The organism is Ruegeria sp. CDSB117 (genome assembly GCF_059611005.1).
On the sequence record NZ_JBXWOS010000008.1, the window covers coordinates 110045 to 165844 of the forward strand.

The 55800-nt window shown below is 58.6% G+C and carries 56 protein-coding genes (2 of these 56 only partly in view); 22 read left to right on the plus strand and 34 right to left on the minus strand.

Features of this window, described 5'->3' with window-relative positions:
• A protein-coding gene (gene nth / locus AC2FJC_RS11105) for an endonuclease III (RefSeq protein WP_496739555.1) crosses the window boundary here: on the minus strand, positions 1 to 37 show its beginning. The gene continues 608 nt to the left of window position 1, outside the view; only the first 37 of its 645 coding nucleotides appear in the window; its start codon is at positions 35 to 37; its stop codon lies beyond the left edge, outside the window.
• Between the two features lie 118 nt (positions 38 to 155).
• On the opposite strand from nth, the gene AC2FJC_RS11110 reads away from it, so the two are divergent.
• The 3 genes from AC2FJC_RS11110 to AC2FJC_RS11120 all read left to right on the plus strand — a co-directional run bounded on the left by AC2FJC_RS11110 (position 156) and on the right by AC2FJC_RS11120 (position 2565).
• Positions 156 to 1007, plus strand: a complete 852-nt coding sequence (locus AC2FJC_RS11110) for a methylated-DNA--[protein]-cysteine S-methyltransferase (protein ID WP_496726374.1) — start codon at positions 156 to 158, stop codon at positions 1005 to 1007.
• Between the two features lie 51 nt (positions 1008 to 1058).
• Positions 1059 to 1952: a cation diffusion facilitator family transporter gene (locus AC2FJC_RS11115; RefSeq protein ID WP_496739556.1), complete on the plus strand. Its 894-nt coding sequence runs from the start codon at positions 1059 to 1061 to the stop codon at positions 1950 to 1952.
• Between the two features lie 178 nt (positions 1953 to 2130).
• A complete protein-coding gene (locus tag AC2FJC_RS11120) occupies positions 2131 to 2565 on the plus strand; it encodes a glyoxalase superfamily protein (RefSeq protein ID WP_496739557.1) in 435 nt (144 codons plus the stop codon).
• A 58-nt stretch (positions 2566 to 2623) separates the two neighbouring features.
• Here the strand turns inward: AC2FJC_RS11120 and AC2FJC_RS11125 are convergent, their stop codons facing one another.
• A complete protein-coding gene (locus AC2FJC_RS11125; RefSeq protein WP_496739558.1) occupies positions 2624 to 4063 on the minus strand; it encodes an aldehyde dehydrogenase family protein in 1440 nt (479 codons plus the stop codon).
• A gap of 206 nt (positions 4064 to 4269) precedes the next feature.
• Here AC2FJC_RS11125 and AC2FJC_RS11130 point away from each other — a divergent pair, with 206 nt between their 5' ends.
• The gene (locus AC2FJC_RS11130; protein WP_058274981.1) at positions 4270 to 4920 is read left to right on the plus strand and encodes a peroxiredoxin; all 651 of its coding nucleotides are present in this window, start codon (positions 4270 to 4272) and stop codon (positions 4918 to 4920) included.
• A gap of 56 nt (positions 4921 to 4976) precedes the next feature.
• On the opposite strand, the gene AC2FJC_RS11135 is transcribed toward AC2FJC_RS11130, so the two are convergent.
• From AC2FJC_RS11135 to AC2FJC_RS11150, 4 genes are all read right to left on the minus strand, one after another.
• Entirely contained in the window at positions 4977 to 5711 is a 735-nt protein-coding gene (locus AC2FJC_RS11135) for a glycosyltransferase family 25 protein (RefSeq protein WP_496739560.1), read from the minus strand.
• Positions 5712 to 5769: 58 nt separating this feature from the next.
• Complete coding sequence (locus AC2FJC_RS11140) at positions 5770 to 6459, minus strand: outer membrane protein (RefSeq protein WP_496739561.1); 690 nt, start codon at positions 6457 to 6459, stop codon at positions 5770 to 5772.
• A 150-nt stretch (positions 6460 to 6609) separates the two neighbouring features.
• A complete protein-coding gene (locus AC2FJC_RS11145) occupies positions 6610 to 7131 on the minus strand; it encodes a helix-turn-helix transcriptional regulator (protein ID WP_109313601.1) in 522 nt (173 codons plus the stop codon).
• A 23-nt stretch (positions 7132 to 7154) separates the two neighbouring features.
• Positions 7155 to 7427 carry a PepSY domain-containing protein gene (locus tag AC2FJC_RS11150; RefSeq protein WP_282119574.1) on the minus strand — a complete coding sequence of 91 codons (273 nt, stop codon included), beginning with the start codon at positions 7425 to 7427 and terminating at the stop codon, positions 7155 to 7157.
• 235 nt (positions 7428 to 7662) lie between these two features.
• Between AC2FJC_RS11150 and AC2FJC_RS11155 the strand changes: the two genes are divergently transcribed.
• Positions 7663 to 8298 (plus strand): DUF1326 domain-containing protein, encoded by a 636-nt coding sequence (locus AC2FJC_RS11155; protein ID WP_496739562.1) that lies wholly within the window; start codon positions 7663 to 7665, stop codon positions 8296 to 8298.
• Between the two features lie 30 nt (positions 8299 to 8328).
• Here the strand turns inward: AC2FJC_RS11155 and AC2FJC_RS11160 are convergent, their stop codons facing one another.
• The 5 genes from AC2FJC_RS11160 to AC2FJC_RS11180 all read right to left on the minus strand — a co-directional run bounded on the left by AC2FJC_RS11160 (position 8329) and on the right by AC2FJC_RS11180 (position 12576).
• Positions 8329 to 8814: a PACE efflux transporter gene (locus AC2FJC_RS11160; protein ID WP_108860072.1), complete on the minus strand. Its 486-nt coding sequence runs from the start codon at positions 8812 to 8814 to the stop codon at positions 8329 to 8331.
• A 258-nt stretch (positions 8815 to 9072) separates the two neighbouring features.
• Positions 9073 to 11223: a polyribonucleotide nucleotidyltransferase gene (gene pnp / locus AC2FJC_RS11165; RefSeq protein WP_496739563.1), complete on the minus strand. Its 2151-nt coding sequence runs from the start codon at positions 11221 to 11223 to the stop codon at positions 9073 to 9075.
• Between the two features lie 231 nt (positions 11224 to 11454).
• Positions 11455 to 11823: a DUF1761 family protein gene (locus tag AC2FJC_RS11170; protein ID WP_496739564.1), complete on the minus strand. Its 369-nt coding sequence runs from the start codon at positions 11821 to 11823 to the stop codon at positions 11455 to 11457.
• A complete protein-coding gene (locus AC2FJC_RS11175) occupies positions 11820 to 12242 on the minus strand; it encodes an SRPBCC family protein (protein ID WP_496739565.1) in 423 nt (140 codons plus the stop codon). Before AC2FJC_RS11175 ends, AC2FJC_RS11170 begins: the two co-directional genes overlap by 4 nt.
• Positions 12223 to 12576 carry an ArsR/SmtB family transcription factor gene (locus AC2FJC_RS11180; protein WP_496739566.1) on the minus strand — a complete coding sequence of 118 codons (354 nt, stop codon included), beginning with the start codon at positions 12574 to 12576 and terminating at the stop codon, positions 12223 to 12225. The genes AC2FJC_RS11175 and AC2FJC_RS11180 overlap by 20 nt, the downstream gene beginning before the upstream one ends.
• Positions 12577 to 12868: 292 nt before the next feature.
• Here AC2FJC_RS11180 and AC2FJC_RS11185 point away from each other — a divergent pair, with 292 nt between their 5' ends.
• Positions 12869 to 14470, plus strand: a complete 1602-nt coding sequence (locus AC2FJC_RS11185; RefSeq protein WP_058277077.1) for a BCCT family transporter — start codon at positions 12869 to 12871, stop codon at positions 14468 to 14470.
• 94 nt (positions 14471 to 14564) lie between these two features.
• Here AC2FJC_RS11185 and AC2FJC_RS11190 read toward each other — a convergent pair whose 3' ends face one another.
• Genes AC2FJC_RS11190 through AC2FJC_RS11205 form a run of 4 tightly spaced genes read right to left on the minus strand, consistent with a single transcriptional unit; the run spans position 14565 to position 22163 of the window.
• Complete coding sequence (locus AC2FJC_RS11190; protein WP_496739567.1) at positions 14565 to 15890, minus strand: aspartate aminotransferase family protein; 1326 nt, start codon at positions 15888 to 15890, stop codon at positions 14565 to 14567.
• Positions 15887 to 18265: a GcvT family protein gene (locus tag AC2FJC_RS11195; protein WP_496739568.1), complete on the minus strand. Its 2379-nt coding sequence runs from the start codon at positions 18263 to 18265 to the stop codon at positions 15887 to 15889. Before AC2FJC_RS11195 ends, AC2FJC_RS11190 begins: the two co-directional genes overlap by 4 nt.
• Positions 18262 to 20628: a GcvT family protein gene (locus tag AC2FJC_RS11200; RefSeq protein WP_496739569.1), complete on the minus strand. Its 2367-nt coding sequence runs from the start codon at positions 20626 to 20628 to the stop codon at positions 18262 to 18264. The genes AC2FJC_RS11195 and AC2FJC_RS11200 overlap by 4 nt, the downstream gene beginning before the upstream one ends.
• Complete coding sequence (locus AC2FJC_RS11205; protein WP_496739570.1) at positions 20628 to 22163, minus strand: trimethylamine methyltransferase family protein; 1536 nt, start codon at positions 22161 to 22163, stop codon at positions 20628 to 20630. The genes AC2FJC_RS11200 and AC2FJC_RS11205 overlap by 1 nt, the downstream gene beginning before the upstream one ends.
• Positions 22164 to 22270: 107 nt before the next feature.
• On the opposite strand from AC2FJC_RS11205, the gene AC2FJC_RS11210 reads away from it, so the two are divergent.
• On the plus strand, positions 22271 to 23206 hold the full coding sequence (locus AC2FJC_RS11210) for a LysR family transcriptional regulator (protein WP_496739571.1): 936 nt from the start codon (positions 22271 to 22273) through the stop codon (positions 23204 to 23206).
• 45 nt (positions 23207 to 23251) lie between these two features.
• Here AC2FJC_RS11210 and AC2FJC_RS11215 read toward each other — a convergent pair whose 3' ends face one another.
• The 7 genes from AC2FJC_RS11215 to rbfA all read right to left on the minus strand — a co-directional run bounded on the left by AC2FJC_RS11215 (position 23252) and on the right by rbfA (position 28039).
• The gene (locus AC2FJC_RS11215; protein WP_496739572.1) at positions 23252 to 23842 is read right to left on the minus strand and encodes a VOC family protein; all 591 of its coding nucleotides are present in this window, start codon (positions 23840 to 23842) and stop codon (positions 23252 to 23254) included.
• 59 nt (positions 23843 to 23901) lie between these two features.
• Positions 23902 to 24171 (minus strand): 30S ribosomal protein S15, encoded by a 270-nt coding sequence (gene rpsO / locus AC2FJC_RS11220; protein ID WP_039543122.1) that lies wholly within the window; start codon positions 24169 to 24171, stop codon positions 23902 to 23904.
• A gap of 144 nt (positions 24172 to 24315) precedes the next feature.
• Positions 24316 to 25323: a calcium-binding protein gene (locus tag AC2FJC_RS11225; RefSeq protein WP_496739573.1), complete on the minus strand. Its 1008-nt coding sequence runs from the start codon at positions 25321 to 25323 to the stop codon at positions 24316 to 24318.
• Positions 25324 to 25418: 95 nt separating this feature from the next.
• Positions 25419 to 25922, minus strand: coding sequence for a DUF1643 domain-containing protein (locus tag AC2FJC_RS11230; protein ID WP_496739574.1), 504 nt, complete (start codon positions 25920 to 25922; stop codon positions 25419 to 25421).
• A gap of 21 nt (positions 25923 to 25943) precedes the next feature.
• Positions 25944 to 26849: a tRNA pseudouridine(55) synthase TruB gene (truB, locus tag AC2FJC_RS11235; RefSeq protein WP_496739575.1), complete on the minus strand. Its 906-nt coding sequence runs from the start codon at positions 26847 to 26849 to the stop codon at positions 25944 to 25946.
• A gap of 60 nt (positions 26850 to 26909) precedes the next feature.
• Entirely contained in the window at positions 26910 to 27647 is a 738-nt protein-coding gene (locus tag AC2FJC_RS11240) for a phosphodiester glycosidase family protein (protein ID WP_496739576.1), read from the minus strand.
• Entirely contained in the window at positions 27644 to 28039 is a 396-nt protein-coding gene (gene rbfA, locus AC2FJC_RS11245; protein WP_058274960.1) for a 30S ribosome-binding factor RbfA, read from the minus strand. Before rbfA ends, AC2FJC_RS11240 begins: the two co-directional genes overlap by 4 nt.
• Positions 28040 to 28130: 91 nt before the next feature.
• On the opposite strand from rbfA, the gene dapB reads away from it, so the two are divergent.
• Positions 28131 to 28940, plus strand: coding sequence for a 4-hydroxy-tetrahydrodipicolinate reductase (gene dapB, locus AC2FJC_RS11250; RefSeq protein WP_496739577.1), 810 nt, complete (start codon positions 28131 to 28133; stop codon positions 28938 to 28940).
• A 9-nt stretch (positions 28941 to 28949) separates the two neighbouring features.
• On the opposite strand, the gene AC2FJC_RS11255 is transcribed toward dapB, so the two are convergent.
• The 5 genes from AC2FJC_RS11255 to tmpA all read right to left on the minus strand — a co-directional run bounded on the left by AC2FJC_RS11255 (position 28950) and on the right by tmpA (position 32703).
• Positions 28950 to 29318, minus strand: a complete 369-nt coding sequence (locus tag AC2FJC_RS11255; protein ID WP_496739578.1) for a hypothetical protein — start codon at positions 29316 to 29318, stop codon at positions 28950 to 28952.
• A gap of 39 nt (positions 29319 to 29357) precedes the next feature.
• Complete coding sequence (locus AC2FJC_RS11260) at positions 29358 to 30218, minus strand: hypothetical protein (protein ID WP_496739579.1); 861 nt, start codon at positions 30216 to 30218, stop codon at positions 29358 to 29360.
• Between the two features lie 96 nt (positions 30219 to 30314).
• Positions 30315 to 30983, minus strand: a complete 669-nt coding sequence (locus tag AC2FJC_RS11265; protein ID WP_496739580.1) for an ureidoglycolate lyase — start codon at positions 30981 to 30983, stop codon at positions 30315 to 30317.
• Positions 30980 to 31570, minus strand: coding sequence for a (R)-1-hydroxy-2-trimethylaminoethylphosphonate oxygenase (gene tmpB / locus AC2FJC_RS11270; protein WP_058274956.1), 591 nt, complete (start codon positions 31568 to 31570; stop codon positions 30980 to 30982). The genes AC2FJC_RS11265 and tmpB overlap by 4 nt, the downstream gene beginning before the upstream one ends.
• Positions 31567 to 32703: a 2-trimethylaminoethylphosphonate dioxygenase gene (gene tmpA / locus AC2FJC_RS11275; protein WP_496739581.1), complete on the minus strand. Its 1137-nt coding sequence runs from the start codon at positions 32701 to 32703 to the stop codon at positions 31567 to 31569. Before tmpA ends, tmpB begins: the two co-directional genes overlap by 4 nt.
• Positions 32704 to 32802: 99 nt before the next feature.
• Here tmpA and AC2FJC_RS11280 point away from each other — a divergent pair, with 99 nt between their 5' ends.
• Complete coding sequence (locus tag AC2FJC_RS11280) at positions 32803 to 33657, plus strand: LysR family transcriptional regulator (RefSeq protein ID WP_496739582.1); 855 nt, start codon at positions 32803 to 32805, stop codon at positions 33655 to 33657.
• Positions 33658 to 33661: 4 nt separating this feature from the next.
• On the opposite strand, the gene AC2FJC_RS11285 is transcribed toward AC2FJC_RS11280, so the two are convergent.
• A complete protein-coding gene (locus tag AC2FJC_RS11285) occupies positions 33662 to 33844 on the minus strand; it encodes a DUF1674 domain-containing protein (RefSeq protein WP_170550772.1) in 183 nt (60 codons plus the stop codon).
• Between the two features lie 89 nt (positions 33845 to 33933).
• Here AC2FJC_RS11285 and AC2FJC_RS11290 point away from each other — a divergent pair, with 89 nt between their 5' ends.
• From AC2FJC_RS11290 to AC2FJC_RS11320, 7 genes are all read left to right on the plus strand, one after another.
• Entirely contained in the window at positions 33934 to 35190 is a 1257-nt protein-coding gene (locus tag AC2FJC_RS11290; protein ID WP_496739583.1) for an RsmB/NOP family class I SAM-dependent RNA methyltransferase, read from the plus strand.
• Positions 35191 to 35280: 90 nt separating this feature from the next.
• The gene (locus AC2FJC_RS11295; protein WP_496739584.1) at positions 35281 to 37020 is read left to right on the plus strand and encodes a heparinase II/III family protein; all 1740 of its coding nucleotides are present in this window, start codon (positions 35281 to 35283) and stop codon (positions 37018 to 37020) included.
• A 22-nt stretch (positions 37021 to 37042) separates the two neighbouring features.
• Positions 37043 to 38632: a bifunctional phosphoribosylaminoimidazolecarboxamide formyltransferase/IMP cyclohydrolase gene (gene purH, locus AC2FJC_RS11300; RefSeq protein WP_496739585.1), complete on the plus strand. Its 1590-nt coding sequence runs from the start codon at positions 37043 to 37045 to the stop codon at positions 38630 to 38632.
• Positions 38632 to 39102 (plus strand): signal peptidase II, encoded by a 471-nt coding sequence (gene lspA, locus AC2FJC_RS11305; RefSeq protein WP_496739586.1) that lies wholly within the window; start codon positions 38632 to 38634, stop codon positions 39100 to 39102. The genes purH and lspA overlap by 1 nt, the downstream gene beginning before the upstream one ends.
• A gap of 50 nt (positions 39103 to 39152) precedes the next feature.
• A complete protein-coding gene (locus AC2FJC_RS11310) occupies positions 39153 to 39671 on the plus strand; it encodes a DUF3035 domain-containing protein (protein ID WP_496739587.1) in 519 nt (172 codons plus the stop codon).
• 81 nt (positions 39672 to 39752) lie between these two features.
• On the plus strand, positions 39753 to 41093 hold the full coding sequence (locus AC2FJC_RS11315; RefSeq protein WP_496739588.1) for a M16 family metallopeptidase: 1341 nt from the start codon (positions 39753 to 39755) through the stop codon (positions 41091 to 41093).
• Entirely contained in the window at positions 41090 to 42394 is a 1305-nt protein-coding gene (locus AC2FJC_RS11320; protein WP_496739589.1) for a M16 family metallopeptidase, read from the plus strand. The genes AC2FJC_RS11315 and AC2FJC_RS11320 overlap by 4 nt, the downstream gene beginning before the upstream one ends.
• A gap of 6 nt (positions 42395 to 42400) precedes the next feature.
• Here AC2FJC_RS11320 and AC2FJC_RS11325 read toward each other — a convergent pair whose 3' ends face one another.
• The 4 genes from AC2FJC_RS11325 to deoC all read right to left on the minus strand — a co-directional run bounded on the left by AC2FJC_RS11325 (position 42401) and on the right by deoC (position 47403).
• Positions 42401 to 43132 (minus strand): cyclic nucleotide-binding domain-containing protein, encoded by a 732-nt coding sequence (locus tag AC2FJC_RS11325; protein ID WP_496734934.1) that lies wholly within the window; start codon positions 43130 to 43132, stop codon positions 42401 to 42403.
• An 87-nt stretch (positions 43133 to 43219) separates the two neighbouring features.
• The gene (locus AC2FJC_RS11330; protein WP_496739590.1) at positions 43220 to 44035 is read right to left on the minus strand and encodes an SDR family oxidoreductase; all 816 of its coding nucleotides are present in this window, start codon (positions 44033 to 44035) and stop codon (positions 43220 to 43222) included.
• A 24-nt stretch (positions 44036 to 44059) separates the two neighbouring features.
• Complete coding sequence (locus tag AC2FJC_RS11335) at positions 44060 to 46393, minus strand: aldehyde dehydrogenase family protein (RefSeq protein ID WP_496739591.1); 2334 nt, start codon at positions 46391 to 46393, stop codon at positions 44060 to 44062.
• An 11-nt stretch (positions 46394 to 46404) separates the two neighbouring features.
• Positions 46405 to 47403: a deoxyribose-phosphate aldolase gene (gene deoC, locus AC2FJC_RS11340; protein WP_496726335.1), complete on the minus strand. Its 999-nt coding sequence runs from the start codon at positions 47401 to 47403 to the stop codon at positions 46405 to 46407.
• A gap of 198 nt (positions 47404 to 47601) precedes the next feature.
• On the opposite strand from deoC, the gene AC2FJC_RS11345 reads away from it, so the two are divergent.
• The 6 genes from AC2FJC_RS11345 to AC2FJC_RS11370 all read left to right on the plus strand — a co-directional run bounded on the left by AC2FJC_RS11345 (position 47602) and on the right by AC2FJC_RS11370 (position 54911).
• Positions 47602 to 48555: a metal ABC transporter solute-binding protein, Zn/Mn family gene (locus AC2FJC_RS11345; protein WP_496739625.1), complete on the plus strand. Its 954-nt coding sequence runs from the start codon at positions 47602 to 47604 to the stop codon at positions 48553 to 48555.
• A gap of 3 nt (positions 48556 to 48558) precedes the next feature.
• Positions 48559 to 49362 (plus strand): metal ABC transporter ATP-binding protein, encoded by an 804-nt coding sequence (locus AC2FJC_RS11350; protein ID WP_496739592.1) that lies wholly within the window; start codon positions 48559 to 48561, stop codon positions 49360 to 49362.
• 2 nt (positions 49363 to 49364) lie between these two features.
• Positions 49365 to 50570 (plus strand): metal ABC transporter permease, encoded by a 1206-nt coding sequence (locus AC2FJC_RS11355; RefSeq protein ID WP_282119542.1) that lies wholly within the window; start codon positions 49365 to 49367, stop codon positions 50568 to 50570.
• Positions 50567 to 51496, plus strand: a complete 930-nt coding sequence (locus AC2FJC_RS11360) for a metal ABC transporter permease (protein ID WP_496739593.1) — start codon at positions 50567 to 50569, stop codon at positions 51494 to 51496. Before AC2FJC_RS11355 ends, AC2FJC_RS11360 begins: the two co-directional genes overlap by 4 nt.
• A gap of 282 nt (positions 51497 to 51778) precedes the next feature.
• Entirely contained in the window at positions 51779 to 53629 is a 1851-nt protein-coding gene (mutL, locus tag AC2FJC_RS11365) for a DNA mismatch repair endonuclease MutL (protein WP_496739594.1), read from the plus strand.
• Between the two features lie 52 nt (positions 53630 to 53681).
• Positions 53682 to 54911 carry a DNA recombination protein RmuC gene (locus AC2FJC_RS11370; RefSeq protein ID WP_496720998.1) on the plus strand — a complete coding sequence of 410 codons (1230 nt, stop codon included), beginning with the start codon at positions 53682 to 53684 and terminating at the stop codon, positions 54909 to 54911.
• A 3-nt stretch (positions 54912 to 54914) separates the two neighbouring features.
• Here AC2FJC_RS11370 and AC2FJC_RS11375 read toward each other — a convergent pair whose 3' ends face one another.
• Both AC2FJC_RS11375 and AC2FJC_RS11380 read right to left on the minus strand, forming a co-directional pair.
• The gene (locus tag AC2FJC_RS11375; protein ID WP_496739595.1) at positions 54915 to 55319 is read right to left on the minus strand and encodes a hypothetical protein; all 405 of its coding nucleotides are present in this window, start codon (positions 55317 to 55319) and stop codon (positions 54915 to 54917) included.
• Between the two features lie 58 nt (positions 55320 to 55377).
• On the minus strand, positions 55378 to 55800 hold the 3' portion of the coding sequence (locus AC2FJC_RS11380) for a ChrR family anti-sigma-E factor (RefSeq protein WP_496739596.1). Its footprint extends 228 nt past the window's final position; the window shows 423 of its 651 coding nt (coding positions 229–651); the start codon falls outside the window, past its right edge; its stop codon occupies positions 55378 to 55380.

Here is a 55800-nt window from a genome sequence, read left to right on the forward strand (position 1 = left end):
TCTCGCGGATCCGGTGATATCCGAGTTGTTTTGCCATCCGCGTCTTAATGCCGTTCGGGGCGCGTCGATACAAGTCTAAAGCCAATGCGCAAGTTCCGGGTCGCGAGGGCGTAACCTGCGCGCTATGGTTTGGTCAAGACAATGAGGTAATAGCCATGAACGTCCAGACACCGGAAAGCGGATACCACTATAACGTCATGCGCCGCGCGATCGACTTGATTGATCAGGGCGGTGAGGGCCTGAGCCTGGAAGAGCTAGCCCGCCAGATGGATATGAGCCCGGCGCATTTCCAGCGCCTATTCTCGCGTTGGACCGGGGTGTCGCCGAAACGCTACCAGCAATATCTGACGCTGGGCCATGCCAAGGCATTGTTGCGGGAACGGTTCACCACGTTGGAAACCGCGCATAACGTCGGCCTGTCCGGCAGTGGCCGTCTGCACGATTTGTTCCTGAAATGGGAATCCATGAGCCCCGGCGAATACGCGCGCAGGGGCATCGGGCTAACCATCTATTGGGGCTGGTTCGAATGCCCATTTGGCCCGGCACTGGTGATGGGAACCGACAAGGGCATTTGCGGCATGGCTTTTGGTGCTGAAACTGGTGAAGAGGCCGCGATGGAGGATATGATCTCGCGTTGGCCAAAAGCGGATTTCATTGAGGATCCGATGCGTCTGCGTCCCTGGGTGCTGAGTGCCTTTGGTGCGGCAAGCGACCGGCTGGAACCTACGCCGCTGTACCTTATTGGTTCGCCCCTGCAAATCAAGGTTTGGGAGGCGCTGATGCACATCCCGTCAGGCCAGGTCACCACCTATTCCGAGATCGCGCAGCGTGTGGGATCGCCACAAGCAGTGCGCGCCGTGGGTACTGCGGTTGGCCGCAACCCGGTCAGCTGGCTGATCCCGTGCCACCGGGCGCTACGCAAATCCGGTGGGCTGGGTGGCTATCACTGGGGCTTGCCGGTCAAACGCGCAATGCTGGCATTCGAGGCCGCTCAGGCCGACGCATAGGCACGTCAAAAACAAACTTTGCGCTGCTGCATCCTGTGATAGTGAGATTCTATGAAGCAGGACAGCAGGCAGATCACACAGACATTCGCGGCGTGGGCCATTCCGGTTTCAGTGGCGGTTTTGCTGCTGAAACTGCTGGCCTGGTGGGTGACGGGCTCGGTCGCCCTGCTCTCGGACGCCTTGGAATCAGTGGTGAATGTGGCGGCCGCTCTGCTTGCATTTTTTGCGGTGCGGATATCTGGCATGCCGCCAGACAAGAAACACCCGTTCGGGCATAAGAAAGCCGAGTACCTGTCGGCCGTGGCCGAAGGGACGCTGATTGTTCTGGCCGCGCTGCTGATCATTCGTGAAGCTGTTTTCGCATTACCTGATCCGCATCTGGCCGGGGAACCGTTCCTGGGCATTGCCATAAATGTGGGCGCGACGTGCCTGAATGGTATCTGGGCGTTTCTGCTGTTGCGGGTTGGGCGACGAGAATCCTCGCCAGCGTTAGAGGCAAGCGGAAAGCACATTTTGACCGATCTTATGACCTCGGTCGGTGTTGTTGTCGGGTTGCTGATTGCGATGGCGACAGGTTGGTTGATCCTTGATCCCATTATCGCGATTCTGGTGGCCGTCAATATTCTGTGGGAGGGGTGGAAGGTTATCCGCAGCTCGGTCGACGGGTTGATGGATGCTTCGCTGATCGACGGAGAATTGACGTCTGTCCGCGAAACAATCGAAGCCAATTTAGGCCCGGCGCTTGAGTATCATGATCTGCGCGGTCGCAGGTCAGCCAACATGATTTTCGTTGAGTTTCACCTTGTCGTCGACGGTGCCATGTCGGTCGCGGCCGCGCATGACATCTGCGACGATATCGAGGCGGCCCTGAACAGGAAGTTTCCGGGGTCAGTCTTTGTCATCCATCTGGAACCGGACAGCGAGTTGAAAAGTGCCAGCGCCTGATTGACAGATACACTCGCCGGTGCCAAAGGTTTCCTTCAGGTTTGGGTCCCCTGCCGTTCGCTGCCATTTGGCATTGGTGAAACCCGGTTGATGAACATCTGTTGCCCTTTTCTGGCGCGCGGATGGTAATGCGAACTCCGTCCTGACTTGGCGCCCGTTTAAGGAAACGAGGCAAGAAATGACACGTTCAAACAGTATTGCTCCACTTGAGGAGCTAAAAGCGCAGGCAAAACGACTGCGCGACAGGCTGCGCGGAGCGGGGGTTACGCTCTCGCATAGTGAATCGCTGGAATTGCTGGCGCATCAACATGGGGTGCGCGATTGGAATACGTTGCACGCAATGGCCGGAAATCGCATGCATTTGCGTGTTGGTGATCGGGTTGAAGGGTTCTATCTGGGGCAGCCGTTCAAGGCGGAAATCCGTGGTATGACCCTGTTGGGTGACGGGTCGCATCGGCGCGTTACCTTACACTTTGACACCCCCGTGGATGTCGTTCAATTCGACAGCTTCTCGGCCTATCGGCAACGCGTAACCGGTGAGATTGGCTGGGATGGCCGATCCACGCGACATACCTCGGACGGCCAACCGCAACTGATCGTGCGACCCACGTAAAGAAAAGGGCGCGGCGGGTAACCACCGCCGCGCCCTTTTGTTAGGTTCTAGTCTGGCGTCACTCTGCTGCCCAGCCACCGACGGCTTTGACCTCAAGGAAGTCCTCCAACCCCCACAAGCCGCCTTCGCGTCCGTTGCCGGACTGTTTCATGCCGCCAAAAGGCGACCCTGCACTACGCGACTGGCCATTCATTTCAACCATGCCGGACCGCAGTACCCGCGCCATTCGATTGGCCCGCGCGCCGTCTTGTGTCTGAACGTAATTGGTCAGGCCGTATGGCGTGTCGTTGGCGATCTCGACCGCTTCTTCTTCGGTGTCGAAGGGGATCATGGTCAGGACCGGGCCAAAGATCTCTTCACGCGCGACGGTCATCTGGTTATTGGCATCGGCAAAGACGGTTGGACGTACATAATAGCCCTTGTTCAGCCCCTCGGGCCGACCGGTGCCTCCCGTCACCAAACGGGCGCCTTCATCGATGCCCTTCTGGATCAGGTCTTGGATTTTGTTCCACTGCACCTCGTTCACGACGGGGCCAATATGGCGGCCTTCTTCCTGCGCGCTGCCCACGGAAACCATGCTGGCCACTTCAGCCGCCGTTTCCACAGCCTGATCGTAGATCGGGCGCTGCACCAGCATGCGGCTGGGCGCATTACAGCTTTGGCCGGTATTGTTCATCATGTGCAGAACGCCACGTTTGACGGCCTTTTCGTCGGCATCGGCAAAGACCACGTTTGCGCCCTTACCGCCCAGCTCCAGATGTACTTTCTTCAAGGTGTCTGCAGCACTTTTTGAGATCGCTGTGCCTGCGCGCGTCGAGCCGGTAAAGCTGACCATATCCACATCCGGATGCGCCGAAAGCTGGGAACCGACGCCCACGCCATCGCCGTTGACCAGATTGAACACACCGGCGGGGAAGCCGGCCTCATCCATCATCTCGGCAAAAATCATCGCGTTCAGCGGGCTTTGTTCGGAGGGTTTCAGAACCATGGTGCAGCCTGCAATCGCCGCCGCGCCAACCTTGAGCGTGACTTGGTTCATCGGCCAGTTCCATGGCGTGATCAGGGCGGCAACACCGACGGCCTCATAGATGATCCTGTCTTTGGGCGCGTGATCGCCCAGCGGGCGGTCGAATTGGAACGCTTTGGCTGCGCGCACAAAGTTAGCAAGGTGATACATGCCCGCACCGGATTGCTGGGTGCGTGCCATGTCGATCGGCGCGCCCATCTCAAGCGACATCGCCTGTGCCAAATCCTCGGACCGGGATTGGTAAATCTCGATCAGTTTCTCGACCAGCGCGATGCGATCTTCGACCGGTGTGGCCATCCAGCCGGGCAGGGCGGCCTTTGCGGCAGCAACTGCGGCGTCGGTATCAGCTTGCGCGCCCAGTGAGATCACCGCGCAGGGTTCCTCGGTCGAGGGGTTGATCACCTCGAAATCATTCGCTGCAGATGGGGCGACCCATGTTCCGTCAATGTAGAAATTGCGTTTCTCGATCATCACGTATCCTCCTGATCCCGTGGCCCGGATGGCGGGAATTTGCGCCACTCTGGCACCGGCATATCGGTGTGGCAAGGCGCAATTTGATCAAATTAATTTCCTCAAAAATGAATACCCTTTCAAGCAGCTAATGGTTTAACAATGGCGCAGAGTTATTAGGTTTCCAGCAACCGACTCGGTTTGTTTCACAAAAAAGGAGATGCCCCATGGGTTTGCGCATCAATGACACCGTTCCGAATTTCACTGCAGAGACGGATCAGGGCACTGTTCAGTTCCATGACTGGATCGGTGACAGCTGGGCGATCCTGTTCTCACACCCCAAGGATTTCACGCCGGTCTGCACTACCGAGTTCTCGGCCGTTGCGCAGCTGAACGACGAATGGGCAGCCCGCAACACCAAGGTGATGGGCGTCTCAGTCGATGGCGTCGAGGACCACAAGAAGTGGAAGAAGGACATCGAGGCGTATGGCAACGCCAACCCCGGTTTTCCGATCATCGCTGATGACGGTCTGGCCGTGTCCAAGGCGTTCGACATGCTGCCCGCCGAGGCATACCTGCCCGATGGCCGCACGCCTGCCGACAGTGCAACCGTGCGTTCGGTGTTCATCATCGGCCCTGACAAACAGTTGAAACTGTCGATGACCTACCCGATGACCGTGGGCCGAAATTTTGCCGAAATCCTGCGCGCGCTGGATGGTCTGCAGATGAGTGCCAAGGGCGTGGCCACCCCCGCGAACTGGGTGCCGGGCGAAGACGTGATCATCCCGCCGGCCGTGTCGAATGATGAGGCAAAAGAAAAATTCGGTGAGTTTGAAACCATCTTTCCGTATCTGCGTAAAACCAAAGCGCCCAGCTAAAGTAGCTCGGGCAGGGCGATAAGTTCTGCCCGATTCCAATCCGCCTTCAAGGGTGACTAAGCTGCGTATCGTTGAGGGTGCTGATACAGTTTCCGACGGTAGGCAGCGCGTTTGAACTCACGCGTTAGCTTGTCGGCCAGCGGCGGGCTTGCCTGTATGGTCGAACCGCCGATTTCTTGTGCGACTTCCTGATTGCCGCTTCCTTGCAAGGAAAGGATCGGCTGCCCAGTCACCCAGTGCATTTGCAGGAACGTGTCGACCGGTCGGTCAATCTGGTCGGTTACGGCAAGCAACCGCTCAGCCGCACGCCGCCCGACCACCTGGCAGACGCATTGCAAGCCAATGACTTTTGGCAGGATCAGACGCAATCCATTTTGCTTTATAAGCGTTCGTGCCGCATCCTCGCGTTGTTTCACGGGAATTCGGATATAGTGATCCGGGGTTGCAAGCGGATCCAACATCTCTAACGCATAGGCCATACGACACGGATCTATGCGCAAATCATCCTCGGTAATAATAGCGCGGTCGATCTTTTCATCAACGAGCTTGCGCCAGATTCGCCGATGGCTCGCGAAAATTCCGATCTCCGCAGGGCGTAGCGGAAAAGGGTATCTGGGGCGATACAAATCGCCCGGAAACAATTGTACATCCGCGATCTGAGCGGGGTCCTTCCCATTGACGGCCTCGAACAGTTCCGCATCGGGCAGACTGGCACACAGCCTTTCGGCATTGGGTCGCCGCGCTGTGCTTGCTGTCATATGGATGACAAAAGTCCTCATGCCACAGTGCATAGAACACGATAACGAAAGGGGGAAGAGAAACCCGAAAGAAACACTTCCCCGTGATCCATCAGAAACCGTAACGCAGTCCGACATTGACGCTGAAGGCGTCGATATCATCCTCGACCGTACCCGTAGACGCACCGTTTGGTGCCAAACGTGCCGAGGATACGTCGAATACGCGGGCATATCGGGTGTCCAGGGTCAGAGAGGTATTTGGGCTGATCTCATAGGCTACACCGGCAATAATTTGCGCAGCAAAGGTGGTGTCGGTGTCGTTAAGTTCAACGCCCGGCCCGTAGACAAAGTCCAGATCAGAATAGGTGGCACCCAGACCCAGACCGACATAGGGCGTGAAGGCCCCTGCCTGTTTGAAATCGACCAGCACATTGGCGAACAGCGATGTCTGCGACACGTCACCCGAAATGTTGCCTTCTGCGCCGGGTCCGTTGCCTGAAAAATTGACGCCATCCACGTCGTTGTCGCGGTAGGACAGCTCCAGCTCGATCCGGGTGCCAAACTGATCGTTCGACCACTGCGGGATCTCTTTGCCGACCGCGATGCCCAGCCCATAGCCGCCATCGAAATCGGTATCCACCGACTGCGACGATCCATTGATTGTGCCGCTAAAGTCGCTGTCCTGCAGCTGGCTGTACCCGGCAAAGCCCTGAAGATAGAGACCATCCGACAGGCTCTGCGCGGCCAGCGCGGACGCGCTGATCGTCAAAGCTGTCGAGGCGAGAAGAAGACGCGTAACCATGACCATGTCCTTTGTTCCACATTTGTTATGGCGCACATGTGGGCAGTAGAGGCAGGAATGAAAGGCAACAGCCCTTCACTTCAATTCACAGGATATTGGGCACGTGTGAGTGAATAAGATCAGCACCGAGCTAAAACTTTGGTTCACGTTCTATGTGGTCGAATTCGACCTTTCAGAACTGTTTGTAAGCAAAGGTTCGGAAAGCAACTCATCGATGAAGTAGCTCAGCAATTGCACGCGCCCCGTAACTCCTGCCTTGCGATACACCGCTGCGCATTGCGCTTTGACCGTGCCTTCTTTGGTTTGCCGCAATGTCGCGATGTCCGCAATTGACAGACCCTTGATAGACAACAGGGCAACGTCGCGCTCAGCATCACTCAGGTTCCACTCAGTGAATTGAGAGGCAATGAGTTGAGCAAACGCGCCCTGCGCGACACTCAGCTGTCGCTGCATGTCGCGCACACGCCTGTTCTGGGACCTGATCAGTGCAATCGTCGCGGCAAGACCGCCGATCAATGCCAGCGCCAGAACCAGTTCGAAACTATGCAGGTGGCGAAAGCCCGCGCTTTCCCCACCGGTCCAGTCCAACATCGCGTCGGTCACGAAAAAGGCGGCGCAGACGGCCTGCACCACCAGAAGGAGCCAAAGCAATGACGTTTGTGAAAGCTTCATGAGGCTCCTGAGAGTTTGTCGGGTCAGTCATCGTCCTTTTCGAGTTCGATGGCAGTTACCACGCCGTCGGTCTCGGACAGGACAAGTTCAGTTTCTACGCCATCCTTGATGAGTTCAACCTCGATCTCACCGTCTTCGAATTCGATCTCTTCAATCTGGTATCCCTGCGCCTCTAGGGTCGTGCGGATATCAGCCTCACTGGTGCCCAGTTTGTCGCCCAGTCCGACATTGGCCAGTGCAAGAACCGGCGCTGTTGCAATCAATCCGGTCAGTGTCAGCAGTTTCAAGGTTTCCATTTTACATCTCCTTTTTGTGTCTCGGTGACGTGATGGAACTGGGGGCAAGCCGAGTGCGCTGCGATTGGCTTTTGGTTGAAACGCAGGGAATTGGACCAAGGTTTATCCCGGAAAATGCGGATTCAGGTCGCCTGGTTCTGCATTTGCCCGAATTGTGCTAGGGTTATGCGGGGGAAATCTACAGGCATTTAGACACGGCGTCGGGCGTTCAGACTGTGTAAAACAGGAGAAGACGATGGAATTCACAGATTGGTACGTTGAAGGCGATGCATTCGGGAACTGCAATTGCGGCTATGCCTGCCCTTGCCAGTTCGAAGAATTACCAACCCATGGAAATTGCCGCGGCTTTGAGGTGCTTGAGGTTTCCAAAGGGCATTTTGGCGACACCGACCTTGCTGGCACAAAAGCTGCGCTGATCTATGCCTGGCCTGGCCCGATCTTTGAGGGCGGCGGCCAGATGCAGGTGATCATCGACCCAAGCGCCTCGGACGCGCAACGGGCCGCATTGGAAAAGGTCTTTCACGGGGAAGAGACCGAGGAAATGGCAACCCACTGGCATGTCTTCCGCACGATGTGCGACACAGTTCACGAGACCCTTTATGTGCCGATTGATTTTGAGATGGACATGGAGGGGCGCACTGCCAAAGTCTCAATCGGTGAGGTGCTGAACTCAACCGGCCGTCCTATCGAGGCCCCACATGGCGGTGGTCCGCATCGCGTACGGATCGACATTCCCGGTGGTATCGAATTTACCCTGGCCGAGATAGGCAGTGCCTCGACCAAGGCAGATGCGGCGATCAAACTGGATTTGAACGACAGTTATGGGCAGTGGCATGTGATGAAACACGGGCCGTCTGGCGTGGCACACTGACGTTCTGGGTATTTGACTTGTCAGCATGGATCAGGCTGCAGCGGCTTCACCAGTCAGATGTTCGCTTTGGCCAGCTTCGTTCTTTTCCAAGCTTGGCTTAATCGGCCGCACGCGATCATAGATGATGTGGAACAGGTAGGTGTAAACCGTGTAAGTCAGTGTCAGACCGACATTGAGCGCAAGCGCTGATCCCAGAGAATGCCCACCAACCATCATCAAAAGTGGGCAGGTGATCATGACTGCCGTAACCTCATGCAATGTGGCATGAAGAACACGCACCGATTGGGGGCGTTTGCAGGCCAACCGAGCCGTTTTACCCCGCTCAATCAGATCGAAAATAGTATTGAAGATCGGGCACCAGATCATGATCACAATCGATAGCATGGCGATCATAGCGAACCCGTGCACCATCGATGCGCCGGTCAAATAAGCGTATACGGGTGAGACAAAAGCGATCCCGATCATCTCGAAGCTGCCGGTCTGGATGACGCGTTCCTTGAAGGTCCTCAGGGTCATGTCACGCCTTTCAAAACACAGGATCACCGTTCAGCCGAGCGGATTGCCCGACCGCTGAAATACGGGTGGTCTTAAGGGATGGATTGCTTCCCTAGCGTAACCTTTCATGAAGAAATACATCTGACTGTGAACTCGCACACATTCAGATATTTATGGCAATAATTGACCGATCCGTCCTTGGCTGGGCGGTCATAGCTCGAAACTAAAAAAGGCCCCGGCGTTTCCACCGGGGCCTTGATCAATTGAAAGAAGAACAGATTACTCTGCGCTTTCCTCTTTCTTTTCTTTCTTCTCGGGAACGATCTCTTCGCCGGTTTCCTGATCGACCACTTTCATCGACAGGCGGACCTTGCCGCGGTCGTCAAAGCCCAGCAGCTTGACCTTTACTTCCTGACCTTCCTTCAGAACATCCGACGGATGGTTCAGGCGGCGGTTTTCGATCTGGGACACGTGGACCAGACCGTCGCGCTTGCCAAAGAAGTTCACGAAGGCACCGAAGTCGACGATCTTCACGACCTTACCGGTGTAAACTTGGCCCTCTTCTGGCTCGGCGACGATCGAGTGGATCATCTCATACGCCTTCTTGATCGATTCACCATCGGGCGAGGCGATCTTGATGACGCCGTCGTCGTTGATGTCGACCTTAGCGCCTGACACTTCGACGATTTCGCGGATGACCTTACCGCCCGAACCGATCACTTCACGGATCTTGTCGGTCGGGATGTTCATGGTCTCGATGCGCGGGGCGTGGACCGAGAAATCGTTGGTCTCGGACAGGGCTTTGCCCATCTCACCCAGGATGTGCATCCGGCCGTCCTTGGCTTGCGCCAGGGCTTTCTCCATGATCTCGGGCGTGATGCCTGCGACCTTGATGTCCATCTGCAGCGAGGTAATGCCGTTTTCGGTGCCCGCAACTTTGAAGTCCATGTCGCCCAGGTGGTCTTCGTCACCCAGAATATCCGACAGGATGGCGTATTCGCCGTCATCTTCCAGGATCAGGCCCATGGCCACACCGGCAACCGGTGCTTTCAGCGGAACGCCCGCATCCATCATCGACAGCGAGCCGCCGCAGACCGACGCCATCGAGGACGAGCCGTTGGATTCCGTGATCTCGGACACGATGCGGATCGTGTAGGGAAAGTCAGTCGCCGCGGGCAGAACCGCCTGCAGGGCGCGCCATGCCAGCTTGCCGTGGCCGATCTCACGACGGCCCGGGCCACCTACGCGGCCAACTTCACCAACCGAATACGGAGGGAAGTTGTAGTGCAGCAGGAAGTTCGATTTGAAATTGCCATGCAGCGCATCGATGAACTGCTCATCGTCGCCAGTGCCCAGCGTGGTTACAGCCAGCGCCTGCGTTTCACCGCGGGTGAACAGGGCGGAACCGTGGGTCCGGGGCAGCATCGAGGTTTCTGCAACGATCGAACGGATATCGGTGGTCGAACGACCGTCGATCCGCTTGCCGCCTTTGACGACGTCGCCACGCAGAATGCCAGCTTCCAGCTTTTTCATAGCCGAACCGAGGTTGCCGTCTTCCAGCTGCTCTTCGGTCAGCGCTGCTTTGATCGCTTCACGCGCAGCGGCAACAGCGGCGGTGCGCTCTTGCTTGTCGGTGATCGCGAAAGCGGCGCGCATCTGCTCTTCACCGGCAGCTTTGACAGCGGCGGATAGCTCGGAATAATCCGGTGCCTGGAAGTCGAACGGCTCTTTCGCGGCGTCTTCGGCCAGCGCGATGATCAGGTCGATGACCGGCTGAATCTGCTCATGTGCGAATTTGACCGCACCCAGCATTTCGGCCTCGGACAGCTCGTAGGCTTCCGACTCAACCATCATCACGGCGTCTTTGGTACCGGCAACAACCAGATCCAGGCGCTGTTCAGGGTTCAGGCGCAGGTCCTGCATGTCGTCAACGGTCGGGTTCAGAACGTATTCACCGTCCTCAAAACCAACGCGGGCACCGGCGATCGGACCCATAAACGGTGCGCCGGAAATAGTCAGCGCAGCCGAGGCAGCGATCATCGCAACCATGTCGGGGTCGTTGACCAGATCGTGGGACAGCACGGTGCACATCACCAGAACTTCGTTTTTGAAGCCGTCAACGAACAGCGGGCGGATCGGACGGTCGATCAGACGCGCGGTCAGCGTCTCTTTTTCGGTCGGGCGCGCCTCGCGCTTGAAGAAGCCACCCGGAACCTTACCGGCGGCATAGTATTTTTCCTGATAGTGGACGGTCAGAGGGAAAAAGTCCTGACCCGGTTTTTGCTGCCGTGCAAAGGTCACGTTCGCCATGACGCTGGTTTCGCCCAGTGTCGCGATCACGCTGCCGTCGGCCTGACGGGCAACCTTGCCGGTTTCCAGTGTGAGCGTCTCTTCGCCCCACTGCATAGATTTTTTCGTTACATCAAACATATGCGTATCCTAGATGGGAGCACTCCCGCCCCTGCGGGTCTCCCGTTTGCATGGCGGCCCCATTGCCGCCGATCCCATTTTAGCTTTCGTCTGAGTGCCGGGATCAGGGCACAACGTCTCAGATACCGCGCGCATACATGAGATTGGTGTAGAAGGAAAGGGGAACCGCACAAGGCCGGTGGAGGACTGCACAGCCTACGCCCGATCCATTTTGGACCGGGCCAGAGCCGTTCAAAAGATTGCGTGCGCGAGGATCATCACCACGCCGCATCCCAGAGCATAGCCAGTGTCGACCATGATCGCGAACACGCTTTTTTGCGCCCAGGCCCCGACCGAGGCCGTCTGTGCCACCACTGCAAGGATGGCCAGAAGGGCGACGCCCAGACTGTTGGTGGTTTCGGTGAGCGCGATCACAGTGGCCAGCAAGATCAGGAACACGATCTGCGCGGCCATCTGAGGCAATGGCGGCGATTCCGGCGGTGTCGGATCAATCCGCGTTCCTTCGGCCCAGCGTTTCTGGAATCCGACCGGCCCATAGACCAGCCATCCCAGCAGAAAGGCCGCGATCACCCCCGCTGCAAGGGCCAGCCAGTTGATCATAGCGCTGTCTCCAGCGCTGCAAGGATCGCAGTCCATCCGCCCTCGTGATTGTCGCGGCTTTCCTGTGATGGGAATCGGACGTGATGCAGTCGCAATTCGGTCCCTGCATCGGTTGGCGTGAAATCCAGCGTCACGGTGGAATCATCCTGACTGTACGGAGAATTCCACGTAAATTGCAGCCGGTTCGGGCGGTCGATGACCTTGTATTCGCCCTCATGTGGCAAATCCCCGGCCTCGGGAGCGCGCATGATGATCTTGAACCGTCCACCGATCGTTGCATCGGAATGCGCCTCTGGCACCGTCATACCCGGCCCCGGCAGCATGAATTTGGCCAGCATATCCGGGTTCAGCCAAGCGTCGAACACCTTTTCAGGTGGGTGCGGGATTGCGCGTGTAATTTCAAGAGACAGATCCGTCATCTTCGGGGTCCTCCAAAGCAGTTTCCAAAGCGTCCAGCCGAAGCGCCCAGATCGAACGCAAACCGGCAAACCATTCATCCACGGCTGACAAGGGATCCATTTGAACCTCGATCAAATGCTCGCGCCATTCCGTCCGGCGCCGCACCAGTTCGGCGTTTTCCAGCACCTTGATGTGCTTGGATACCGAATTGAGAGTCATTTCGAATTGCCGCGCGATGTCCGTCACCCGCAAGGGTCCCTGCTGCGCAAGCATCGTCAGGATCGCACGGCGGGTTGGGTCGGACGCGGCCTTCAATATCGCGCTCAAATCAGAGCGACTCTCTCGTTCAACCATGTGGATGAATTACATCCTTCTTCTGCTTCAGTCAACCATTTGGGTGAATAACACGGATAAAGCCCCTTGGCCAGAAGTTGGGACCAATGATCCCGGTGCCGTCCAAAGTCGTTTATCAAGTTAGATAAATTCACTAACGGGAATGCGTTTGGTGAAATTATGTCGTCAGTGTAAGCTGTTATCACGAAGCCCGCGGTCGAATTGACGGAGAAGCGCCAAGGGACAAAATCTCGTTTCCGTCCGCTGGTCGAATACCTTGGCGTTTGCACTTAGCGAACAGAAGGGCAGACGAATGGCACAAACCAAGAAAATGCTGGATCCGGACCCCCGGATTTACGACTTCGAGACCGAATACGAGCTTGGGCAAGACAACGTCCGGCCATTCGGTCTGGACATCCACAACCCGGTCTTTTTGATCTCGAGCATCCTGATCTTTGCGTTCGTTCTGATCGCTTTGGCCAACCAAGAGGGTACCGCGGCACTGTTTGGCTGGCTAAGACCATGGCTCACCAGCACGTTTGACTGGTTCCTGGTCCTGTCGGTCGACGCAATCACATTGTTCTGTCTTGTTCTGATCGTGCTGCCGGTTGGCAAGGTGCGGATCGGTGGCAAGGACGCAAAGCCCGACTATTCCTATGCCGGATGGATTGCGATGATGTTCGCGGCTGGTATCGGCATCGGGCTGTTGTTCTTTGGAGTGATGGAGCCCGTCTATTACAATTTTGCCGAAGACGGCAACGCGGTGCCACTGGGCATCGACATCGCCGTTCCGGGCAATGAATATGCTGGAGTCGTCGGTACAATCCATCACTGGGGGCTGGAAGGCTGGGCGGTCTACGCCGCTGTTGGTCTAAGCCTGGCCATCTTTGCCTATAACCTTGATCTGCCCCTAACCTTGCGTTCGGCTTTCTATCCGATCCTAGGCGAACGTGTCTGGGGTTGGTGGGGCCATATCATCGATACTCTGGCGGTGTTTGCGACGCTCTTTGGCCTGACCACCTCGTTGGGTCTTGGTGCGCAGCAGGTTGCGGCGGGGTTGAACGAGGTGTTTGGCATCGAACCCAGTCCAACCGTCACAGTTCTGCTGATCATCGGTATCACGTTGATTGCGTTGGGTTCGGTCCTGATGGGGATGGATGCTGGCGTCAAACGGTTGAGCGAAATCAACATGATCATGGCCGTGGGCCTGTTTATCTTCGTGATTGTTGTTACTGGCGTCGGCACGGCCATCGCACGGTATTTCAACGTGATGGTGGATTATGTGTACCACCTGCCGGCGCTGTCGAACCCGTTCGGACGTGAAGACACCAGTTACTTCCACGGCTGGACGACCTTCTATTGGGCATGGTGGATCGCATGGTCGCCCTTTGTGGGCATGTTCATCGCCCGCATCTCAAAAGGTCGTACAGTGCGCGAGTTCATCCTTTGCGCCCTGCTGGCACCGACGGCTGTTTGTGCCTTGTGGATGTCGACCTTTGGCGGTGCCGCCATCGACATGTTGAACGCAGGTGGAGCCGAAGGTGTGCGTGCCACAGTGATCGACAGCTACGCCCCTGAAGGTGCGCTGTTCGGATTCCTCAAGGAGCTGCCGCTTTACAGTATTGTTGCGCCAATCGCGCTGGTCCTGATCGTGGTGTTCTTTGTCACCTCATCGGATTCCGGTTCTCTGGTGATCGACACGATTACTGCGGGTGGCAAGATGGACGCACCGGTGGTTCAGCGGGTGTTCTGGTGCACTTTGGAAGGTCTGGTCGCCATTGCGCTGTTGCTTGGCGGGGGCCTCTCTGCACTGCAAGGTGCTGCGGTTTCGACAGGTATCCCGTTCACCTTGGTGGTTCTGATCATGTGCTACTGCTTGTGGCTAGCGCTGAAATCAGAAAAAGCCAAGATGTAGGGCCTTGATCTGATAAAATTTGGACGCCCGCCTTTCGGCGGGCGTTCTTTTGTCGCCAGACAAAAAGCAAGGCACAGGCTAAAGGCCCTGAAGCTTAAACTTCTGCGACACTCACAGCAGTTTCGAGCGCTTGATCTAGACTGTTCGCCACCTGATCCACGTCGTCCAACGACATACACAGCGGTGGCACCATCCGTAGGCATTGTTGAAACGGGCCGGACTTTGACAGGATAATTCCTTGTGCGCGGCAGGCTTCGAAAACTTCTGTGGTCATGTCCTTGTCCGGCGTTTTGCTATCCCGGTCTTTCACGAATTCCAGCGCAAGCATAAGGCCTTTCCCGCGAACATCGCCGATGACCTGATACTTGTCTTTCAAGCCATGCAGCCTTTCCAGCAAGGCGGCCCCTACAACGCGGGCGTTTTCCTGCAACCCTTCGTCCCGCATGACAGCAAGAACCGCACGGGCTGCGGCAGCCGAGGTCGGGTTGGCACCATAGGTGTGGAACATGAACCTTTTCGCCATCGGTTCCGCAATATGTTTCTTGGCCACAACCGCCCCGATCGGGAAGCCATTTCCCAGACCTTTTGCCATGACGACGATATCGGGCACGACGCCGTCCGCTTCGAACCCCCAGAAGTTTTGGCCAGTGCGGCCAAAGCCGGATTGCACCTCATCTGCGATGTAGAGACCTCCTGCCGCGCGCACGCGCTCGGCTGCGCCGGACATATAGCCGGGCGGCATTTCAATGATGCCGCCATAGCCCTGCACGCTTTCGACAAATATGCCCGCTACATTGCCGGATGTGGCTGTGGCGATTGTGTGATCAATCTCATCCAGATAGGGCTGGGTCCCCTGTCCAAAGATGCCGCGGTATTGATTGGGTTCCGGCACAAAGGCCACGTTGCCAGGCATGCCCGGGTGACGCCAGCCCGAGATACCGGTAATCGACTGCGCCGCAGCCGTTGGCCCGTGATAAGCGGTGCGCAGCGCAATTAAATCCAGATTGCCTGTGTAAGTGCGCGCCATGGTCATCGCCAGATCAACCGCCTCGGACCCTGAGTTGGTCAGATGTACCACCCAGTCATGTCCTTTGGGCATCGTCGCGGCCAGTTCTTCGGCCAGATGTGCTGGTGTCGGGTGGTAGAACATTGTCGTGCAGTGGGTCAGTTCCTGCGCCTGTGCTGTTGCCGCCGCCACCACGCGCGGGTGCGAGTGCCCGACCGAGATACAGACATTCATGCCCAGCAGATCGGTGTATTTCCGACCATCCGTATCCCAAAGGTATTGTCCCTGACCTTTCTTGAAAACGATAGGTTCGCGAAACGGTGTGAACCGCGTTAGTGAGGCAGCATAGTACTGGTCCCGTCGCGCGGCGGTGTTCGAGAAGTCCCAGTCGGTGTGAAGGGCGTGGTCGGTCATTCGGAACCTCCGGTTTTCAAGCGTGAGTTTTCGGGGTCAAAGGGAGCCTTTGGCAGGATGGTTGCCGCACGATGCTGGCCCAGTATTGAGATGGTCAGCCCGTCTCGCGCGGTCTGGTCGCGAAGATAAGCCAAAGCCAGAACCTTACCGGTCCGGTAGCCATAGGCACCCGAGGTGGCGATCCCAACGGGCAGATCGTCTTTCCAGATCGTGTGCGCGTAGAAAGGATCTATCTCACCGGCTTCGACCTCAAGCAGCACCATATCCCACGTGTTGTCTCGGCCCAGTCCGTGGCGCAGGTCCTTGCGGACAAACGAGGTCAGACCGGCCTCAAACGGGCTGCGTTCGGTCGTCAGGTCACTGCCCCAACCCCGATACCCTTTTTCAAGGCGCATGGAGTTTGCTGCATAGGCCCCATAGAACCCAAGACCAAGCGGTTTGGCGACCTCTTCCAGCGTCGTGAAAAGCTGCACGGCATTTTCTTTGGCCACATGCAATTCCCAGCCACATTCGCCCAGATAAGACACCCGCAGAGCGCGCAGGGAAATCCCGCCTACATGGGTCTCTTGCGCGGTGAGCCAGGGCATATGGTTCAACTCGGGCAACACATCGGCGGATTTGGGTCCCATGACGCCGATAACTGCCAGATCCTCAGACACGTTTCGAACGGTGACGTCAAAGCCTTTGGCAACCTGTGTCAGAAGATCCTGGTCGATCTGCTCGGCCGCGGCGGCGCTGGTCAGATAGGCATGATCTTCAGTCAGGCGGGCGACGGTGAATTCTGACAGAACACCACCTGCCGGGGTCAGCGCATGGGTCAGGCCGATGCGTCCCGGCGGGATCGCGCGGTTCGCGCCCAATGCTTGTAGGAAGGCCGCGACATCGGGGCCGGTGACGTCGAATTTCGAAAACACCGACAAGTCGGCCATGGCGACGCGGTTGTGCGCGGCCTCGACCTCTCGCGCCACGGATTCGAACCAATTGGCGCGACGGAAGGTTTCGCCGGCGACTGCTCCGGGCGTGTTTGAGAACCAATTTGGACGCTCCCAACCATAAGCTGCGCCCATCACCGCGCCACGTTCGACCATCAGGTCATGCAGTGGAGAAAGGCGCAATCCGCGCCCTGCGGGCCGTTCTTCGTAAGGATAGTGCACGCCAAATTGCAGGCCGAAACACTCGACGGCCTTAGCCACGCGGTAATCGCGATCCGCCCATGACCCGAAACGGCGGCTGTCGACGGCCAGCGCATCCATCGGCGGGGCACCGTGGGTCATCCAATGGGCCAGGAACCATCCGGCGCCGCCACCCTCCATCACGCCCATGGACGAACCGGTCAGCAGCCACGCATTTTCCAATTCATGCGCAGGCCCGATCAGAGGGTTGGCGTCAGGTGTAAAGGTGATCGGTCCATTGATCACCGATTTTACACCGCCGGTTTCCAGCGCCGGTATTCGTTCCATTGCGGCCATGATGATGTGTTCCACACTGTCCAGATCCGGCGGCATCAGGTCCGCGCCGAATTCCGGCGGTACACCATCGACCGACCAGACCTTGGCGTTCTTTTCATACGGCCCGAGGATCAGCCCATCACGCTCTTGCCGTACATACCAGCTTTCTTCGGGGTCGCGGATGATCGGCAGCTCTGGCAATCCCTCTTTGATCCGAGATGACACAGCCTCCACCGTGTCCGTCACCAGGTATTGATGCAGCACCGGAACAGACGGGATGTTGAGTCCCATCATATGCCCGATTTCCCAGCCCCAGGTGCCTGCGGCGTTGACCACGTGGGTGGTTTCTATGATCTCCTTCGCAGTCTCAATCCGCCAATGATTCTGCTGACGCTCAATCGCGGTGACTGCGCAATTGCGTATGATCCGAGCCCCGCTACGCCGGGCAACCTCAGCCATTGCGTGGGTCGCCAGCGTAGGGTCTACATGGCCGTCATCAGGTTCATAAATTCCGCCGATCAGCCCATCCAGTTTGGCCAGAGGGAAGAGCTCGGCGATCCTGTCGGGCGTCAGCACCTCCAGCGGGTAGCCGGTGAATTCAGACAGACCGGCCACATGGCGAAACTCGTCCATCCGGTCGGGGTTGCGTGTGATCCGCATCGCACCCGAGCGGTGAAAGCCGCAATCGCGCCCGGTTTCCTGCGGAAGGATATCGCGGTAAAGCCGAACAGAGGTGGCGCGCAATTCCTGAATGGTGGGATTATGCGCGAAATGGGTACACAGGCCTGCCGCGTGCCAGGTCGAGCCGTGGGTCAGGTCGTTTTTTTCGACCAACACCACATCAGACCAGCCCGCCTTGATCAGATGATACAGTAGTGACACGCCCATCGCACCGCCACCGATGATGACAACCTGCGCCTTGATCATGCGCGCATCCTTTCGCCTGAGGGATCAAAGGGCGGTCGGAGCAATGGCTGCGCGGGATCGTCCTGCCCGGCGACCCGAACCGTGAATTTTCGATCGCATGTCTGGGCCAACGTCTCGCCCGGTTGGACCGCGACCATGGCAAAACACAGGTTCAGCCCCGTACGCGGCCCGCGCCCGCCCGAGGTTGTCAGCCCCACATGGGTGCCATGCTCGAACACCGGTTCGTCATGCAGCATCAGGGCATTGCAGTGAACCTGCAGAAGGATCAGGCGCTGTTGCAAGCCGTTGGACTTTTGCTGTTCCAGCGCCGCTTTGCCCTGAAACTCCTTGTCCCAGTCGATGGTGAATCCCAGGCCGGCTTCCAGCGGAGTGATCTTGGGGCCAAGTTCATGCCCCCAGTGTTTGAAGCCCTTCTCCAACCGGCAGGCATCCACCGCATAGTGACCCAGCGGGCGCGCGTCTGCCTTGTGGAGGGTGTCGAACAGCTGAGGGGCCTGCGCGTTGGGTATGGTTAGTTCCCAGCCCAATTCTCCTACAAAACTAACGCGCGTGGCGCGGCAAGTAATGCCTGCCATTTCGGCGGTGGCGGTATAGCCAAATGCCATTTCTGGTAGGCTGCCAAGACCCTGTAGCAGCGTCCGACTGCCACCTCCCATTACACCGATTGTGCAGAATGCTTCGGTCACATCCCTGACAGACACATCGCCCTTCAAATGCCTGCGCAGGAACATCAGATCGCGCATCCGCGTGGCAGCGCCTGAAGTCAGATGAAACGCATCCCGACCCAACCGCGTGATGGTCACATCCATTTCGATCCCACCGCGCGCGTTGAGTATCTGCGTATAGACAGCCCGACCAATGGGCACGTCCATCTGCGCGGTCGTCAGGCGGTTCAATGAACCCAGAGCTTCCGGTCCGGTGATGTCGAGCTTGGTAAAAGGGCTCAGATCAATCAACACGGTGCCCTCATCCATGACCGCCGCTTCGGCTCTGGCCAGCGGCCACCACCGCTGATCCGCCACCGAATAGTCCTGCGCCGGACCATAGTATATTCCGCGTTCCCAACCGGCAGTCAGGCCGAAATGCGCCCCGGCCTTAGCCCAGCAATCGTGCATCGCGGTGGTGCGCAGACCTCTGCCTGATTTGGGCTGTTTATATGGCCAGTGAAGGGCAAAAAGATCAGCAACCGCCTCTTCCATTCGGTCGGCCATGTGTTCGGTGCTGGCTGTGGCGGGGTCGGCCCGGGCGACATCGACCTCCCACATATCCATCGAGGGGTGGCCGTCGACCATCCAATCTGCCAGCGCCCGTCCAATCCCCGCCGAGGACATGACCCCGACCGAGTTCATTCCCGCAGCGACAAACAGACCATTGACCGATGTTTCGCCTACAAGGGGTCTCGTGTCGGCCGTGAAACTCTCGGGGCCGTTCATGAAATGCTGGATGCCGACCCTTTCAAGGCTGGGGCAAAGCTCTAACGCCGCCTCCATGAAAGGGGCGAACTGGTGCCAGTCTTCAGCCAGTTCAAGGAAAGGTCGGTCTCCTTCGGGGCCGTAGGCATCCCAACATTTCGCATTGGGTTCAAAGCCACCAATGACCAGTTTGCCCGCGTCGCCCTTGATGAAGATGCCTCGATCCAGATCCCGGATCACTGGAAATGGGTTCGGCAGTTCGGGGATGGGTTCGGTGACCACATACATGTGCTCGACCGCCTGCAAGGGCAGCGCTACGCCAACATTTGCAGCCAGTTCGCGGGACCAGGCACCGGTGGCCAGAACGACCTGATCGGCGTCCAATTCGGTTCCATCAGCAAGAGTAACGCCGGTGATGCGCCCACCCTTTTTACGCAGTGACTGAACACTGGTGTTCTCGCGTATCGTCACCCCGCGATCCCGTGCGCCCTTGGCATAGGCCATGCACAGATCGACCGGGTTCACATTGGCATCCTCGGGCACATGCAGCGCACCGACATGGTTCTTCAGATCAAGGTGTGACAGGGGCACGTCCGAGGCCTCGATCATGCGTGGGGTCAATCCCAGCGTCTGGCCCAGATTCGCAATCCGGCGCAGCTCGTCTAGGCGGGCAGGGTCGCGGGCCAGCCAATAGCCAGAGGTTTGGCGATATCCAGTGGACATGCCAGTCTCGGCCTCAAGGGTCGGAAAAACCTCAAGTGCGGCCATTGCCAATCGGGTCATGTTTGGCGTTGCGCGTAGCGGGCCGACAATCCCCGCCGCATGCCAGGACGTGCCCGAGGTCAGCTGATTGCGCTCCAGAACAGTGACGTCATTCGAACCGCGTTTGGCCAGGTGGTAGGCCAGGCTCAGACCAATAGCGCCACCTCCGATGATCAAAATACGGCTCATCAGAAGTAATCCTGATCTGGCTTCTCGGCCTTACGCATCGCGATGTAATCCTGCAACAGCGCGTCAATATCAGGGTCGATACCGGGATCTTCGTATGCGTCAATCCGCTCTTTCCAGATTGCATTGGCGCGGGCTGCGGCATCCAACTCTCCGGCCGCGTGCCATTGTTCGAATGAATTGTCATCCGGGGTCCAGGGCCGGAACAATGCGGACATGAAATTGGCCTGCGTATGCTCAGAGCCTAGGAAGTGCTGCCCCGGTCCAGTCGCGGCAATTGCCTCCATCGCCTGAGCGTTCTCGCTCATGTCGATTCCATCGAAGAACCGTCCGACTTTGCCACACAGATCATGATCCAAGATCGTTTTTTCGAACGAGGTCACCAACCCACCTTCGAGCCATCCAGTTGCATGGTTGATCAGATTGGCACCCGCGAACATCGACATCATCAGGCCCCATGTGGCCTCTTGCTGGCTCTGGGCGTCCGCAACTTTTGAGGCGCTGAGCGTGCCAACCGTGTGCAGCGGCACCCCCAGCCTGCGGGCAAGCTGACCGGCCGCCAAAACCATCAACCCGGCTTCGGGTGTTCCAAAAGTGGGCGCACCGGATTTCATCGACATGGTCGAGGCGAAACTGCCCATCAAGCAAGGTGCCCCGGGGCTCACCAGTTGGGTCAGCGTCATTGCTGCCATGGTTTCAGCCAGCACCTGAGCCAGCGTCCCGGCAACGGTGGACGGCGACATGGCCCCGGTAAGAACCCAGGGTGTGCAAGCGACCGGTTGCCCGGCGCGGGCATAGGTTTTCAACGCGCCCGACATGTGACTGTCCATCACCAACGGCGCGTTTGTATTCGAGACACAATACAGGACGGCGTTTTCCGCCACGAAGTCTTCGCCGAACACAATCCGTGCCATGTCGATTGCATGGCCCGCGCGTTCGGCCCCGATAAAGGCACCCATGAAGGCTCGATCAGAATAGCGAATATGGCCATAGAGCATGTCGAGATGGCGCTTGTTGGCAGGCAAATCCACCGGTTCGCAGACCACGCCGCCCGAATGGTGCAGCCAGGGCAGGCTGTGATGCAGCTTAATCAGGTCGACGAAATCCTGATGCGAGGCATAGCGCCGCCCGCGGTCCAGATCGTGCACAAAGGGCGGACCCCAAGCCGGGCATAACACGCTGGCGTCGCCGCCCAGCTGAACGTTGTTGGCCGGGTTTCGGGCATGTTGAACGAACTGAGCCGGTGCGGTTGCCATGATCGTATTGCGGCAGAACCCCGGCGTGAACCGCACACGCGAGCCATCTACGTCACAGCCTGCTTCGGCAAAAATGCCTAGAATCTCAGGGTCGTCCTGAAACTCCATCCCGGTTTCGGCAAGGATGGTATCCGCATTGGCCTCGATCTGTTCCAACCCTGCCTCGCTGAGGACATTGAAGGTCGAAAGCTTGCGCAGAATATACGGCGCGCGCGCCTCGGGAAGAGTGCGAGGTCCAGCGGCCCTGCGGCGTCGAGATGAGCGCGAACGTGTTATGGTCAAAGCGTTGACCGAGTGCTTGACGTAAACCAAGAAAATTCCAACAGTATAAATATCATTTATACTAAAGATGAGCAATGCTGGGTCATCGCAAACTATCACCAAGTCTGATGCGTTCACTTGAGGTTTTCGTCGCCGTTGCGGAAACGGGTCAGATGCGGGCGGGCGCAAAACTTCTGAATTTGTCGCAGCCGGCGGCTTCCCAGCACGTCACTGCGTTGGAAAAGGCTTTTGGTACTGTGCTTCTGGATCGCAGTACGCGACCGGCACGGCTGACCTATGCGGGTGCGCGTTTGCATGGAAGAGCGCAGAAAATTCTGGATGCGCTTTCGGACATGGAAACGGAATTGCGCCATGTTGGCCAGAAATCCCTGACGCTGCTGCGGGTCGGCATTCAAGCCTCAATCGCCACAACGCTGACGCCCTCTTTGGTCGATTTTGCGCAGCGTGAGTTCAACGTCGAAGACATCACCCTGCACGCCGGTCAAAGCGGCAATCATGAACACCTGCTGCGGACGAAACAAGCGGACCTCGCGATCACATCAAATCCGTTTCTGGATATGGATGGCTTGGAGCGTCATCACGTTCTGACCGAAAGATACCTTCTGGTTCTTCCCGAAGCATATGACGGCCCGACAGACAGCCTGGAGGCGATCCAAACGCGGCTTCCTCTGGTGCGGTTCGGAGATACAACCAACGCGGGCCGCCAGATTGCGCAGCATCTGCGCCGATTGCGGTTTGAGCCTGACATGGTCATCCAGGCGGACCGCTCCAGCATGGTTACGTCCTGTGTTTCCGCGGGGCAGGGGTTCAGCCTTTTGACGCCGACATTGCTGATCGATGGTCTGGTTGAGAATATGAGCCTGCAGTTGAAAGATCTTCCGGTCTCGGGCCTTTCGCGCACTTTAACGGTTGTCGCCAGAAAGGAAGAGCTTCAGAGTTTTCCGGAGGCGCTTGCAGACATGTCCAGGCAGAAATTGGTGCAACGCATCACCCGCCACATGGGCGACATCGGAGCCAAAAGCGTAGAGTACGATATGATTTAGCGCGCCGTCACAAGCTGAACAGCGCGGGGAGCTTCAGGCTCAGGTTCAGCCTAAAGTCGCTACCTGTTGATGAACTTCGACAACATTGCCTTCGGGGTCGCGAAAGAACACTTGGTGCCACTCTTTCGAAAAGGCAGTGCCATAGTCCGAATAAGGAACCGCGTTTTCATCAAGTATCCTCAGGACCGCGGCAAGATCATCCGTTCGGAACGCAATGTGTCCGCGGCTCACTGGATTGATGACCTGATCATTTTTGAATGCGACGTCAAAGTCCCGTTCCGCCAGATGCATCTGCATGTTGCCGTCCGTTGCAAAGCGGATCTGGCCGTCATAACCGGCGTCTTCGGTTGCTTCAGAGCGCGGGAAATTCTGCTGCGGAATATCACCCAAACCCAAGACGTTTGTATAAAAGTCGTGTAGGCGGTCAACGTCGTCTGCCACCAGGTTAATATGATGAAATTCCAGCTTCATTTGGTTCCATTTTACTTGTCGTAACACACTGGATGTGTGCTTGGGGGAATGATGTATTGCGCAGCTGTTGATCAGGTCTCGGGATAGTGCCGACAGAGTCAGTGAACTGCAAGCCGGATTGAGCCCCACCATACCGCTACTTTGAGCGCGCGTTCCCTGATCCAACAAAAAACGCCCGCCAATTAGGGCGGGCGTCTAAAATCCAAAAGCGGCAGAAACCGGTATTAGCGGCGGATGCCCAGCTTTTTGATCAGATCCTGATAGCGCGCTTCTTCTTTGCCCTTCAGGTAATCCAGCAGCTTGCGGCGCTGGGCGACCATTTTCAGCAGACCGCGACGACCGTGGTTGTCTTTTTTGTGGGTCTTGAAGTGCTCGGTCAGGGTGGTGATGCGCGAGGTCAGGATGGCAACCTGGACTTCTGGCGAACCGGTGTCGCCGTCCTTGGTGCCGAATTCTTTCATGACGCGTGCTTTTTCAGCGGCAGTAATCGACATCGGGGTCTCCTTTAAAAGGTTAGAGTTGATGGCGCAGGCCGGGATGTCGTCCAGCACAGGCCCATGGAGAAAACCGCACCGATTCCGATGCGGATGGGCGCGTATAAGCGGATTTCAGGCAAATGGCAAAGGGATTCTATTGCCTCAACTCAGCGCATTGAGCTGCGACAGTTCCTGACCGTTGATCAGTTGGATATCGTCCAGGGTCAACCCTTTGGCACCCAGCAGTTGGGCGACATCTTGTCCGTCGACCATGATACGGGTCAGGTTTTCGTTTTCAGCGTCTGTTTCAATGCGAACCTCCGGATCTTCATCGCCTTCCCACGAGATCAACAGCTTGTCCTGCCCGGGTTCAAAATCCATGACCTTGACGGCATCGTCGTCATCCTCGGGGTTCAGGTGGATGCTGTCAGCGCCTTCGCCTCCGGTCACGATATCACCGCTATGGGCAACAATAGCGTCATCGCAGGCACCGCCATTCAGAAAATCCACGGAGTCTTCGTTTTCGCCATCCTCACCTGTCAGCACATCGTCACCGTCGCCGCCAAACAAGACGTCTTCACCTGCGCCACCAGCGAGCACATCGTCGCCGAAACCCCCATGCAGCGCATCCTCGCCCGCGCCTCCGGTCAGAGTGTCGTTGTTCTGACCGCCATACAGGTCGTCATCCCCATCGCCGCCGTCCAGCCTGTCGTCGCCGAAATGACCAAAAATCTTGTCGTCGCCATCATCACCGGACAGGACGTCATCGTTACCTTCGCCATGCAAAACATCATCGCCTTCGCCGCCCTGGATTGTATCAACGCCATCGCCGCCATGCAGGGTGTCATCGCCCATGCCCCCCAGCACAGTGTCGTCGCCGCCGTAGCCGTTGATCTGGTCGTCGCCATCTTGCCCGGCCAGAATGTTTGTGTCGTCGTCCCCGGCCACAACCAAATCGCCTTCGAATTCCGAGACTGTGGTCCCGGTCGAGGACTCTTCGACTTCGTCGATGTTTTCACCAATCTCAAGATAACTGCCGTCAGAGACCTCTTGCGGTTCATCTTCGATGATCTCGTCTTCTTCGGTGTCGTCGTCAGCCTCGATAATACCGCCCATCGCATAGGCTGCTCCGCCCATTGCGGCCAGGCTCAGCAATCCGAACAGAAACATGGAAACCCTCCGAGAACGCACTGCTCCGAGGATGAAATATCCCATGTGATCAGTTAGTTGGTCAAAGCCAAGCTGAACTTGTGGTTAACCGTTGGTCACCAAGGTTCGGGCTGTTGGGTATAGGCGATGTAAAGCGGGTGTTTGGGATGCCCGCCCTTGGTCAGCCCTAGATGAAACAGCGGCTGCCTGGTGTCGCGCAGAAGGGATTCAACTGCCGGGCCGCGGTCCAGATGCGCACCATGGGTGCCCCATGCGGCGATGACCTGATCGGCCCATTGAACACCATCCAATATGGCCGCGTCATTCTCGGGCCCAACCGGGTCGCCGGCAGCGCGCATCTTGCGCGGGTCGGTGTCGCGCCATGCGAAGATGTTGGTTACCTGAAATGCTCCGAACCCCAGCGCCCGCGCGCGGCGTTCGCAACGTTCCACCGTCGGGTCGTTCTGAACCTCGGTCGCGGTTGACGGGTTCAGCATCACGAACAGCGCCTTGCGCCCCGCCGGATCCCAGATGCGGGTCAGGCTATAGCGATACTTCTCGCAGTCGGAATAAATGGCGGTCGAGGGCGCATCGCCCTTGGTGTGCGTTCGGGTGATCATGCCCTTCGCCTAACACGTGGATTAGTTGACGAACACCCGGCTGGGATGCAATTCGCCGGATTTATAGATACCCACGGCCACAGCCTTGCCGTCGAGCGAGGCCCAGGCCTCATCTCCGTATTCCGCGTCAGAGGCCAGCACCATTCCCGGATTGCCGTTGCGCAGGCGGGTGGCACCCTCTGGTGTGCATTTCAGTTCCGGCAAATCTGCAAGACCGGTTTCCAGCGGGTGCAGGTATTCGTCCAGCGCAGTGGTCTTTGCCATCTCGTCGATCTGTTCGATGCTCAACCCGTCTTCAACGTCGAACGGGCCGGACCAGATGCGGCGCAGTTCCCGGACGTGGCCGTGGCATCCCAGCGCTGCGCCCAGATCGCGGGCGATTGAGCGGACATAGCCGCCCTTGCCGCAGGTCATTTCCAGCGTCACGTGGTCTTCGTCGGGGCGGTCGACCAAAATCAACTCCTCAACCCATAGCGGGCGCGCGGACAGTTCCACATCCTCGCCATCGCGGGCCAGCTTATAGGCGCGCTGGCCGTCGATTTTCACGGCCGAGAACTTGGGCGGGACCTGCATGATATCACCCAGAAACGGGGCCAGCGCTTGTTTGATATCGTCATCCGATGGGCGCGCATCGCTGCTCGCAATCACGTCGCCTTCGGCATCATCGGTATTGGTGGCCTGACCCAAACGCACGGTGAAAGTGTAGGCTTTCAACGCATCGGTGATGTAGGGAACGGTCTTGGTCGCCTCACCCAGTGCCACGGCCAGTACGCCAGTCGCTTCGGGGTCCAGTGTGCCCGCATGGCCTGCCTTCTTGGCATCCATCGCCCAGCGTACCTTGTTGACTACTGCGGTCGAGGTCATGCCCGCGGGCTTGTCCACCACCAGCCAACCGGAAATGTCGCGACCCTTGCGTTTGCGTCCCATTCTACACCCTGAATCTTGTCGAGGCGCGCGACCTAACGGATCGCTCTGCCGCTGTCAATTTCAGGGCGTATCTTCGACCACGCCCACAATCGGGCCAAGCGAAAACCCGACATCCGACCGATTGCCCGCGCGTTCATACATCCGGGAGATATTGCCGTCGAAGAACAGCGCATTTGGGGTTTCCAGCACATCCCGGAACAGGCTGCCGAATTCGTGGAAGGTGACATAGTCATCCGAGATCGCAAAAACTGCCCGCGTGCCATCTGCACTGGTGCCCACCCCGTTGCGCACGTAGCGCGAGGTCGAATCGGGCAGGAATCGCGGGTGCAATTCCCCGTCGATGACCAGCATAGGACCGGATTGCGTGGCGAAACGGCATTGCGGCGCCTGATCAACATATTCCAAGGTTTCGAACACGTCGGCACGGCCCTCGCGGATGCAAAACACCCCGTTCGGCAGCAAGCCGAAATTGCCTGGACCGGCATTCGGGATCACGCGCATCTGTTCCTGACCGCCTTCGACATAATGCCCAACGGGCGAGCGGTCGTCATGATACATACCCGCGTTCATGGCAAATGCCAGTCGCTTTCCCTGTGGGGCCAGTGCCTCGTTCACAGATGAGAAATGGCCCAGCACCTTACCGTCTTCATCATTGAGGAAGAGGCGCAACTCTTCGCTGGCGGCATCCACCTCGCAGATGGTGTACCGCTTGTCCTCATGGGTCACCTTCTCGCATGTGACCGCTGAGGCCTGCGCGGCCCAGAAGACCGCGCCAAAAATGACAAATCCGCGGATCACTCGTCCAGATCGCGGCGCACCGCGTCCTGATCGAACATGCGGCGCGTGTCATCCATTCGGTCAAAGGTGTCATCCAGCCGGAACCGCAGATCGGGTGAGAATTTCAGACCGACCTTCTTGCCGACCGCCCGCCGCAATTCACCCTTGTTGCGGGCCAGCAGTGCGATCACATCCTCCTGCCCCTTGCCGCCCAAGGGCAACACATAGGCGGTGGCAATCTTCAGATCGGGTGAGGTGCGCACCTCACCCACAGTGATCGACATGCGGTTTAGGTCGGGGTCGTGGACATCTCCGCGCGCCAGAACTTCGGACAGGGTGCGGCGGATCAGTTCGCCGACGCGCAGCTGTCGTTGGGACGGGCCGGGGCCATCGTGAAATTTGTTCTTTGCCATATCCCCGATCTAAGCCCAAAGCAGGGCTTTGCCAAGCGGGCGCGAACGGGGTAGGAGGCTTTGAGCCGAATTCAACAAAAGGACCAGCGCAATGACCCATATTCCGGGGATCGTCATCACAGGGGCTTCGGGCCGTATGGGGCAGATGCTGATCAAAACCGTGACGGACAGCGATCAGGCGCGTTTGGTTGGTGTTGTTGAGCGGACGGGCCATGACTGGATCGGTCAGGATGTGGGCGAGGCGATGGGCGGTCAGGCGCTGGGCGTCAACGTCACAGACGACCCGCTAGAGGCGTTTTCGCAGGCGCAGGCGGTGATTGACTTTACTGCGCCTGAGGCGACGCTGGAGTTTGCGGCACTGGCCGCGCAGGCACGGTGCGTCCACGTGATTGGTACCACTGGCATGTCGGATGAGCAGATCGCAGCGCTGGAACCGGCCTCTCGCCATGCGGTCATCGTGCGGGCAGGGAATATGAGCCTTGGCGTCAACCTGCTGGTGCAGCTGACCAAAAAGGTCGCCGCAGCGCTGGATGAAGATTTCGACATCGAGATTATCGAAGGGCACCATCACCACAAAGTCGACGCGCCGTCGGGTACTGCACTGATGCTGGGCGAGGCCGCCGCCGAAGGGCGCGGGGTTGATCTGGCCGATGTGTCCGATCGGGGCCGCGACGGAATCACCGGCGCGCGCAAGCGGGGCGATATCGGGTTCCATGCCATTCGCGGCGGTGACATTGTGGGCGAACACGACGTGCTGTTCGCAGCCCCCGGAGAACGCATCGTCCTGCGCCATCTGGCCACCGACCGCGCCATCTTTGCCCGCGGTGCGCTGAAGGCGGCACTGTGGGGGCAGGGCAAGGCGCCCGGCCAATATGACATGGTGGATGTGTTGGGGCTGTAAGCGTTGCGGTTAGATGAAGGCGGTCACCACAACAAAAACTATGAACGCTATAATCCAAAAAAGTACCGCAGTAAAAAATGACGCCACCCCAACCATGAAAAAGTGAAAATAATTGGCATTGGGGACGATCCGTAACCCGTTAGGCACGTTTAGACCGTTGCATATTTCTGATATGAAAAAATAGTTGTTTGCCCCATAGCCGTTCAGAAGCAGCCGTTTGCGTGATGGCGGCGTGCCGCGCGTTCGAATGCAGTAGTCAACAAACTCTTCCTTGAATTTGAATATCGGAAAAACCGAAGTCAGAAAGATCATGGCTGCCCATGATGATAGGGACGCCAAAAACACAAACCCAAGCTGGAACAAAAACAGAGTCAGCAATTCTATACCCTCGTAGTCCTCGCTAACATGCTGTTCAAATTATCGAAACGCAACCAGACCGGGAGGGTCCGTGCCCTCTTGTTCTACTTTGGCAAACAATGCGCCAAGCCGTTCGTCCCACGCCGGGTATTGGCCGGTCCGGGCATAGGTCAGGCGCTCGGCCCCGATGGAAATGCCAAGGGGTGCGGCCTCACCGCCGATGATAATTTCTCCGATCTCGGTCCAATTGGCCGACGGGGGATAGGCAGTGGGGGCGGTTTCATCAGCATCACCGACGCGGTAGTAGACACCCATCGTCACGATGTAGTCGTCGCCAAACGGATCGGGAAAGAAAAAGCCCGAAGCATCGCGGGCGGCGAGGGCCTCGACCTCATCGCGCAGCAGGACCTTTTGCGAGAACGGCAAGTTCATCCCATCCAGAACCGGGCGCACGTCATCGGCCTGAGGCACGCTGACAAAAGCAATGCGGGACGGGTCAAGGCTGAACTCTTCAGTTAGAAGACGCACCATAAGTTCCGTGGTGTCACGCCCGCTGACCGCGCCTTCCGGATGGCAGCCAACCTCGTGAAACAGGGGCAGGACATCGGGGCGGTTTTTTTCTTCCACATCTGCGACGCGAGCCAGCGGTTGTATGACGAAAGCGTTTGGTTGCAATTTCTTTTGCTCGAAATCGTGCCGCAGCCCGCCATTATAGTCGACGTTCCCGGTGACAATCGAAAAAGGTTGCGACTCGGAAAACCCGAGCTTGGCGAACGCGGCTTTGAGGCCAGCCAGTGTTTCGGCGAACTCTGCCTCGAACGCCTCATTCTGGCCGGTTACGCCGATAGCAAATCGCGGCAGCGCCGCACTCGCGGTGGCTGCGGTGCCTAGTTGTACCAATTTCCGCCGGTTCAATCCCATCTGCGCCTCCCTTATGCACGCAAAAGGAGAGTATCGCAGAGTTTGCGGCAAAGGTTAATGGAATCTGAAAAGCACCGCCCGGAAGCAACACGTTGGCTACAGATCGCGTATCTTGTCCGCGCGCAGTGGGCAGGCGAGGTAAACGCCGAACTCTTTGCCGATATCGGCGCTGACCCGGGCGTGCACCCGGCCCTGCCGATCAAGGAAGCGCTGGTTGTCTTCGACGGGGAATATCCCTTCGTGCCAGATGCCGGGATGAATATAGAGGCCACGCGTGCCGTCACACCAGAATGCGACCACCTTTTCTGGCGTCAGGTTGTCGCCGGGCAGGGCGACAGGCACGATGAAGGGCTTGTTGTCCAATGGCCAGAACATTTGCCCGCCATCGGGGTGGTAGTTCATGTGCCACAGTAGAACCTGATCGCGCGGTGCCGTCTGCAGGTCGGTCTGCGCCTGTTGTGGATCAGCGGACCAACCCAGAACATAGTGGCCTTTGACGGCCTCGTTCTCACCATAAAGCACGTCGCCTTGCCAGTCGCATTTGAACGTTCCTTCGACCCAGCCGCCCTCGTCGCCGGTGCCTTCGTCAATCTGTCGCCAGCCCTGTTGCGGCCAGCGAGCGATTTCAATCTCGAAGGTTTCGGGGTCATCAACCAGACAGCCATAGCCTTTGACCGACGTGTCCGTGGCCCGGATCAGCGGAACCTCGTGCCAGGGAAGGGACGGTTTTGAACTGGCCTCGAAGATATATTCCGGCGCGCTCATGATGTGCCCAGATGCCTGTCGACCATGCGCTGTACCATCGGTGCGAAATGGGTGAAATCCGGCGTTTCCATGTCAGCCCGCTTGCCTGCCTCGTCCAGATAGCGCACCTGAATGATCTCTTTCAGGTTCGGATTACTCTCGAACTCTGCGACCTCCTCAGCGCTCATCGGCCCGCCCTGCAATTCCAGCGTATGGACCGAAGCGGTGGACAGGCGGTTGAAATATTCAGGCTTGGTGGCGCAGAGATACCGCTTGGCTGCCACGTGATAGCGGCAGCAATCGGTGATGACCGAGGGGAAGAACTGTTCCAGCACCTCAGCGCCTGCATCCTCGTGATGACGGTCCTCGGTATCATCCGGGTGATAGGTGCCGAACTCGGATGTGAAGTGCCCGATATCGTGCAGCAATGCGCCGACGATGATTTCCTCGGGCTGACCGTTCTGCTCGGCGATCGTTGCACCTTGCAACATGTGTTCAGCCATGGTGACGGGTTCGCCCAGATATTCTTCACCGCCCCGGCGGTCAAAGATATCGCCGATGAAGGCCACGATATTGTCCCGGCTGAGGGTCGAGAAATCGGGCTTCATTCTGCGGCCTCCGGTTGACTCATTTCCATCGCGGCCAGCGTGGACAGCAGCCCGTCCTTGTCGGCGTAGCAACCTTGCAGCCAGCGTGAGCCCGCACCGGAATAGCTCAAACGTGCATGCAGAACGCGGGTGTTGTCGACGATGAAGCTCTCACCCGGTTCCAGCTTGAACGACACGCCCATGGCTGGATCGTCGATGATCTCGCCCAATTGACGATAGGCGGCGTAATAGGCCTCCATCTGATCAAAGGGCACGTCGACGAACGGCGCGGATGAGCGGTTGTTGAACCGGATACCGACCAATTCACCATCCGGTGACAGTTCAATCATCGGGCGGCGTGACCGTAGGCAGATACCGTCCGAGCCTTTGTATTCGAACCGGGCGGGATAGCCTGCAAGCAAGGTAAAGCCTTCCGGGTTCTGCTCGTGCAGTTTCTCAGCAGCGCGGAAGCCGTCAACCACGATAGAGTCACCGCCCTCGGCGCTGTTTTCCAGGCAATACAGAATTTGGAGCGTCGGAACCGGATCACGATAGGGGTTGTCGGTATGCGCCTGCAGACCAAGGCCGGTATAGGCGAGGTTGGTCGGGTTCACCTCGGTCCGGACCTCAAAATAGGGGCCATAGTTGGTTTCGCGCACATAGCCGAACAGGTCAGCGACTTTCAGCAGGGATTCCGGTTCGGTCGGGCCGCCGATCAGCTTGGCAAAGCCATACTCGGCCACCGCGCCCAGCCAGCCGCGTTTGGCGGCGGGGTTGGCGTGGACCTCATCCCAATCAGCGCTGGGCGCGTCGATGCCGCGTCCCCAGGTGGTGATGTCGGGAGCCGTCCGACCCATGGGGCGGTTTTGATCGCGGTCATAGCTGTGCTCGGCCAGCCAGTCGGCGGGAAAGGTGACGGTCTTGCCTTCTGGCTGAAAGGTGACTGTCAGATCACCATTGCTGATTTCGGCGGCGCTAACCGAAATGTCTGAGGGGATATCACCGATGGTGATCAGACGTTGGCCATTGCCGGGCGCGCGGGTTTCGGGGTCCAGCGCGTTGTCGCGTAGCCAGATGGCGTGAAAGCGAGCCTTTGTGCCGGTGTCGAATTCTACGGTCACAACCGAGGCGTCATGGGTGGCAAAGCGCAGCATGGGGGGTCTCCTGTTCAGCGCGGGCTTTGGTTGAGGAGATACGCCCCTTGTGGCATTACGACAATTAATCCTTCTTTCTGCTGAGACTTGGAAAAACTTATGGATAAGAAAAAGATCGGGTTGCCACCCTTGGACTGGCTGCGCGTTTTTGAGGCGGCGGGGCGTCTGGGCGGGTTTTCGGCAGCGGCGAGGGAATTTGGTCTGACACAAGCGGCGGTAAGCCAGCGGATCGGTAACCTTGAGGCCTGGCTGGGTCGAACATTGTTTGTGCGTGAGGCGCGTGGCGTGTCACTGACTGTCGAAGGCGAAAGCTACCTGCCACTGGTGCAAGACAGTTTGCAGGCGCTTGAACGAAATACCGAGGATCTGTTTGGCAAATCCCCACGCGAATTGCGGGTGGCCGGTTTGTCATCGCACATCCATGCGCTTGTGGTGCCAAGTCTTGCCCGGTTTCAGGAGGTGCAGCCGAAGGTGCGTGTCCTGACCGATTCCGTGGCGCGGCGGTCGTCGCTGGATGAAGAGCGGACATGGCTGCAAATCCGCTATGGTCGCGGTGCCTGGCCCGGGCGGGATTCCGAATTGATCGCAGCCGAAGTGTTGGTGCCGATGGCGGCTCCGGGTGTTGAATGGGGCGCGCCTTTGATTGATCTGCGCGGAGAACGGCCGGGGTGGCGAGACTGGGCGCGAAAGGCTGAGCAGGGCGATGTGACGACGTCGACCATTAGCTTCGATTCAATGGAACACGCGTTGTCCGCGGCACGTCAGGGCATGGGCGTAGCGTTGGGGTCGGTGCCATTGGCCAAGGCGGATCTACAGGACGGGCGGTTGCGCCGGTTGCACCTGCCCGAGCTGAAAACGAAAGATGGGTATTGGCTGACATGGCCGGAAGAACGGGCGAAATCAAAGAAGCAGCGCGCTCTGATAGCGGATTTTCTGGAAGCTCTGCGGGGATAGGCGATCAGAAATCGATCGCGATGCCTTTCTTCTCCCAATCGCCATAGCGGGCCGGGTCAGGACCGTCGCGACCGCCCAGTTCCTTTGGCATCTCTTTCGCTTTGGCCTCTGCCTTGCGACGGCGCTCTTCGGCTTCGGCCAAGGCGCGCTGGGCGGCAGGCGGCAGGTCTTTGCGGTCGTCACTCATGACTTCGGGTTCCTTTCCGTGCATGGGCTTGATATACGCCCGCGTCCGCCATTGGCAATGCGGGCGAGGATTTATTCAAAGGCGATTCCATGTCCGACAACGCAACAGCCGCCCGACGCAGCGCAATCTATCTGCTGGATCAGATACTGGGCGAAGGACGCCTGCTGTCCGAATGTCTGGCCGCCGGTGCGCTGGACCGGTTGGCCCCTGAAGATCGCGCGCGGGCGCAACGTCTGACGCTGGAAACCTTGCGCGGGTTGGAGCGTGCGGATCGTCTGCTGGAAAACCACCTGAACCGTACCCCCGCTTTGACTGTGCATAATGCCCTGCGCCTTGGCGCGGTCGAGCTGTGCCACGGTGAAGCGGCACATGGTGTGGTGAATTCAATGGTCGACATTGTAGGGCGTTCACGCAAGCACGGACGGCTGAAGGGTCTGGTGAATGCTGTGCTGCGCAAAGTGGCCGCCGAAGGGCCCGATGCATGGCCCAAAATGCGCGTGCCGCGTTTGCCCGAATGGCTGCGTGATCCGCTGATCATGGCATGGGGTGAGGATGCAATCGTGGGAATGGAAAAGGCGCAATTTGCTGGCGCACTGTTTGACCTGACCGTGAAGCCAGGCGCCAGCGGACCGGGTGAGGCCCTGCCTACCGGTTCGATGCGGCTGCACGATGCCGGTCAGGTCACCGCCCTTCCGGGCTATGGCAAAGGTGATTGGTGGGTGCAGGACGCGGCGGCGGCTATTCCTGTGCGCATACTTGCCCCGAAACCGGGCGAAAAGATCCTCGACCTTTGCGCCGCTCCGGGTGGAAAAACACTGCAACTGGCGGCGGCTGGGGCCGATGTTACGGCGCTCGACGTTTCGGAAACGCGATTGGCGCGGGTGCATGAGAACCTCAAACGCACCGGGCTGAAAGCCACTGTCGTCGCGGGCGACGCGCTTGAACATCAGGGCCAGTATGACGCCATCCTTTTGGACGCGCCGTGTTCTGCCACGGGAACGATCCGCAGGCACCCTGACTTGCCTTTTGCAAAAGACGGATCGGAATTCGGTGAGCTGATCGAGCTGCAGGCCCGGATGCTGGCCCACGCCTGGAGCTTGCTGAAACCCGGCGGGCGGCTGGTCTATTGCACTTGTTCTCTCCTGCCGGATGAGGGCGAGGTGCAGGTCGAAGAAGCGCTGGACCAACACCCCGATATGTCGGCGGATCGGGCGGCGTTGAACATTGCCGGAATCGAGTCCGAATGGATCACCGAGGAAGGCGGCCTGCGTCTGCGGCCCGATTACTGGGCTGATCTTGGTGGAATGGACGGGTTCTATATCGCGCGCCTGAACAAATCGGCGTAGTTGCATGCTTTTCGATGACTTGACGATCGCCCCGGTCTATCGTTGGGTCTCAGGCGCCAGCAGAGCGCAAGGGGCAGAGTAACGAGCGTCATGTCGAAGACAGATACCATGACCAATCAGTGGACACGGTTTCAGAACCGTCTCTACGCGCGGCTCAGTCAGCGACGCAAAGCGGTCTCGGGGTTTGTTGGCGATCCGGAGCCGCGCACGGTGGGCTCATTTGCGCGCGGACGTCAGTTGGTCGCCGGAAATCTGCTATTTGCGGGCTATCTGGTCGAAGCTCAGGATACCGAGCTGTGGGATGTGGCCGCGCCCAGCACCGGGTTCGACAATGAACGCCACGGCTTTGCCTGGCTCGACGATCTGGCTGCTGTCGGCGATATGCGCGCGCGTGAAAAGGCCCAGCGGTGGGTCTGGGGCTGGATCAACGCGCATGGTCGCGGTCAGGGGCCGGGCTGGGCACCAGATCTAACCGGTCGGCGCGTCATACGCTGGATCAACCATGCGATTTTCCTGTTGCGCGGCGCAGATGAACACCAAAGCAGGATGTTTTTTCGGTCGTTGGCCCAACAGACATGGTTTCTGTCCAAGCGTTGGAAAGCAGCGACCCCCGGTCTTCCCCGGTTTGAGGCGCTTGCCGGGTTGGTGCAGGCTGGATTGGCGTTGGAGGGGTTGGAGCAGATGGCCGATCCCGCCCTTCGTGCTTTGGCGCGCGAGTGTGACAGTCAGGTCGACGAACAGGGCGGAATCTTAACCCGCAACCCCGAAGAGCTGCTTGAGGTCTTTATGCTGCTTTCATGGACCTCGGCCGCGCTCAGCGCGTTGGGCCGGGGCACGCCCGGGGCGCAGGCAAGTGCCATCAAACGCATGGCCCCCACCTTGCGCAGCTTGCGCCATGCAGACGGGGCTTTGGCTCGGTTTCACGGCGGTGGGCGTGGTGTGGAAGGGCGTCTGGATCAGGCACTGGCGCAAAGCGGTGTCAGGCCACATCACGCCACGGGGCTGTCCATGGGATTTGCCCGGCTTTATGCGGCCAGAACCAGCGTGATTGTGGATGCCGCCACTCCGCCCAAGGGGGCGGCGTCGTACAACGCCCATGCCTCGACCCTGGCGTTCGAACTGACGTCTGGCCGCAGACCACTGGTGGTGAATTGCGGATCAGGCGAAAGCTTTGGGACGGAATGGCGGCGCGCGGGTCGGGCGACACCGTCGCATTCGACACTTTGCCTTGATGGGTATTCAAGCGCTCGGCTGGCGCCACCGACGCAAGGCGCAGAACGTGAGGCACTGGTGGATGCGCCGCATGAGGTTCCCATTGATTTTGAGGACGCCTTTGAAGGCACACGCTTCATGGCCGGGCATGACGGGTATACCAAGGTCTTCGGATTGACTCATGCGCGTACCTTTGAGCTGCGCTTTGATGGGCGTGAGCTGGCCTGCGAGGATATTCTGCTGACGGCCACCGACAAGGCGAAGCGGCAATTTGACAAGGCGATGGACGCCTCGGGCCTGAAAGGCATCGGTTTCGATATTCGGTTTCACCTGCATCCGGACGTGGATGCGGCGCTGGATTTAGGCGGTGCGGCGGTTTCGATGGCGCTGAAAAGTGGTGAGATCTGGGTTTTCCGCCATGATGGCGTGGGAAAATTATTCGTAGAACCAAGTGTTTATCTGGAAAAAGGCCGTTTAAAGCCACGCGCGACAAAACAGATCGTTCTATCCGGGCGCGCAATGGAGTATGCGACGCGCATCCGGTGGACGCTGAGCAAGGCACAGGATACTGCCTATGCCGTGCGCGATCTGCACCGGGACGAGCCCGAGTTTGACTGACGCCAAAAGGACCTTTGACCCCATGACCGATCTTCACCCAGTGCGCCGCGCGTTGCTTTCCGTTTCCGACAAGACCGGGCTGATCGAGCTGGGAAAGGCACTGGCCGAGCGTGGGGTCGAACTGCTGTCGACTGGCGGTACAGCCAAGGCGCTGCGCGACGCAGGGCTTGCGGTGAAGGATGTCAGCGAGATTACCGGCTTCCCCGAGATGATGGATGGCCGCGTGAAAACGCTGCATCCGATGGTGCATGGCGGGCTGCTGGCCCTGCGCGACAATGACAGCCACGTGGCAGCGATGGACGAACATGGCATCGGCGCGATCGACCTGCTGGTGGTGAACCTCTATCCGTTCGAGGCCACGGTAGCCAAAGGTGCGGGTTACGACGAATGCATCGAAAACATCGATATCGGTGGCCCGGCTATGATCCGCGCTGCGTCGAAGAACCACGCTTTTGTGAATGTGGTTGTGGATGTTCAGGATTACGACCTGCTGCTGGCTGAGCTGGCGGCTAACGATGGCCAGACTTCCTATGCTTTCCGTCAGAACCTGGCGCAGACAGCCTATGCTCGTACCGCCGCCTATGACGCGGCCGTGTCGAATTGGATGGCCGATGCGTTGGCCGCGCAGGCTCCGCGCCGTCGCGCCTTTGCCGGAGAATTGAAGCAGACCTTGCGTTATGGCGAAAACAGCCACCAACAGGCGGTCTTCTACACCGATGGCACCAACCGCCCCGGTGTGGCGGCAGCGGTGCAGCATCAGGGCAAGGAGCTGAGCTACAACAACATCAACGACACAGACGCGGCATTTGAACTGGTGGCCGAGTTCGATCCGGCGCAAGGCGCAGCCTGCGCGATCATCAAGCATGCCAACCCCTGCGGTGTTGCCAAGGGCGCGACATTGATCGAGGCCTATAAGGCCGCGTTTGATTGTGACCGCACTTCGGCCTTTGGCGGGATCATTGCGCTGAACCAGCCGCTGGATGCCGAAACCGCGCAGGAAATCACCGGAATTTTCACCGAAGTTGTGATCGCTCCGGGTGCGTCGGATGAGGCCAAGGCAATCTTTGCAGCCAAAAAGAACCTGCGTCTGCTGACAACCGATGGCCTGCCAGATGTGACCACCGGTGGCAAAACCGTCCGTCAGGTAGCCGGTGGCCTTCTGGTGCAGGACAAGGACAACGGATTTGTCGGCCTGGATGACCTGAAGGTCGTCACTAAGAAATCCCCGACCGAGGAACAGATGCGCGATCTTCTGTTTGCGTGGAAAGTGGCGAAACACGTCAAATCCAATGCCATCGTCTATGTCAAAGACGGAGCAACCGTTGGTGTGGGTGCCGGGCAGATGAGCCGCCTGGACTCGGCGATGATTGCAGCGAAGAAAGCCGAGCGCATGGCCGATGCTCTGGGCTTGGCCCAACCACTGACAATCGGTTCCGCCGTGGCGTCGGATGCGTTTTTCCCGTTCCCGGACGGTCTGATGGAAGCGGCCGAGGCTGGCGCAACCTGTGTTATCCAGCCGGGTGGCTCGATGCGCGATGACGAGGTGATCGCAGCCGCGGATGAGGCCGGGTTGGCCATGGTCTTTACCGGCATGCGCCACTTCCGCCACTGATGCGCTATCGCCTGCTTCTCTGGGCCGCACTGGCTGCGTTTCTGATCGACCAGATCAGCAAGTATCTGGTCGTTCACGTGATGCGCGTGGCCGAAGGGAATATCGATGTCCTGCCGCCGCTGCTGGTGTTCAAATACGGTGAGAATCGGGGCATCAATTTCGGCCTGTTCCAAGGCAATACCGAGGCCGCCCGCTGGGCGCTGATTGGTGTTTCCGTCGCCATCTCGATCGGTGTTTTACTGTGGCTCTGGCGATCAGCCCCGTCAAAACTGATGTTGGTATGTGGCGGATTGCTGGTCGGGGGCGCGATGGGCAATGTCATAGACCGTTTGCTTTATGGCTATGTTCTGGATTTCCTGAACATGTCTTGCTGTGGCATAAACAACCCCTTCGTGTTTAACTTGGCCGATGTGTTCATTTTCGCCGGAGCGATTGGTCTGGTGCTGTTCGAAGGCAAAAAGGCCTCGTGACGTGCCATTTGAAATGCGATAAAAGCGCCTGAAACAGGCTGGAGACTCTGATGCGGCTGCCGCGTTCCATATTTGCTTTGACATTGGCCTTTGCGGCTGCGGGCTGTTCCGATATCGGATTGCGCCACTTGGAAGCGCCCGGGCAGGGGCCGGACGAATTCTCGGTCCTGCCTGTCAAACCACTGACTCAGCCCAAGGATTACGCTTTTCTGCCTGCGCCTACGCTGGGGGGGAATAACCTGACCGATCCGAACCCTAAGGCGGAAGCTGTCGTTGCCCTTGGCGGGAACGAATCTTCGCTGAACGCAAATACGGCCATCCCGTCCACGGACGCGGCCCTTGTGACGGCCTCCAGCCGGTATGGAGTTCCGGCGAATGCCCGGCAGGTGGTTGATGCCGAGGATGCAGAGTTCCGCAGAAAGCAGAGCCGCCTGACGCGCTTGCGCTTGTTCAACGTGGATCGGTATTCGCAGGTCTACCGCCGCGAAACGCTGAACCCCGACCGTCAGAATGAGGCTGCACGCCAAGCCGGGATCGAAACACCATCGGCGCCACCGGTAGATGAATAATCTTTAACTTTTCGTCATTGGCCTTGAACCCGCGTGGTGCCACCGTAGTTTGAACAGCATAAATCAAACGGAGGACGCCCTATGGTTCGGGCCCTGGCATTGTCGGCAGCCCTGATGGCCGCAACCCCTCTTGCTGCAAGCGAGGGGCACGAAGCGGTGACTACATTTACGCTGGACAACGGCATGGATGTCGTCGTGATCGAAGACCACCGCGCGCCTGTTGTGCAGCATATGGTGTGGTATCGCGCCGGGTCGGCGGATGAACCCGTAGGATCATCGGGTGTGGCGCATTTCCTTGAGCATCTGCTGTTCAAAGGCACTGACACTTTGGCCCCGGGCGAATTTTCCGCCACCGTTGCGGCCAATGGCGGCACCGACAACGCCTTCACATCATATGACTACACCGCTTATTTCCAACGCGTCGCTGCTGACCGGCTGGAATTGATGATGCGGATGGAGGCGGACCGGATGCGCAATATCCGCCTGAGCGAAGATGATATTGTCACTGAACGCGACGTGATCCTTGAGGAACGCAACCAGCGCACCGACAACAGCCCGCGTGCGCTGTTCGGTGAACAGATGAGCGCGTCGCAGTACCTCAACCATCGCTACGGCGTGCCAATCATCGGCTGGCGCCACGAGATGGAGACGCTGGACATGGAGGACGCGCTGTCCTTCTACCAGACCCATTATGCGCCCAATAACGCCATTCTGGTCGTCACCGGTGATGTCGAACCAGACGAGGTCAAATCGCTGGCCGAGCAATATTACGGTGTGATCCCCGCCAACCCTGACTTACCCGAACGGGTCCGGTCACAGGAACCGCCGCAAACGGCAGAACGCCGTCTTACTTACAAGGATGCGCGCGTGTCGCAGCCTTATGTTCAGCGTAGTTATCTGGCCCCCGAACGTGATCCGGGCGAACAGGAGAAGGCAGCTGCTCTGTTTCTGTTGGCAGAACTGTTGGGTGGAAGCACGACATCCTACCTGAACGAAAAGCTGCAGTTCGAGCAGCAGAAGGTTGTCTACACCGGGGCGTTCTACCGGGGTGTCTCGCTGGATGATACGACCTTTGACCTTCTGGTTGTTCCAGCCGCCAGTGTATCTTTGCAAGAGGCCGAGGATGCAATGGATCAGGCGGTTGCCGACTTCATCGCTGAGGGTGTGAATGAAGAAGACCTTGACCGGATCAAGATGCAGCTGCGGGCTTCGCAGACCTATGCGCGCGACAATGTGGATGGGATTGGCAACCGCTATGGTCGCGCTCTGACCAGTGGTCTGACGGTCGAGGATGTGCAGGCCTGGCCCGATATTCTGCAGGCTGTCACCGGGGAAGAGATTATCGCCGCCGCGCGCGAGGTGATACAGCCGGAAACATCGGTCACCGGTTGGTTGATGCGCGATGATGAGGTGACGCAATGAAACGGATTTTCGCAACTCTGATCGCGTTCGTTTTCGCTTTGCCCGCGTGGGCCGATATCGAGATCGAAGAGGTTACTTCTCCGGGTGGTATCACCGCATGGCTAGTCGAGGATCACTCAATCCCCTTCACCGCGCTGGAGCTGCGTTTTCGCGGCGGCACATCGCTGGATGACGCGGACAAACGCGGTGCGGTCTACCTGATGAGCGGCCTGATTGAGGAAGGCGCAGGCGACATGGATGCCCGCACCTATGCGCGTGAGCTGGAATCGCTGGCGGCCTCGTTCCGGTACAATGCAACTGATGACACAGTGTCGATCACCGCGCAGTTCCTGACTGAAAACCGGGACGACGTGATCGACCTGCTGCGCACCACAATTCACGAACCCCGCTTTGATCAGGATGCGGTGGATCGGGTAAAGGCGCAGGTACTGTCCGGCCTTAAATCCGATCAAACCGACCCGAATGACATTGCGGGTCGTAACTTTGCGCGCATGGCCTATGGCGATCACCCCTATGGCACAGAAGGCAAAGGCACGATCGAAAGCGTGACAGCCCTGACGCGCGAAAACGTGGTCACAGCGTATCAGGATGTCTTTGCCAAAGACCGGATGTATATAGGCGCGGTGGGTGACATCACCCCCGAAGAATTGGGCGCGTTGCTGGATAAACTGCTGGCCGACCTACCGGAAACAGGCAAGCCGATCCCTGAACGTGCCGATGTGTCCATTCCTGGTGGCGTGAGCGTGGTCGAGTTCGACACGCCGCAATCTGTGGCCCTGTTCGGACATGCGGGCATTGACCGCGATGATCCCGATTTCTTTGCCGCCTTTATCCTGAACCACATCCTTGGCGGGGGCGGGTTTGAAAGCCGCCTGATGCAGGAGGTAAGAGAGAAGCGCGGCTTGACCTATGGCGTCGGCACTTACCTGGTGCCCAAGGATCTGGCCTCGGTCTATCTGGGATCCGTGTCATCCAGCAATGATCGCATTGCCGAAGCGGTCGAAGTGATCCGTGACGAGTGGGCACGGGCCGCATCCGAAGGTGTGACCCAGAAAGAACTGGACGATGCCAAAACCTACCTGACGGGCGCTTACCCGCTGAGGTTTGACGGCAATGGCCAGATTGCGGGGATCATGGTCGGGATGCAGATGGAAGACCTGCCCATCGACTATATCGCCACCCGCAACGACAAGGTGAATGCGATCACGCTGGAAGAGATCAACCGGGTCGCCAGCGAATTGCTGGACCCTGACGGGCTTCATTTCACCATTGTCGGCAAGCCCGAGGGTCTGGACGGCTAAACCCGTTCAGGCCGCGACGGGCCGTTTCTGTGCCCGAAGCGTATGCTTGTTGCTGCTCAGAAGCTTTTGCCGCGCGTGCCTGAAATGCGCGGCTTTAAGCGCGTCGTCGATATGCCGGTTGCGGCGTAGCAGGCGCGACAGACGGAAATTGTCGAACACCAGGCAGGTTGTCGGCTCTGAGGCGATGACGGTGGCCGTTGCGGGCAGGCCAAGGCCGAATGTCAGCTCTCCCAGTGTCTCGTCCGAGCCGCAAATATTGATGACCTGACCATTTTGCAGGATGGTTGTTCGCCCGCTCAGGACATAGCCAAGGAAATCTGTTGTTCTGGCTTCTTCGATCAGAATGTCGCCTTTGGCGAACTCCTGAACCGACGCAGTGTTCAATAGCTTTCGGGCATGATGCGGTTTCAGCGACCCAAGATGGTGCGAGATGAACTGGCGCTCGGCTGCGGAAAAGCGAATGAGATGCCGCGAAAGGTATCCGCGCAGCAATCCGATGACCGAGATCGCGATATAGGCCATCTGTATGATCGAACCGGCAAGATTGAATTCTTCAACCATGCTGATCAGAACGCAGGTTGCAGCAACGATAACTAGAACCGGGTAGAGCACGCCATTGCCGCGGACTATGCCGATTTGCAGTAAAAAGTAGTTCAGAATGTATAGGCCAGCCCCGGCCACGCCGATCATGGTGGCCAATTCGACAAACTCGGTAAATTCAAATGGACTATTCAGCATGTAAGGACCCACCCTCGCAATGAATGGGTCTTACGCTGTGCCAATTAAGTGAAACCGTAAATGAACAACCTCACAGGTTAATGGGTTTTATGAGCGTGCTTTCGCCTGCGCGCGCAACATTTGCCCCATCATCTGTCCGAACTTGCCAGAACCACGCTGGTACAACGCGCCATCGACGGCCAGAACCGTGCCGCTGATATAGCTGGCCAGATCAGAACTTAGGAACATACAGGCGTTCGCCACGTCCTGCGGCTGACCCCAACGGCCCAAGGGGACATCCTTGCGCAACGCTTCTCCGGCATCTGGCGTAGGGGCCAAACGCTTGGCCCCTTCAGTGCCTTCGATAAAGCCCGGCACGACTGAGTTCACACGGATACCCTCGATGCCCCATTCCATCGACAGGGTGCGGGTGATCTGATCCACGCCTGCCTTGGCGGCACAGACATGGGCCTGGCCTTCGTAAGGCAGATAGGATTGCGGGGCCGAGATGTTGATGATGCTGGCACCCGGACGCTTGAGGAAAGGATAGGCCCCCTTCATCACGTGGATCGTGCCCATCAGGTCGATATCGATTACGGTCTTGAACGCATTGACCGACATCTCTGCCGCCAATGCCGGGAAGTTGCCCGCCGCGCCCGATACCAGCACGTCGAAGTCACCGAACGCGTCGTGGAACTGTTTCAGCCCGTTTGCCACGGCCTCCGGGTCACGTACATCGAACGCCGCACCGATGGCGTCTTGGGCCCCCGCAGCTTTCAGCGCAGCAACGGTGTCATCGACCTTTTCCTGCGACCGGCTAGCGACCGCCAGTTTGGCACCCGAGGCCGCAAAGGCCTCGGCAATGCCGCGATTGATACCGCTGGTTCCACCGATGACGACGACGGTTTTTCCTGAAAAGTCCATGTAGGCCTCCCTTGGCGGGGAGCCCTACTCGCCGTAGGGCACCCAGATGTTTTTGACTTCGGTCGCAGCCTGCAGGAAGCGGCGGGAATGGTCCACGCCCCAATCAAATGCCGTCGCGTTATTCACCCAGGTCCGTTTCAGGTTCCCAGCCGAGACGACCTCGATCTCTTTCGACAAGTCGGTGGATGAGAACGACCAGACCGCATCGACATTCAGGTGCGAGGCCAGCGGTTTCGCCAGTTCCGCGTGGCTGCCGGTCAGGATGTTGACCACACCAGCAGGCACGTCTGAGGTTTCGAGAATCTGGTAGAAATCAGTCGCTGCCAGAGGGTAGGGCTCTGAGGCCACCAAGACTGTCCGATTCCCCATTGCAATCGCCGGAGCCATGGCCGAGACCAGACCCAGCAGAGGCGCCTCGTCCGTACAAAGCGCACCGATGACGCCGACGGACTCTTTCATGGCAATCGCCACGCCACGGATCGGAACGCCGTGCACCTGACCGTCGTACTTGTCGGCCCAGGCGGCGGCTGTGAACAGACGCTGGATTGAGGTCTCGACCTCTTTCGCTCCGTCCTTCTTGCCGGTCATTGCGTCGATGCGCGCGGCGAATTCATCGGCACGGGCCGAGAGGTTTTCGCCGATGTAATACAGGATCTGTGCCCGCAGATGGCCGGTGGTCTTGGACCATCCATTGGCCCCTGCCGCAGCTTCAACTGCATTGCGGACGTCCTTGCGATTGGCGAGGCCCACGTGGCCCAACAGCCCGGATTTACCCCAGACGGGTTTCGAATAGCCGCTATCAGGCCGTGCCTGCTTGCCTCCGACATACATCTTGGCGGTACGGTCAATCGGATCGACCGGAGAGCCCTCGCCGATGGCCGCTTCGACCTTCGCCAACGGCTTAGCTTTGCCTTTGGGCTTGGTGTACGCGGTCAAGCCTTCCCAGCCGCCTTCACGGCCAAAGCCGCTTTCGCGCACGCCGCCGAAACCAGCAGCCGCATCAAACAGATTGGTGGCATTCACCCAAACCACGCCCGCGACCAGCTTGGGCGCGATATCCAGTGCGAGGTTCACATTCTCTGTCCACACGGTCGCGGCCAGCCCGTAACGGGTGTTGTTGGCCAGCTCCACCGCCTCTTCCGGTGTGCGGAAAGTTGAGGACACCAGAACCGGGCCAAAGATTTCTTCCTGCATCAGCGGGTCAGAGGTTTCGAGGCCCGAGATCAGCGTAGGCGGGTAATAACATCCGTTCGCAGGCAGATCGCAGGCGGCTTGGTGCACGTGGCCCGCGGTGTTGCTTTCGACCATGCTTTTGATGGTTTGCAGTTGGACCGGGTCTACAACCGCGCCAACATCAATGCATTTATCCAGCGGATCGCCGATGCGCAGCTTGTCCATCCGTGCACGCAACTTGTCGTGGAAGCGCTCAGCGATGCCTTCCTGCACCAACAGGCGCGAGCCGGCACAGCAGACCTGCCCTTGATTGAACCAGATCGCGTCGACCAGACCTTCGATGGCACTGTCGATATCGGCATCATCAAAGACGACGTAGGCCGACTTGCCGCCCAGTTCCAATGTCAGTTCCTTGCCCGACCCTGCAGTCGCTTCACGGATACGGCGGCCCACAACGGTCGAGCCGGTAAAGGCGATCTTGTCCACGTCCGCGTTCACGATCATCTCGCCCACTGCGCCGTCACCAGTGATGATGTTGACTACGCCTTTGGGCAGCCCGGCCTGTGTGCAAATGTCAGCAAACAGAAGTGCGGTCAGCGAAGTGTATTCTGCTGGCTTCAGAACCACGCTGTTGCCCATCGCAAGTGCCGGGGCAATCTTCCACGCCAGCATCAGCAACGGAAAGTTCCACGGGATGATCTGCCCGCAGACACCCAACGCCTCGGCATCAGGCAATTCGCTTTCCATCAACTGCGCCATGCCCGCGTGATAGTAAAAATGCCGCTGCGCCAGCGGGATGTCGATATCACGTGACTCCCGGATCGGTTTGCCGTTGTCGAGGCTTTCCAGCACGGCAAACAGACGCGAATGCTTCTGCAACAGGCGCGCGATGGCATAGAGGTACCTAGCGCGGCCTGCGCCGCCCAGCTTCTCCCATTTCGGCTGCGCTTTACGTGCGGCAGTAACGGCGGCATCCACATCGGCCTGTTTCGCCTGTGTCAGCTTGGCCAGAACCTCTCCGGTCGCTGGGTTGCGGCTCTCGAACCCCTTACCCGGCTTGGTAAAGGCACCGTCGATGTAGTGACCGAACTTGTCGCCCTGATCGACCAGCCAGGCCAGCGCTTCAGCCGCGCTTTCGGGGGCGGGGCCATAGTCCATGGTTTCGAAAATCTCTTTGACTGTCATTGTTCTTGTCCTCAGCCCATAGAGTGACGGTAACCGGCGGAATACGCGCCCGTTACATAATGTTCCAATTGCCGTTCGATATCGCCCAGCAGCGATGACGCGCCAAAGCGGAACAGGTCGGGTTCCAGCCAACGATCACCCAACTCGTCTTTGATTAGCGACAGGTAGACCAATGCGTCCTTGGCTTTGGAGATCCCACCTGCTGGTTTGTAACCAACACGATACCCGGTCCGGTCATAGTAGTCGCGGATCGCGCGGATCATCACCAGCGAAACGGGTAGGGTCGCGTTGACGCTTTCCTTACCGGTCGAAGTCTTGATGAAATCAGCGCCCGCCATCATGCAAACCAGCGAGGCGCGCGCGACGTTGCGCAGGCTGCCCAGCTCTCCGGTGGCGAGGATGGCTTTGACATGCGCATCGCCGCAAGCCACACGGAAGGCCTTCATCTCGTCATACAAAGCTTGCCAGTCGCCAGACAGGACGTGACGGCGCGAGATCACGATGTCGATTTCCTCGGCACCGGCCTTCACGCTTTCTTCGATCTCGGCCACGCGCAGATGGAATGGTGACAAACCTGCCGGGAAGCCGGTGGAAACCGCAGCAACAGGGATGCCGGTGCCATGCAGAGCGTCCACGGCGGTTTCGATCATGTCGTGATAGACGCAAACGGCCCCGGTTGTGATAGGCGGCATATCCAGCGCTTTCAGAACCGAAGGTGCAACGGGTTGCCGTGCCTTGGCACACAGACGGCGCACACGTCCGACCGTATCGTCACCCGACAGGGTGGTCAGGTCGATCATCGTGACCGCCTTCAACAGCCATGCGGCCTGATACTCTTTTTTGACAGACCGACGACCGGGCAGGGTCGCGGCGCGGCGTTCAATGGCCGAAGTATTGACCTGCACGGCGCGTACCCAGTCCAGATCCAATTCCATTCCAGGGTTTCTAGGCTCGGTCACTTGCGGCAGATGCGCGGTGCGCACGGGGCTTTCTGAGCTCTGCGTTTCCATCTTCACATCCTTTGGGAGGTTTGCGCCAAAATCGCACGGCTTGGCGCTAATTGGAAGGCATAGCGGCCTTGCGCGTGCAATTTTTTTGACCAAATGGACAAATTTAATGTTTTCTTGCGAATAATTCGCAATGACGTTGACTTAGTTGCGAATGGTTCGCATATTCATTCTCAAGAGGATACCTAAATGGGGTCAGAAATGATTCGTCGTAGTTTTCTTGCGGCTTTGGCTTTTGCCGCCGCTTTGCCGGTCACAGCCTGGGCCGAGGCACCGCTGAAAGTGGTTGCAACCACAGGCATGATCGCTGATGCGGCGCGTCAGATCGGTGGTGATCAGGTTGAGGTCAAGGGCCTGATGGGCCCGGGCGTCGACCCGCATGCTTATCGTCAGACCCGCAGCGATATCGTGGATATGACCCGGGCGGATTTGATCCTGTGGCACGGTCTTTACCTTGAGGCGCAGATGGAAAACTTTTTCCATGATCTTGGGCGCAAACGCCCGGTCGTGGCTGTTGCCGAGGGGGTAGATAAGTCCAAGCTGCGCGCACATGACGATTATGCCGACAAGTATGACCCGCATGTATGGATGAGCCCGGCCGTCTGGCGCGATGTGGTGGTCGAAGTTCAAAAAGCCCTGACAGACGCGCGCCCCGAAGCTGCTGATTTTTTCGCCGCGAACGCGCAGACACATCTGGCCGAGATTGATCAGTTGGAAGCCTACGGTAAACAAGTGCTGGCCGACGTGCCGGAAAACAACCGTGTGCTTGTAACGGCGCATGACGCCTTTGGCTATTTCGGTGAGGAATACGGCTATGAAGTGCTTGGCATTCAGGGCATCTCGACCCAGTCCGAGGCCGGTTTGAACCGGATCGGCGAACTGGTCGATACCTTGGTAGATCAACAGCTGACGGCGGTGTTTGTCGAAAGCTCGGTTTCTGATCGGTCCATGCGCGCGCTGATCGAAGGGGCCGCGGCCAAAGGCCATGATGTTGGCATCGGTGGAGAGCTGTATTCCGACGCGATGGGTGAACCGGGCACGTACGAGGGTACGTATATCGGGATGCTGGATCACAACATCTCTGTGATTGCCGGGGCGTTGGGCGCAGACGTGCCCGAGCATGGCATGAACGGCAAATTGTCGGCGGGGTCCTGAACGATGCTGTCGCTGGCTGCGCATCAGGGTGCTTCGGTTGCTGAGAAAACTACAAAGGACTGCCCTCTGGTCATTCGCGGTCTGACTGTTTCTTACGGTCAGAAACCCGCCGTGTTTTCGGTGGATATGACCGTGCAGCCCGGCGCGATGACGGCGATCATCGGACCAAACGGGGCGGGGAAGTCTACGCTTCTGAAGGCGGCGCTGGGTATTGTCTCACCCCTGTCCGGGCAGGTTTTGGTTTTTGGTGAACCGCTTGAAAAACAGCGCGCCAGGATCGCGTATGTACCACAACGCGCCAGCGTCGATTGGGATTTCCCGACGCGTGTGATTGACGTTGTGTTGATGGGCCTGTCCCGCGAGCTGGGGTTGTTGGGCCGCGTCCGTGCTCGGCATATGTCCCGGGCCATGGACTGCCTTAACCGGGTCGGGATGCGCGATTTTGCCGACCGCCAGATTGGTCAGCTTTCAGGCGGCCAGCAGCAGCGCGTTTTCCTTGCCCGTGCTCTGGCGCAGGATGCCGATCTTTATCTGCTGGATGAGCCCTTTGCCGGTGTCGATGCCGCGACGGAAAAAGCAATAATCGCAGTGTTGAAGTCGCTGAAAGAGGCTGGCAAGACCGTTGTTGTCGTACATCACGATCTTGCCACTGTGACTGATTACTTCGACCATGTCTTCCTGATCAACACACGCAAAGTGGCCGAAGGAACTGTGGCCGAGGCCTTTACTGCCGAAACGCTGCAATCTGCCTATGGCGGCCGTTTGGCCACCGCCCAGATCGATCAGATCTCGCGCGCATTGGGGTAATCATGCTTTGGGATGCTCTGACCCTGCAGCTGGGCTATAACGCCACGCTGGTCGCCATTGGTGCGACTTTGCTGGGTATATCCGCCGGTGTGACCGGCACCTTTTTGTTCCTGCGAAAACGCGCGCTGGTCAGTGATGCAATCAGCCACGCAACGCTGCCCGGGGTCTGCCTCGGGTTCATGGTTTTGGTCGCCCTTGGGGGCGATGGGCGTAACCTGATCGGCCTATTGGCCGGATCGGCGGTGTCGGCTTGGGTCGGTTTGCTTTGCATGAACTGGCTGACTCGCCACACGCGACTGGCCGAGGATGCCGCCATTGGTGCCATCCTGTCGGTATTTTTCGGTCTCGGCATCGTTCTGCTGACAGTGATCCAGACCATGGGCGTCGGTCGTCAGGCCGGGCTGGAAGGGTTCCTGCTGGGCTCAACCGCAGGGATGTTGTGGGCGGATGCGCTGGTCATCGCAATCGGTGGGGCAGCGACGCTGTTGCTCGTCATGATCATTCGCCGACCTATGACCATGGTCGCCTTCGACCCTGAATACGCTGCTGCCAGGGGCCTGCCGGTGCACCGGATTGATCTGGCGATGATGGGGCTGGTCATGGCAGTTACTGTGGTGGGCCTGAAAATTGTCGGGCTGATCCTGATTGTGGCGCTGCTGATTATCCCACCTGTCACGGCGCGTTTCTGGACGGACCGTTCGGACCGCGTGGTGCTGCTGGCTGGACTGGCCGGAGGGTTGGCGGGCTATCTGGGTGCGGCGATGTCAGCCTCGGCCCCCAATCTGCCCACCGGCCCGATCATTGTACTGGTCAGCTTTGGCTTTTTCGCACTGTCCCTGTTACTTGCGCCTGTCCGTGGAGTTCTGGCAGCGGTTCTGCGGCACCTGCGGTTCCAGCGCCGGGTTCATATTCGGCAGGGTCTGCTGGCACTGGCGCAAGGGCAAAAGATCTATGAGCCACTGACCTTGCGTCTCTTGCGGCGTGCCGGTTTGGCGCGGGCGGATGGCGTGGCCACCGAAACAGGCAAGGCGCGCGCGGCCAAGGCGTTGCGCGATGAAAGGCGCTGGGAAATCGTCAGGGCTGATCAGATGCATGAGGCAACGGCTGCGCTCTATGACGGGTTGCGGGACATCGAAACCGTCCTGACCCAAGATCAGATCGCCGAGATCGACCGCCAGATCGGCGGCCCGCAGGAGGTTCCGGCATGAGCGGTGAAGAATTCGTACCCCTGTCTTTGACACCCTTGCTGATCGGCACGTTTGCCGCCATCGCTTGCGCTTTGCCCGGGAACTTCCTGGTCCTGCGCAAACAGGCCTTGATCGGGGATGCGATCAGCCATGTGGTGCTGCCGGGTATTGTCGTGGCCTTTCTGCTGACCGGAACGATTTCGACCTGGCCAATGATGCTGGGCGCCGCGGGCGCGGCAGTGGTGGCTGTGGTTCTGATCGAAGCTGTCAGGCGGCTGGGGCAGATCGAGGCGGGTGCCGCGATGGGGGTGGTTTTCACCACGATGTTTGCAGCCGGTGTGCTGCTGCTCGAACAAACCGATACTTCGACCGTACACTTGGATGTTGAACATGCGCTTTATGGCAATCTGGAAAGCCTGATCTGGTTGGACGCTGTGGGCTGGTCTTCGGTGTTGGATCCTGTGGCGCTGGCGGGGTTGCCGCCGGAATTGCCTCGGATTGCGCTGACTTTGCTGGCGGTATCTGTCTTTGTATGGCTGTTCTGGCGGCCGCTGAAGATTTCCACCTTTGACGAAGGGTTTGCGCGTACCATTGGTGTTCGGACCGGAGTTCTGGGTATGGCTTTGGTGATCACGGCAGCTATTGCCGCCGTGGCGGCATTTGACGCCGTGGGTTCGATCATTGTGATTGCCATGTTCATTTGCCCACCCGCAGCGGCGCGCATGATGACCAACCGGCTGGAAACCCAGATCGCATGGAGCATCGTCTTTGCCATCCTGTCGGCCGTCTCCGGGTATGTGCTGGCCGGATATGGTCCGCTCTGGCTGGGGGCGGCGGACGCGGTCAGTGCTGCGGGCATGATCGCAACAATGTCCGGCCTGATCCTTGCGCTTACGGCTTTGTGGGGGCCGTGCCGGACCCGGGCGGGTGCACCCGGAACCGCGTGACCCGGCATTTTCTCGCCGCTGGGTCCTGCGTGGTATCGGCCAAACTTCGCCACCCGACTTGAGGCCCAGAGAGTCTTCGCATCGTGAAACCGTATTCGTGGTATGAAATGACCCATTGATTATTGGATGACCACCACTCACTCCGGATCGTTCGAGCAATCGCGCCCAGACTGACCGCAAGTCTAGGCTGGCACGGTGCGATTGTTCGAACGCCCCCTCCTCACATTAAATGCAAGCCAAAGCGGTGGCAGAATCGCGCGCGTATGTGCTAGGTCTGGTGGTATGGCGCAGGCACACCCCAATATCAGCGAAAATCGACCGGTCATCCGGCAACTTGACGACGCAGCAATCAACCGTATTGCCGCAGGCGAGGTTGTTGAACGTCCGGCTTCTGCAGTCAAGGAATTGGTGGAAAATGCCATCGACGCTGGCGCAACCCGCGTCGCGATCGACATTGCCGATGGGGGTAAGACGCTGATTCGCGTCACCGATGATGGCTGTGGGATTGCCGCTGAGGATCTGCCATTGGCCCTGTCGCGCCACGCGACCTCGAAAATTGATGGGTCCGATTTGTTGAATATCCACACCTTCGGGTTTCGGGGTGAGGCGCTGCCATCGCTCGGCGCCGTCGGGCGCCTGACCATTACCAGCCGGGTGCCGGGGGGCGAGGCGGCCTCGGTCCATGTGGCGGGTGGTCGGATCGAGGCGGTGAAACCTGCCGCCTTACGTGCTGGCACGGTGGTTGAACTGCGCGATCTCTTTTTCGCCACGCCTGCGCGATTGAAATTTATGCGCACCGACCGGGCTGAAGCGCAGGCGATTTCCGATACAGTCAAACGTCTTGCCATGGCCGAACCTGCGGTAACTTTCACTCTGCGTGACGTCTCTGGTGGTGGAGAGGGGCGCGTGACCTTCCGCGCCGACCGCGAAAATGGTGATCTGTTTGACGCGCTTCACGCCCGACTGGCCCGCGTGATCGGGCGCGAGTTTGCTGAAAATGCCCTGCAGATCGATGCCACGCGCGAGGGGATCCGGTTGTACGGTTACGCCGCCTTGCCGACCTATTCGCGCGGTGCGGCGGTGGCGCAGTATCTGTTCGTCAATGGTCGTCCTGTGCGCGACAAGATGCTGACGGGCGCGCTGCGGGCGGCCTATTTCGATTTCCTCAGCCGGGATCGTCATCCGGCAGCAGCCTTGTTCATCGATTGCGATCCGACTTTGGTCGACGTGAATGTGCATCCGGCAAAGTCCGAGGTCCGGTTCCGCGATCCGGGCGTCGCGCGCGGGTTGATCGTCTCGGCCCTGAGGCACGCGCTGGCCGAGGCCGGGCACAGGGCCTCCTCCACAGTGGCCAATGCGACACTGGGCGCGATGCGTCCGGAACCCGCACAACCTACGCCTGCGCGCGTTTATCAGATGGACCGACCCTCGTCATCTGCACGGCAGGCGGCGTATCAAGCGCATGCGCCGGGGTTTGCCGAGCTGTCACAAGATTACAGCGGCAACGTGGTCGAGCCGGCCCCTGTGCCAACCGCCGAGGCTCCGGTCGAAAACCTGCCTTTGGGCGCGGCACGTGGGCAGGTGCATGAGAACTACATTATCGCTCAAACTGCAGACGGCATGGTGATCGTCGATCAACATGCGGCACATGAGCGGCTGGTTTATGAGAAGCTCAAAAACCAGATGGCCAAGAATGGCGTCGCGGCTCAGGCGCTTCTGATCCCGGAAATCGTTGAACTGTCCGACAGCGATTGCGCGCGCCTGATGCAGGTTGCGGACGACCTGACAAAGCTGGGACTGACGATTGAACCCTTTGGCGGCGGTGCGGTCGCTGTGCGTGAAACGCCGGCTATTCTGGGCGAGGTGGACGCGCGGGCGATGATTCTGGATATTTTGGATGAACTGGCCGATCAGGGCGAAAGCCAGATGGTGCAAGCGCGGATTGAGGCGATCCTCAGCCGGGTGGCCTGTCACGGCTCGGTCCGGTCGGGTCGCCGTATGCGGGCCGAAGAAATGAACGCCCTACTACGGGAAATGGAGGCCACGCCCCATTCCGGTCAGTGCAACCACGGGCGGCCGACTTATGTGGAATTGAAGCTGAGCGACATCGAGCGATTGTTCGGCCGCAGTTGATCCATTGGATTGGTTGGGCTATGGAGAATAAAACAGGAACATCCGAGGCAACATGATCGAGATTGCAGGAACCCAATATGCGCTAAACGACCCAGTGATCCTGACCGTGGGTGGGGTTGTTACGCTGATCCTGCTGTTGCTGTTTTTGTCGCTGCGCGCAGCCAACCGGTCGGCCCGTATGGCGGAACCTTTGTCCCGCCAGATGGCGCACCTGGGCCAGCATGTGCAGCAGTTGGGGCAGGGGCAGGAACAATTGCGCGGTGGCTTGCAACATGTCTCGGACACGCAGGCCAATGCACAGGTGCAAGTCATCCAGACAGTTGAATCCCGTCTGTCCTCGGTCCAGCAGCAGATGAATGATCGGCTGGCAGATAACGCGATGAAATCGGCGCGTGCCTTGGCCGAGATGCAGGAGCGGATGAAGGAATCCCTACATGGATCATCCAAACAAACCGCGACATCGCTGACACAGTTGCAGGAACGTCTGGCCGCCATCGATAAGGCGCAGGACAATATAACCAAACTGTCGGGCGACGTGCTGTCTTTGCAGGATATCCTGTCGAATAAGCAAACGCGTGGTGCTTTCGGAGAGATTCAGCTGAATGATATCGTCTCTAAGGCGCTGCCGTCGGATAGTTTCAAGCTGCAGGCAACCCTGTCGAATGGGCGGCGCGCAGATTGCCTGATCAACCTCCCGAACCCTCCAGGGCCGATTGTCATCGACAGCAAGTTCCCGTTGGAGGCCTATGAGGCCCTGATCGGTTCGACCAATGACATGGAGTTGAAGGCGGCGGTTCAGATGTTCCGCAGCACGGTGCGCAAGCACATAACTGATATTTCCGAGAAGTACATTCTGGACGGTGAAACGGCTGATGGAGCACTGATGTTCCTGCCGTCCGAGGCGGTCTATGCCGAACTGCACTCCAAGTTTCCGGAACTGGTGCAGGAGAGTTTTACCAAACGCGTGTGGATCGTCTCACCCACCACCTGCATGGCGACGCTGAACACGATGCGTGCGATTCTCAAAGACGCGCGGATGCGGGAACAAGCTGGGGCGATCCGCAAAGAACTGGGTTTGCTGCACAAGGATGTTGAGCGTTTGGGTGATCGGGTCGGCAATCTGGACCGCCATTTTGGGCAAGCGGCCAAGGATATCTCGGAAATCAAGATCAGCGCGGAAAAGGCTGGCCGCCGGGCACAGCGGTTGGATAACTTCGATTTCGAGGAACTGGCGCCTGACGATCAGACCAACGTTGTGCCTCTGGGCCAGTCTGAAGGCTAGGCATTACTGGATTGACAGATCCAGATTGTAGCCGACCGTCTTGTCCGTATCGCGGTCATTGCCCATCAGGTAGACCCGGATCGTGTAGTCTCCATCCTCAGGCAGTTCGATGCGCGCGGTGTTCCCGTCGATCGAGCCGTTGTAGATCGCGAAGCCATCACTGTCCGGCGGCAGGACGTTGAAGTAGATCACGCCATTGCCATTTGTGTCGCTTACCTTCAGGTCGGCAAACATCTCTTGTCCGGCTTTTGCACCCAACTTGTAGTCGAAGTACTCGTTTCCAGTGACGGTACCATTGACCATTGTCCCGAAATTGCCAGGTTCGAACTTCACGTCAGCGACCAGCTGGGCCGAAGCGACAGATGAAAAACCCATAAGGGCAACGATAAACAACATAGTCCGGATCATTTCAAATGCCTCCACCACTCAGCTTGCAGGGCAGGGTACCACATGAGCGCTGATTGCGTCAGATCTTCAGGAACGGTTGGAACAGACGCGGCATCAGCTTGTTGAATTTCAGCGGCGCGTCAGTGACAGCCAGACAAATGCAATCTCCGCTGATGTCGGCTGTCGGCGTATGGTGCAGGTCTTCATCTGCAATCTCCACATCACCACGGGCAAAACGGTCGACCTCATCAGAAAACGCGCCCTGCAGAACCATTGTCAACTCCACGCCATTATGGCTGTGGTCGGGAACTGCGGTGCCCGCCGGAATGAATAGCAACCGGGCAGTCGCTTCGCCGCTCGTCGGCAGGATCGCCTGCTTGACCCCCATGCCGATTGGTCGCCAGCGGATGTCATTTACGTCACCGCCCACGTAGTCCTGCAACGGGGTTGGCAAAACCGAGCAGCCGGGTCGCCTGGGTTTGGCAACCGGCGCACCGTTTGA

What these genes read in the sequence shown, in the direction of transcription:
- AC2FJC_RS11370 (WP_496720998.1), top strand. Translation starts at nt 53,682, where the DNA reads ATGATCGAGATTGCAGGAACCCAATATGCGCTAAACGACCCAGTGATC.
- AC2FJC_RS11125 (WP_496739558.1), bottom strand. Translation starts at nt 4,063, where the DNA reads ATGATCGAGAAACGCAATTTCTACATTGACGGAACATGGGTCGCCCCA.
- AC2FJC_RS11130 (WP_058274981.1), top strand. Translation starts at nt 4,270, where the DNA reads ATGGGTTTGCGCATCAATGACACCGTTCCGAATTTCACTGCAGAGACG.
- AC2FJC_RS11355 (WP_282119542.1), top strand. Translation starts at nt 49,365, where the DNA reads ATGCTTTGGGATGCTCTGACCCTGCAGCTGGGCTATAACGCCACGCTG.
- AC2FJC_RS11145 (WP_109313601.1), bottom strand. Translation starts at nt 7,131, where the DNA reads ATGAAGCTTTCACAAACGTCATTGCTTTGGCTCCTTCTGGTGGTGCAG.
- AC2FJC_RS11150 (WP_282119574.1), bottom strand. Translation starts at nt 7,427, where the DNA reads ATGGAAACCTTGAAACTGCTGACACTGACCGGATTGATTGCAACAGCG.
- tmpA (WP_496739581.1), bottom strand. Translation starts at nt 32,703, where the DNA reads ATGCTGCGCTTTGCCACCCATGACGCCTCGGTTGTGACCGTAGAATTC.
- AC2FJC_RS11360 (WP_496739593.1), top strand. Translation starts at nt 50,567, where the DNA reads ATGAGCGGTGAAGAATTCGTACCCCTGTCTTTGACACCCTTGCTGATC.
- AC2FJC_RS11120 (WP_496739557.1), top strand. Translation starts at nt 2,131, where the DNA reads ATGACACGTTCAAACAGTATTGCTCCACTTGAGGAGCTAAAAGCGCAG.
- AC2FJC_RS11260 (WP_496739579.1), bottom strand. Translation starts at nt 30,218, where the DNA reads ATGGGATTGAACCGGCGGAAATTGGTACAACTAGGCACCGCAGCCACC.
- AC2FJC_RS11190 (WP_496739567.1), bottom strand. Translation starts at nt 15,890, where the DNA reads ATGACCGACCACGCCCTTCACACCGACTGGGACTTCTCGAACACCGCC.
- AC2FJC_RS11140 (WP_496739561.1), bottom strand. Translation starts at nt 6,459, where the DNA reads ATGGTTACGCGTCTTCTTCTCGCCTCGACAGCTTTGACGATCAGCGCG.
- AC2FJC_RS11345 (WP_496739625.1), top strand. Translation starts at nt 47,602, where the DNA reads ATGATTCGTCGTAGTTTTCTTGCGGCTTTGGCTTTTGCCGCCGCTTTG.
- AC2FJC_RS11185 (WP_058277077.1), top strand. Translation starts at nt 12,869, where the DNA reads ATGGCACAAACCAAGAAAATGCTGGATCCGGACCCCCGGATTTACGAC.
- AC2FJC_RS11315 (WP_496739588.1), top strand. Translation starts at nt 39,753, where the DNA reads ATGGTTCGGGCCCTGGCATTGTCGGCAGCCCTGATGGCCGCAACCCCT.
- AC2FJC_RS11285 (WP_170550772.1), bottom strand. Translation starts at nt 33,844, where the DNA reads ATGAGTGACGACCGCAAAGACCTGCCGCCTGCCGCCCAGCGCGCCTTG.
- AC2FJC_RS11325 (WP_496734934.1), bottom strand. Translation starts at nt 43,132, where the DNA reads ATGCTGAATAGTCCATTTGAATTTACCGAGTTTGTCGAATTGGCCACC.
- AC2FJC_RS11280 (WP_496739582.1), top strand. Translation starts at nt 32,803, where the DNA reads ATGGATAAGAAAAAGATCGGGTTGCCACCCTTGGACTGGCTGCGCGTT.
- AC2FJC_RS11265 (WP_496739580.1), bottom strand. Translation starts at nt 30,983, where the DNA reads ATGAGCGCGCCGGAATATATCTTCGAGGCCAGTTCAAAACCGTCCCTT.
- purH (WP_496739585.1), top strand. Translation starts at nt 37,043, where the DNA reads ATGACCGATCTTCACCCAGTGCGCCGCGCGTTGCTTTCCGTTTCCGAC.
- truB (WP_496739575.1), bottom strand. Translation starts at nt 26,849, where the DNA reads ATGGGACGCAAACGCAAGGGTCGCGACATTTCCGGTTGGCTGGTGGTG.
- AC2FJC_RS11290 (WP_496739583.1), top strand. Translation starts at nt 33,934, where the DNA reads ATGTCCGACAACGCAACAGCCGCCCGACGCAGCGCAATCTATCTGCTG.
- lspA (WP_496739586.1), top strand. Translation starts at nt 38,632, where the DNA reads ATGCGCTATCGCCTGCTTCTCTGGGCCGCACTGGCTGCGTTTCTGATC.
- rpsO (WP_039543122.1), bottom strand. Translation starts at nt 24,171, where the DNA reads ATGTCGATTACTGCCGCTGAAAAAGCACGCGTCATGAAAGAATTCGGC.
- AC2FJC_RS11210 (WP_496739571.1), top strand. Translation starts at nt 22,271, where the DNA reads ATGCGTTCACTTGAGGTTTTCGTCGCCGTTGCGGAAACGGGTCAGATG.
- dapB (WP_496739577.1), top strand. Translation starts at nt 28,131, where the DNA reads ATGACCCATATTCCGGGGATCGTCATCACAGGGGCTTCGGGCCGTATG.
- AC2FJC_RS11160 (WP_108860072.1), bottom strand. Translation starts at nt 8,814, where the DNA reads ATGACCCTGAGGACCTTCAAGGAACGCGTCATCCAGACCGGCAGCTTC.
- AC2FJC_RS11115 (WP_496739556.1), top strand. Translation starts at nt 1,059, where the DNA reads ATGAAGCAGGACAGCAGGCAGATCACACAGACATTCGCGGCGTGGGCC.
- AC2FJC_RS11295 (WP_496739584.1), top strand. Translation starts at nt 35,281, where the DNA reads ATGTCGAAGACAGATACCATGACCAATCAGTGGACACGGTTTCAGAAC.
- tmpB (WP_058274956.1), bottom strand. Translation starts at nt 31,570, where the DNA reads ATGAAGCCCGATTTCTCGACCCTCAGCCGGGACAATATCGTGGCCTTC.
- rbfA (WP_058274960.1), bottom strand. Translation starts at nt 28,039, where the DNA reads ATGGCAAAGAACAAATTTCACGATGGCCCCGGCCCGTCCCAACGACAG.
- AC2FJC_RS11180 (WP_496739566.1), bottom strand. Translation starts at nt 12,576, where the DNA reads ATGGTTGAACGAGAGAGTCGCTCTGATTTGAGCGCGATATTGAAGGCC.
- AC2FJC_RS11195 (WP_496739568.1), bottom strand. Translation starts at nt 18,265, where the DNA reads ATGATCAAGGCGCAGGTTGTCATCATCGGTGGCGGTGCGATGGGCGTG.
- AC2FJC_RS11200 (WP_496739569.1), bottom strand. Translation starts at nt 20,628, where the DNA reads ATGAGCCGTATTTTGATCATCGGAGGTGGCGCTATTGGTCTGAGCCTG.
- AC2FJC_RS11170 (WP_496739564.1), bottom strand. Translation starts at nt 11,823, where the DNA reads ATGATCAACTGGCTGGCCCTTGCAGCGGGGGTGATCGCGGCCTTTCTG.
- AC2FJC_RS11375 (WP_496739595.1), bottom strand. Translation starts at nt 55,319, where the DNA reads ATGATCCGGACTATGTTGTTTATCGTTGCCCTTATGGGTTTTTCATCT.
- AC2FJC_RS11110 (WP_496726374.1), top strand. Translation starts at nt 156, where the DNA reads ATGAACGTCCAGACACCGGAAAGCGGATACCACTATAACGTCATGCGC.
- AC2FJC_RS11135 (WP_496739560.1), bottom strand. Translation starts at nt 5,711, where the DNA reads ATGCACTGTGGCATGAGGACTTTTGTCATCCATATGACAGCAAGCACA.
- deoC (WP_496726335.1), bottom strand. Translation starts at nt 47,403, where the DNA reads ATGGAAACGCAGAGCTCAGAAAGCCCCGTGCGCACCGCGCATCTGCCG.
- AC2FJC_RS11320 (WP_496739589.1), top strand. Translation starts at nt 41,090, where the DNA reads ATGAAACGGATTTTCGCAACTCTGATCGCGTTCGTTTTCGCTTTGCCC.
- mutL (WP_496739594.1), top strand. Translation starts at nt 51,779, where the DNA reads ATGGCGCAGGCACACCCCAATATCAGCGAAAATCGACCGGTCATCCGG.
- AC2FJC_RS11310 (WP_496739587.1), top strand. Translation starts at nt 39,153, where the DNA reads ATGCGGCTGCCGCGTTCCATATTTGCTTTGACATTGGCCTTTGCGGCT.
- AC2FJC_RS11175 (WP_496739565.1), bottom strand. Translation starts at nt 12,242, where the DNA reads ATGACGGATCTGTCTCTTGAAATTACACGCGCAATCCCGCACCCACCT.
- AC2FJC_RS11155 (WP_496739562.1), top strand. Translation starts at nt 7,663, where the DNA reads ATGGAATTCACAGATTGGTACGTTGAAGGCGATGCATTCGGGAACTGC.
- AC2FJC_RS11230 (WP_496739574.1), bottom strand. Translation starts at nt 25,922, where the DNA reads ATGATCACCCGAACGCACACCAAGGGCGATGCGCCCTCGACCGCCATT.
- AC2FJC_RS11350 (WP_496739592.1), top strand. Translation starts at nt 48,559, where the DNA reads ATGCTGTCGCTGGCTGCGCATCAGGGTGCTTCGGTTGCTGAGAAAACT.
- AC2FJC_RS11330 (WP_496739590.1), bottom strand. Translation starts at nt 44,035, where the DNA reads ATGGACTTTTCAGGAAAAACCGTCGTCGTCATCGGTGGAACCAGCGGT.
- AC2FJC_RS11225 (WP_496739573.1), bottom strand. Translation starts at nt 25,323, where the DNA reads ATGTTTCTGTTCGGATTGCTGAGCCTGGCCGCAATGGGCGGAGCAGCC.
- pnp (WP_496739563.1), bottom strand. Translation starts at nt 11,223, where the DNA reads ATGTTTGATGTAACGAAAAAATCTATGCAGTGGGGCGAAGAGACGCTC.
- AC2FJC_RS11335 (WP_496739591.1), bottom strand. Translation starts at nt 46,393, where the DNA reads ATGACAGTCAAAGAGATTTTCGAAACCATGGACTATGGCCCCGCCCCC.